This is a genomic window from Streptomyces sp. NPDC028305, from assembly GCF_055569495.1.
Window position 1 is genome coordinate 510288 of sequence record NZ_JBVHTN010000007.1, and the last position, 57671, is coordinate 567958.

Here is a 57671-nt window from a genome sequence, read left to right on the forward strand (position 1 = left end):
CTTGTCGGCGGTGCCGATGTCGAGGAGCGCCTCGTCCCAGTCCTCGTCCATCACCACATCGCCGTTGTCGTCCCTGAGCAGCAGATCGGAGTCCCAGTCGCCCTCGGCGTCCGGCTGCGCCTGGAAGGCGTTGACGTAGCAGATGTTGTAGAGGCCCGCCGCGGGCGGGGCCTCCCGGTCCCTGCTGACGACCTTCACCCCGTCGGGCGGGGTGTACGGCTCGCTGATCTGGTAGTCGAAGTTGCCGCCGTCGGTCGGCGGGAGCGTGACACCGTCCGGCGTGGCGGCGCGCTCGGCCTCGGGGGAGGCGGTGTCCTGCGGGGCCTTGGCCGCCTTCTTCGTCCGCGGGGTGTCCTCCGGTCCCGCGTGTGCGAACCCGATGACGGTGAAGAGGGCGACGATGCCGATCAGGGTCACCAGCACCGCGCCCGACAGCGGTTGGCGGGCGGAGAAGGCGCTGCGTAGAGACATCTGCTTTCCCAGGTGCGTGGACGCTGACCCCGCCTCGGACCTACCCAAGACCGCTTAGATCCTGGCGACCGACGCCGGGCTGGTGATGGGTGACATCAGTTACCGGCTGGGTGCGTCGCTCTCGGTGCCGGGCTCCGGGGAGCCTTCGGCGTACCGAATGTAATGATCGGCTTGATCGAGCGTCAAGTGGCAACCTGGGCGGCCACGCGGCGCGTGCGGGGGCCGCCGGGGCAAAGCTGAGGGCGTGTCATTTTTTCCGCCCCCGAGTCTTGTGGGTTGCACCCCGCTTCATTACTTTCCAGTAGGCAGCCCGCTGCCATGTTCACGACCGGGCTCGGAAGGGGCGTTCCCCGCCGTTCGCAAGGCCTCTGGAAGGCCGTCTGGAAGGAACCACCATGCCTGTCTGCGCAGCCGGGCGTACCCGGCGAGTGTTCTCCCCGAGCGGCTCCGCGCGCCGGGGGCCCGCACGCACCCTCCTCTCCCTCGCCGCCGCCGTGGTGCTCGCGGTGACCGGCTCCGCGACCGCGACCGCGTCGGCGTCGGCGTCCGTGTCGAGCGACGCGCGCACCGATGCCGCCGGGCTGCGGGAGGTGATGTTCGTGGGCAACAACTGGGACGGCACGGCCGACGTCATCAAGTCCACCGGAGACCTGGCGAAAATCGGCCGGATCAACGTCATACCGGACAAGGATCAGCGTCTCACGGAGATCTATCTCAACCCCATCAAGCTCGCGTTCTTCCTCGGCATCCGGCAGGGGCCGGGGGAGGGGCACGACCAGTTCGTCGACGACATGTACTCGACCCCGGACGGGTCGGCCGTCGTGGTCTCCCGGCCGAGCTTCGCCGACGTGGTGTCCATCGACCTCGCCACCGGCAAGGTCAGATGGCGCTTCCCGGTGTCGGGATTCCGGGCGGACCACATGGCCGTGTCGCCCGACGGCAAGCGCGTCGCGGTGTCCGCCTCGACGTCGAACACGGTGCATGTGCTGGACATCGAGACGGGCAAACAGCTCGGGTCGTTCTCCGCCGGCGACAAGCCCCACGAGAACGTCTACACCGACGGCGGCAAATATCTGTGGAACATGTCGATCGGCGAGGTCAACACCGCGCTGGACGATCCGTCGATGGACTGGACGAAGGGCGACCGGCACATCACGGTGGTCGACGCGAACACCTACAAGCAGGTCAAGGTCATCGACATGCGGGACCGGCTGGACGCCTTCGGCCGCCAGGACCTGTCCGACGCCGTCCGTCCGGTGGCCTTCAGCCCCGATGAGTCCAAGCTCTACTTCCAGGTGTCCTTCTTCAACGGCTTCCTGGAGTACGACGTGGCCACCGACAAGATCACCCGCGCCAAGACGCTCCCGAAGAACCCCGCGACCAGCGAGGACCGCACCACCTGGGTCAACGACTCCCGCCACCACGGACTGTCGATGAGCCCGGACGGGAAGAAGCTGTGCGTCGCCGGGACGATGGACGACTACGCCACCGTCGTGGACCGGGACAGCTTCCAGGAGGGCCCGCTGGTGCCGACCTCCAAGCCGTACTGGGCCACGGTGAGCGGCGACGGCAAGTCCTGCGTCGTCTCCGAGAGCGGCGCCGACCAGGTCACCGCGATCGACTTCGCGACGGGGCGGAAGGTCGCGTCCGTCGCGGTCGGCGACCATCCGCAGCGGGTGCGCATCGGCCATGTGGCGGCCGACTGGACCGGCCCGCAGGCCCCGTAGCGGCGGTGTACGGCGGCGGGCCGGTCCCGGGGCGCGATCAGTCCCGGCGCACCGGCCCGGTCGACCTTCTGACGACCAGGTCCACCGACATGTCGAGCCGGATCGGGGCCGGCCCCGGATCGTCGGTGACCGAGTCGAGCACCCGGATGCTCTCGGCCGCCATCTCCTCGAACGGCTGCCGCACGGTGGTCAGCGCCGGGGCCGCGGACACGGCGGCGTCGATGTCGTCGTAGCCGACGACCGACACATCCTCGGGGACGCGCAGCCCACGCTCCACGCACGCCTCGATGACGCCAAGACCCTGAAGATCGTTGCCGGTGACGAAGGCCGTCGGGGCGTCCCACCCGTCGAGGAGGGCGTGGGCGGCGCGTCTGGCCGGCTCGGTCTGGAACGACACCGCGCGGATCAGATCGCGGTCGGGCCGGACCCCGGCGTCCCGGAGCGCGGCGAGGTAGCCGCCGAACCGCGCCCGGGAACAGGTCAGTTCGAGGGGCCCGGAGATCAGCGCGATCCGCCGGTGGCCGAGGCCGGTGAGATGGCGGGCGGCGAGCCACCCGCCCCGCCACTGAGTCGCCCCGACCGTGTTCATCCCGGGCGGTGCGTCGCCGATGGTGTCCAGGACCACCGCGGGGACCCGGGACCGCGCCAGCCGCTCCGCGACCGCCGGCGCGACCGGGGAGAGCACCAGGACGATGCCGCTCGGGCGGTGCGCGAGCAGTGACTCCAGCCAGTCCCCGTCGTCATCCGCGTGGCTCACCGTCAGGGCGCGTCCGGAGGAGCGCAGCACCCGGGACAGGCCGCGCAGCAGTGGCGCGTTGACGGCGCTGGCCACACAGCCGAACACCACCTCGACCGAGCCGTGCCTCGGTGCGCGGCGACGCCACTCGTAGCCGGTGGCCCGCACCGCGTCCAGGACGCGCTGCCGGACCTCGGGCGACACCCCGGGCCGCCCGTTGAGGACCTTCGACACGGCGCTCTGCGAGACCTTCGCGGCTTGCGCCACGGTCGCCATGCGCACTGCGGGCCGCACACTCATCGCCTGCTCCTCCCACCAGTCGTCCTGCTGTCGGACCCCGTCTTGCTGTCAGACCCCGTCGCGGATCGTGCGTGGCGCGGTGCTCTCCCGCACCACGAGCGTGGTCGCCAACTCGACCCTGCGGCCGGCCGACGAGCCCTGCCGCGACTGCTCCTGGGCGATCAGCCGCACCCCCTCGCCCCCCATCTCCGCCAGCGGCTGACGGACGGTGGTGAGCGGCGGGGCGAGCATCGTGCAGATCATCGTGTCGTCGAAGCCGACGACCGACAGGTCCTCAGGCACCCGCAACCCCCGCGCGCGGGCCACCTGGTACACCCCGGCCGCCTGGGTGTCGGAGCCGGCGAAGATCGCCGTCGGCGGCTGCGGAAGGTCCAGCAGCGCCGCCCCGTGGCCCGTGCCGCCGGTCAGCAGGAAGTCGCCGTACCGCGTCAGCGCCGGGTCGGGGGCGAGGGAGAACTCGCGGTGCGCGGCGAGATAGCCCTCGTGCCGCTCCCTGGTGCACTGGATCTCGGCGGGGCCGCCGATGAACCCGATGCGCCGGTGGCCGAGTTCCAGCAGATGGCGCGTGGCGGCCGCGCCACCGGACCAGTTGGTCGCCCCGACCGTCGGGATCGTGGGCTCGCTGGTGCCGACCGGGTCGAGCAGGACCAGCGGCGCCGGCAGCCCGGCCAGCGCGGCGATCTCGTCGTGGCGTGCCCGGGAGAGGACGAGCACGATGCCGTCCGACGGGCGCGAGCGCCGCGCCTCGAGCCAGTCGCTGATGCGGAACCGGGGATGGCCGGTGGCGGTGAGCGCCAGGGTGTACCCGAGGCTGAACGCGGCGTGCTGGGCCCCGGCGATGAGCTCTCCCGCCCAGGGCGAGGTGGTCCCCTCGATGAGGACGTCCAGGATGCCGCCGAGCTGTTTGCGGCGCCCCTTGCGGTGCAGATAGCCGGTGTCGTGCGCGGCCCGGGTGACACGGGCGCGGGTCTCCTCCGAGATGTCCGGCTTGTCGGCGAGCACCCGGGACACCGTGGAGACCGAGACCCCCGCGGCCTCGGCGACGGCCGCCATCGTTGGGCGCGTGGTCATGCTGCCTTTCCCTCCCGTAGGGCATCGCGACAGTACTGCCCTGCCGCAAATTCCCGCAATATTTGTTGGAATATTCCGCGAGGACCCCATGCAAACGGCCTGTGGTCCGCGCTTTCGATCCACCTGTATTGACAGTCGTTTTTACCCCGCCTTAGCGTCTCGGTCGCAGAAGTTCCGCAAAGTTTTGCGGGTAATTGCGGGGCCATCTTGATGAGAGCCGCGGGTTCGCCCGCCGAGCAGGGGGGATGTGATGGGTGTCCGCCATCGATGACGACACGATCGGGGCCGGCCACGGCCGACCCGAAGTCCGCGAGCTGATCGCGGACATGACGCTGGACGAGAAGCTCGCCCAACTCGTCGGTCTCTGGCAGGGAGTCGACCGAGAGGGCGGCGCCGTGGCCCCGTTGCAGGACGCCATGGACACCGTCGAGCAGAGCTTCGCCGACTTCGCCGCACACGGCCTCGGCCAGATCACCCGGCACTACGGGACCAGGCCGCTGGACCCGCGGGAGGGCCTGGCCACCCTGGCCGCCAAGCAGCGGTGGCTGAGGGAGAACACCAGGCTCGGGATCCCCGCGATCGTGCACGAGGAGTGCCTGACCGGGCTCGCCGCGTGGCAGGCGGCCACCTACCCCGTCCCACCGGCCTGGGGCGCCACCTTCGATCCGCCGCTCGTCGAGCGCATGGCGGCGCGGATCGGCCGCACCATGGCGGGCCTGGGCATCCACCAGGGCCTCGCGCCGGTCCTCGACGTGATCCGCGACATGCGCTGGGGCCGGGTCGAGGAGTGCATATCCGAGGACCCCTACCATGTCGCGGTCACCGGCGCCGCGTATGTGCGGGGCCTCCAGAGCGCCGGGGTCGCCGCCACCCTCAAACACTTCGTCGGCTACTCCGACTCGCGCGCCGGCCGCAACCTCGCACCGGTGCACGCCGGTCCGCGCGAGGTCCGCGACATCCTGGAGTTCCCCTTCGAAGTGGCCGTACGGGACGCCGGAGCGCGCTCCGTGATGAACTCGTACGCCGAGATCGACGGAGTGCCCGTCGCCGCGAGCGCCGACCACCTCACCGGGACGCTCCGTGAGGAGTGGGGCTTCACCGGCACCGTGGTCGCCGACTACTTCGCCGTGGCGTTCCTCCAGACCCTGCACCGGGTGGCCGAGGACGGCGGGGACGCCGCGGCCCAGGCCATCACCGCGGGGATCGACATCGAACTCCCCACCGGCGTCACCTACTTGGAACCCCTGAAGCAGCGCATCGCGGACGGCCGGCTCGGCATGGACGTCGTGGACCGCGCGCTGGAGCGGGTGCTGCGCCAGAAGGCCGAGCTGGGCCTGCTCGACCCCGACTGGCACCCCGGGCCCGGGCCGGCCGCCGACGTGGACACCGAAGAGGACCGCGCGCTGGCCGCGACCCTCGCCGAACGCTCCGTGGTGCTGCTGCGCAACGACGGCGTCCTGCCGCTGGGCGGCGCCGGGGCCACCCCGGGGCGCATCGCCCTCATCGGCCCGAACGCCCGGTCCGTGTCCGCCATGTTCGGCTGCTACTCGTTCATCAACCACGTCATGCCGCACCACCCGGACCACGACGCCGGGCTCCGCGTCGAGACCGTCGAGGACGCCCTCCGCCGCGAGTTCGCCACCGCCGACATCGTCACCGAGCAGGGCACCGGCGTCGACGACGGGACCACCGACGGCATCCCCGCCGCGGCCGGAGCCGCGGCCGGAGCCGATGTGGCCGTGGTCGTGGTCGGCGACCGCTCCGGCCTCTTCGGACGCGGGACCAGCGGAGAGGGCTGCGACGCCGACGACCTGGAACTCCCCGGCGCCCAGCGGACCCTCGTCGAGGCGGTCCTCGCCACGGGCACACCGACCGTCGTGGTCCTGCTCACCGGGCGCGGCTACGCGATCGAATGGCTCCTGGACTCGGCCGCCGCCGTCGTGCAGGCCTTCTTCCCCGGCGAGGAGGGCGCGGGCGCCATCGCCGGGGTGGTGAGCGGCCGGGTCAACCCGAGCGGCCGGATGCCCATGAGCCTGCCGCGCGGCGCGGGCGCCCAGCCCTACAGCTATCTGCACCCCCCGCTCGGCGCCGCCAGCTCGGTGACCAACATCGACACCGCGCCGCCCGTCCGGTACGGATTCGGCCTCGGCTACACCCGGTTCGACTACGAGAACCTCACGGTCGACTCGGAGACCGTCGACGTCGCCGACGCCATCGGCTGCGCCGTCACCGTGCGCAACGCCGGGGACCGGGAGGGCGCCGAGGTCGTCCAGCTGTACGCGAGCGACCCCGTGGCCTCGGTCACCCGCCCGCTGGCACAGCTCGTCGCCTTCGCCCGGGTCCCCCTCGGGCCCGGGGAGTCGGCGCGGGTCCACTTCACGGTCCCCACCCGGCTGCTGGCGTTCACCGACCGCCACCGGGTGCGGATCGTCGAGCCCGGCGACATCGGCGTCAGCGTCCGGCGCGACGCGGGCGACGTGATCCTCGAACACACCGTGCGCCTGGTCGGGGACACCCACCTGGTGACCGGCGCCGAGCCCCGGCTCAGCACGGCCGACATCTCCCCGAACCCGCCGCCCCCCACCGGTGCCTGACCTCCCCGGCACAGTCCACCCGTCCGCGAACACTCAATGAAGAGTTGTCATCATGTCGCACTCAGCAGCACGCCTCCGCCCCCGTGGCCTCGCCGCGGCGGCCGCCGCCCTGGCCCTCGTCCTCACCGGCTGCTCGTCCGGATCCTCCGACAGCGGCTCCTCCGGCAAGCAGACCATCGTCTTCTGGGGGTGGTCGGACATGTCCAAGCCGGTCGCCCTCTGGAACAAGACCCATCCCGACATCCACGTCAAGTTCCAGTCGATCACCTCGGACTTCTATCCGAAGCTCCAGGCCGCGATCAAGGGAAAGGACGGGGCGCCGGACATCACCCAGGTGGACTACCCCAACCTCACCTCGACGATCATCGCGGGCGACCTCAAGGACATCACGGACCAAACCGATGACGTCGAGTCGCGGTTCAAGCCCGCCGTATGGGACCAGGTCAAGGTCAACGACAAGGTGTACGGGGTGCCGCAGGACATCGGCACCCAGGTGCTCTACTACCGGTCCGACGTCTTCAAGGAGGCGGGCCTGGCCGCCCCCAAGACCTGGGACGAGTACATGACGGCCGCCGAGAAGCTCAAGCGGGCCCACCCCAAGGCCTACACCACGGCCTTCCCCGCCAACGGCGGCGCCTGGCTGGCCTCCCTGGCGTGGAACGCCAAGGCCCAGTGGTTCGGCACGGACAAGGACGCCTGGAAGGTGGACCTCGACGACCAGCCCACCCTCAAGGTCGCCGAGTACTGGCAGAAGATGCTGGACAAGGGCTACGCCAAGGGCGATCAGCACTGGCAGCCCACCTGGTTCAAGGGGCTCGCCCAGGGCAAGTACCTGACCTGGATCGGCCCGGCCTGGGGCGGCTCGGCGCTCAAGGAGAACGCCCCCGACCTCTCCGGCAAGTGGGCCGTCGCCCCGCTGCCGCAGTGGTCGGAGAGCGACACCGCCCCGGTGTACTGGGGCGGCTCCCTGACGGCCCTGACCAGCGTCACCGACAAGGCCGACGCGGCGATGAAGTTCATCACCTGGCTGAACACCAGCAAGGAGAGCGCCAAGCTTCTGGCGGTCGACGTCCTCCCCGCGTCCGACACCGGGCAGCAGATCCAGGAGCTGAAGAAGCCCGACCCCTACTTCGGCGGCCAGGTGCCCAGCGAGGTGTTCACGGTGCGCAGCGCCCAGTCCACCCCCTGGACCTGGGGCCCGACGATGACCGACACCACCAACTACCTCAATGACGCGATGCAGTCCGTCATCAACAAGTCGACGACACTGCCCGACGCGATGAAGAAGGTCGACGGCGAGACCCGGTCGCAGCTGAAGCGGAAGGGCCTGTCCGTCCGATGACCGCGCCAACCCTCGACCCGGCCACCCGGGGCCCGGGGAACGGGGCCGAGCAGGCGGGGGACCCGCCCCGCCTCTCGGCGTCGCGCCGCAACAAACGCCGCTTCGGCGCCGACTGGAAAACGGCGTGGGCGTTCGTGGTCCCGTTCCTGGCCTTCTTCGTGGTCTTCCACCTGGTGCCGGTGTTCTACGCGCTGTGGCAGAGCTTCCACGGCGTCGAGAAGTCGGGCGGACTGGGATTCGACACCCCCAACGTCATCTTCGTCGGCCTGGACAACTACACCCAGGCCCTCACCGACCGCGACTTCCTCGAGTCGGTCGGACGCGTCCTGCTCTACGGCCTCGTCCAGGTGCCCGTCATGCTGGGCCTCGCGCTGGTGATGGCGCTCATCTTCGACACGGCGGTCATCCGGATGCGCGGCCTGTTCCAGCTCGCCGCGTTCCTGCCCTACGCGGTGCCGGGGATCATCGCGTCCATCGTCTGGGCCTTCCTGTATCTGCCCGGGGTGAGTCCGGTCGTGGACTTCTTCGACGGTGCCGGCGCCCATGTGGACTTCCTCTCCAAGGACAACGTCCTGTGGTCCATCGCGAACGTGGCCACCTGGCAGTGGACCGGCTACAACATGATCATCATCTTCGCCGCGCTCCAGGCCATCCCGCGCGACATGTTCGAGGCGGCCCGCATCGACGGCGCGAGCAACTGGCAGATCGCCTGGCGGATCAAGGTGCCGCTGGTGGCCCCGGCCATCCTCATCACCGGACTGTTCTCGGTGGTGGGCACGCTCCAGCTGTTCTCCGAGCCGACGGTACTGCGCACGATCACCAACAACGTGACGTACAACTACACACCGAACATGATCGTCTACAACCTCGCGTTCGGGTCCAACCAGCCGTACTACTCAGCCGCCGTCGCGGTCATCATCGCCATCGGCGCGTTCCTGCTGTCCTTCGGCTTCCTGCGCATGCTCCAGAGAAGGAATCCCGATGAGTGACACCACCACCCGCCGCGGCCGCCCCCGCGCGCCGCGGACGAGCGGGGCACGGCGGGACCGCGCGCCGCTGTCCACCCGCTTCATCCTGACCGCGACGATCGTCGCGCTGACCCTCTACTTCCTCATCCCGATCGCGTGGATGCTGATCGCGTCGACCAAGTCGACGGCCGACCTCAACACCACCTTCGGGCTCTGGTTCTCGGACTTCGACCTCTTCAAGAACCTCCAGGACCTGTTCGCCTACCGCGACGGCGTCTTCCGGCAGTGGCTGGTGAACTCGCTCATCTACTCGGGAGGCGGCGCCCTCGGCTCGACCTTCCTGGCCGCCCTGTGCGGGTTTGCCCTGGCCAAGTACCGTTTCCGCGGCCGCAACGCCATCACGGGCCTCATCTTCGGCGGCGTGCTCATCCCCGGGACGGTGCTCGCCCTGCCGACCTATCTGATCCTCAACTCCTTCGGGCTCATCAACACCTACTGGGCCGTGATCCTGCCGAGCCTGTCCAGCGCCTTCGGGGTGTTCCTGGTGCGGATCTACGCCAGCGCCGCCGTCCCCGACGAACTGCTCGAGGCCGGCCGGATCGACGGCGCCCACGACATCCGCATCTTCTTCACGGTGGTCCTGCGGATCCTGCTCCCGAGCCTGGTCACCGTGTTCCTCTTCGCCTTCATCTCGATCTGGAACAACTTCCTCCTACCGCTGCTGGTCCTCAACGACCAGTCGCTCTGGCCGGTCACCCTCGGGCTCTACTCCTGGCAGAAGAACGCGATGAGCGAGCCCGATCTCGTCCGGATCGTCATCTCCGGATCCCTGGTGGGCACCATCCCCCTCGTCGTCCTCTTCCTCACGCTGCAACGGTACTGGCGCAGCGGCATCACGACAGGAGCACTCAAATAGCCATGAACAGTCGTATGGACGCCTTCCGCGCGCGCCTCGGCGGGTTCGCCTTCGGCGGGGACTACAACCCCGAGCAGTGGGACCGGGCGGTGTGGGACGAGGACATCGCACTCATGCGGCGCGCCGGGGTCAACCTGGTCACCCTGGGCGTGTTCGCGTGGGCCTCGCTGGAGCCCGAGCCGGGACGCTTCACCTTCGACTGGATGGACGAGGTGATGGACCTCCTCCACGCCGGTGGCATCAGCGTGGACCTGGCCACCCCCACCATGGCGCCACCCGTCTGGCTCACCCACGGACACCCCGAGGTCCTGCCGGTCATGGAGGACGGGGAGCGCTTCGGCTTCGGCAACCGGCTCCAGTTCGACCCCGCCTCCCCCCGCTACCGGGAACACGCCGCCCAGATCACCACGGCGCTGGCCGAGCGGTACTCCCACCACCCGGCGCTCGCGATGTGGCACATCAGCAACGAGTACGGGCAGCCCTCGTACGGGGAGGCCAGCGTGGCCGCCTTCCGCGAGTGGCTGCGGCGCAGGTACGGCAGCCTGGACGCGCTCAACGACGCCTGGTACACCCGCTTCTGGTCCCAGGTCTACACCTCCTGGGACCAGGTCAACCCGCCGGAGGTGCCGCGGTCGTGGTCCAACCCGACCCGCCGGCTGGACTTCAAGCGCTTCGTCTCGGACGCCCTCCTGGAGTGCTTCGTCATGGAGCGTGACATCGTCCGCTCCTACCGCGACGACATCCCGGTCCTCACCAACTACATGCGCTTCTACAAGAATGCGAATTACTGGATCTGGGCACCCGAACAGGATGCCGTGGCGCTGGACATCTATCCCGACCCCGGCCACGACGACTCCCATGTCGCCGCCGCGCTGAACTTCGACCTCATGCGGTCGCTGCGCGGCGAACCCTGGGTCCTCATGGAGCAGGCCGCCAGTGGTGTCTCGCAGTGGAAGGTGAACAACGTCAAGCGGCCCGGACGGATGCGGCTGGGCTCCTACCAGGCGATCGCGCACGGCGCCGACAGCGTCCTGTACTTCCAGTGGCGCGCCAGCCGTGGCGGCCACGAGCGCTTCCACTCCGCGATGCTGCCGCACTCCGGCACCGCCTCGCGCACCTGGAAGGAGATCGAGGCGCTCGGCGGGGAACTGCCCAGGATCGCCGAGGCGGTGGGCGCCGGGTCGCGGGCCGAGATCGCGGTGCTGTTCGACTGGAACGCCTGGTGGGGGCTGACCGAGACCCACGGGCTGCCACGCAACGACTTCGACTACACCCAGCTGGCCACCGACCACTACCGGCCGCTGATGGAGGCACATCACGCGGTGGACCTGGTGCACTTCGGTTCCGACCTGAGCCCGTACAAGGTCGTCGTGGTGCCCAACGCCTATCTCGTCGACGACCGTTTCACCGACGCCCTCACGCGCTTCGTCGAGGACGGCGGGACGGTCGTCTGCTCGTTCTTCTCCGGGGTCGTCGACGCGAACAACCAGGTCAGGCAGCCCGCCTACCCCGGGGCCTTCCGCGCGCTGATCGGTGCGTACATCGACGAGTACTGGCCCGCACGCGCCGGCGAGACCTTCGGAGTGGCTTTCGCCGACGGAACAACCCGGACCGCCGACTGGTGGCAGGACAGCATCCACCCCGAGACCGCGGAGGTGCTCGCCTCCTACACCTCCGGCCACCTGGAGGGACGGCCCGCGATCCTCGGCAACGCGGTGGGGCGCGGCCGTGTCGTGTACATCGGCACGCGCCTCGAACCCACCGCGCTGCGCGACACCTTGCTCGACGCGGTGACGGCGGCCGGGGTCATCCCGCTGCTCGACACCGCCCCGGCACACCTGGAGGCGGCCCGGCGTATCGGCGACGACGCCGAGTACCTCTTCCTCCTGAACCACTCCGAGACGGAACCCGTCGAGGTCCGGCTCGCGGCGGACGGGCTCGACCTGATCTCCGGGGCGAAGACCGGGGCAACCCTCGAGGTGGCGCCGCTCGGTGTCTCGGTGGTGCGGTTCGAGAACACCGAGCGGGTCCAGAAGTGACGTACGAAGACGCTCAGCTGGTGGCGGGGCGCAGAACGACCGGCAGCTCCCGGTAGCTGTTCATGCCCAGCGACGCGGCACGCGGAGCGGGCCTTTGGGCGAGGGCGATATCCGGGAAGGTCTCGAACAGCCGCCGCAGGGCGATCTCGGCCTCCACCTTGGCCAGGGACGCCCCGGGGCAGCGGTGGGCGCCGTAGCCGAAGGAGAGATGGCGGGAGGCGTCCGGCCGGTCGGGGTCGAACCGGTCGGGCTCGGTGAAGGCGTGGGGGCAGCGGTTGATGGTCGCGAGGGGGAGGAGCACCGCCTCTCCCTCGCGGACGATGCCGCCGCCCGCCACGGACACATCCTCGGTGGCGTAGCGGAACAGCAGGGTGCGCACCGGGGACTCCCAGCGCAGGGCCTCCTCCACCACATCCGGCCACGGGTCCTCGCCCGCCGCCTGCCGGGCCTTGGCGGCGGCCAGGGTCTCGGGGTGCGTCAACAGCCCCCGCACCGCGTGGCAGATCAGGGTCACCGTGGTCTCGTGGCCGCCGATGACGGTGACCACCAGGTTGCCGATCACCTCCGGCACCGTCAGCTCACCCTGGTCCATGGCCTCGACCAGGTCCATCGTGAGGTCGTCGGTGTCGCCGGCGGCGCGCTTGCGCTCGATTATCGTCATCAGGGTGGCCGGGAAGCGCTCCGCCATCGTGCGCTGGAGGTCCTCGGCCCCGTCGTCGGTGCTCAACGCGGCCGCCGACAGCACGTGCAGCTCCTCGCGCAGACCGCCCTCCTCGGGCACGCCGAGCAGATAGCAGATGACGTCCAGGGGAAGCGGCAGCGCGAAACGGGACTGCAGATCGGTCTCCTGACCCGGTGCCACATCGTCCAGGGCGGCCAGCAGCCGGTCGGTGACCGACTCGATACGCGGGCGCAGATCCCGCACCCGGCGCGGGGAGAAGGCGCGCTGAATGGGCTGCCGCAGTCGGCGGTGGAGGTCGCCGTCGGAGTTGAGCAGCCCCTCGCCCTCCAGGATGAAGAGCAGCGGCCACTCGGCGGGGATCTCCCCGCGCCGGTGGGCACCCCAGTGCCGGAGGCTCTTGGAGAACCGTGGGTCGTTCAGAACCTGGGCAGTTGCTTCGCGGGTGGTGACCGCCTTGACCACCACTCCGCCGGGAAGCGCCACGGTGGCGACCGGGCCCGCGGCCCGCAGGGCCGCGCCTTCGACACCATGGAGGTCGGTCGGCTCGGGGGCGAGATGAACGGGGGATATCGCGTCCATTGCTGTCCGTTCTGCAGTTGTCGGCGCCTGTAGGACCGGAGATCAAAAAGCCTATCCCACGGAACGGCCGCCGTGGGGTGTGTCGGAGTGGCCGACGTGGAAAGGGCCGGAAACACCTCGGCGGCGGACGCCCGCGTCCGCCGCCGAGGTTGGTGGAGCGTGGGTGTCTCAGCCGACCTTGCGGAAGCTCTCGACGAGGCCGCCGAAGCCGCCTTCGGGGCCCGCCCAGTCGATCGCGAGCTTGTCGTCGTCCTTCATCCCGACCGTGCCCACACCCCGGTCCCCGTCACCGCCGCCCTTGCAGGTCAGCGTCAGCGTGGGCGCCTCCTTGCCCGCCTTCTCGCCCGACTTCAACGTCCCGGTGCAGTCGAGCTTCGGCCCCTTGGCGGTGACCTTGCCGTCCGCGATCGTCAGGGTCTCCAGGCCGGTGTCCTTCGCCTCGACGATGGACTTCCAGGACCCGGCCGCACGCTCGATCATCGAGCCCTGGGCCGACGGCTCGGGGCTCTTCGACTGCTGCTCGGCGGTGGTGGTCGCGCCCTTGGGCTTCGCATCTGTCTTGTCGTCGTCGCCACCACCGCAGCCGCTGACCAAAAGGCCCACGACGACCGACGTGACCACCATGTGTGCCGCCTTGCGCACTTCTTCTCCTCCGTATGCAAAACAAGGAGTGCCAACCTAACAGCCAGCGGAAACGCGGTGTCGCACGGCCATGCCGCCCCTGGAGCGGGTGGCGCTCCGCGCGCCTCGCTCCCTCGCCGCCGACGGCCGCCTACGGTGAGCGGGCGGGGGCGGAAGCCAGGCGCCCCGCGGTCGAGAGGGTGTGGAATGGCGGAAGAGCACGGCGAGTTGATCCGCGAGCTGCCGGAGTTACTCAAGCGGCACGTGGCACGGACCGGAGACAAGATCGCGTACGAGGACGCCCGCCGGGGCGTCGGCTACGCGGACCTGGAGGCGCGGACCGGGCGGGTGGCGGGCCATCTGGCACGGCTGGGTGTCCGGCCCGGGGACCGGGTGGCGCTGCATCTGGGCAACCGGGTGGAGCAGGTGGAGAGCCGTCTTGGGGTCCTGCGGGCCGGGGCGGTTGGGGTGCCGCTCAACTCGACGGCGACGGAAGGGGAGTTGGAGTACTTCCTCGACGACAGCGGCGCGGTGGCCATCGTCACCGAGGAGACACTGCTGCCCCGGCTCGCCCGGGTCGCGGCCGGGCGGCCGGGGCTGCTCGTCCTGGTGGTCGGCGCCGACGGGCTCCCGGCGGCGGCGCCGGACGGAGCGGTGGCCTTCGAGGAGCTGGCCCGGACGGATCCGGGCCTCGCGCCACGGGACGACCTCGGCCTCGACGAACCGGCCTGGATCATCTACACCTCGGGCACCTCCGGGGAGAGCAAGGGCGTGGTGACCACGCAGCGGGCCGCCCTGTGGTCGGTGGCGGCGGCCTACGTCCCGGCGTACGGGCTTCAATCGCGCGACCGGTTGCTGTGGCCCCTGCCGATGTTCCACGCGCTGGCGAACTCCGTGTGCGTGCTGGGCGTGATCGCGGTGGGAGCGAGCGCGTATCTCCTTGAGCGGGGCGCCGGGGGCGCCAACCTCGCCGAGGCCCTCGCCGAGCAGTCGTGCACCGTCCTGACCGGGGTGCCCACCACCTACCACCTGCTGGTGGAAACATTGCGCGGCACACCGCGGCCGGTGTCCGAACTGCGGGTGTGCCTCACCGCGGGCGCGCCCTGTCCGCCGCGACTGCGGGCCGAGGTCGAGGAGTTGCTGGGCACGCCCCTGCTCGACGGCTACGGCTCCACCGAGACCTGCGGAAAGATCGCGGTCAACCGGCTCGACGGTCCCCGGTCCGACGACACCAGCGGTCCGCCGCTCCCCGGGGTCACGGTGCGGCTGACCCACCCGTTCACCGGCGAAGAGGTGGCCGAGGGGGAGGAGGGCGAGATCTGGGTCCACGGGCCCAACCTGATGAGCGGTTACCACAACCGCCCGGAGGCCACCGCGCTCGTGTTGCGCGACGGCTGGTACCGCACCGGAGACCTCGGCCGCCGCGTGGCACACGGCCATCTCAAGGTCACCGGCCGGGTCAAGGAGCTGATCATCCGCGGCGGCGAGAACATCAACCCGGCCGAGGTGGAACACGCCCTGCTGGACTGCCCCGGAGTCGCCGACGCGGCCGTCGTCGGTCGGCCGCACGATGTGCTCGGCGAGGTGCCGGTCGCCCTGGTCGTCCCCGGCCCCGGCGGTGTCGACACCGCGCGGCTGCTCGCGTTGTGCCGGGAGCGGCTGTCGGCCTTCAAAGTGCCCGACGAGGTGTACGAGACCGGGTCCGTGCCCCGCACCCCCTCCGGCAAGATCCTCCGCCGCGAACTCACCCGCGACCTGGCCGAACGGCTGGCCCAGGCGCGCGACACCGCCTCGGAGGCGCTGCGCGAGCGGCTGCGCTCCCTGCCCGCGGCGCACCGGCGGGACACCGTGCTGCGCCTCGTCCTCGACCTGGCCGCGCGCACCGGTGACGTCCCCGGGCCCGAACTGGGGCCCGAACAGCCCTTCACCGCCTCCGGGATCACCTCCCTGGGCGGCGTGCTGCTGCGCGACCGGCTCGCGGCGGCCACCGGTCTCGCCCTCCCCGCGACCCTGGTGTTCGACCACCCGACGCCCGCCGCCCTGGCGGAACACCTGCGCATCGCGCTGCTCGGCGACCGGGACCCGACCCCGGCGGCCACCACCCGCGCCGCCCGCCCCGGGCCGGCCGAGCCCGACGGGGAGCCGCTGGCCATCGTCGCCATGGCCTGCCGCTATCCGGGCGAGGTGGCCACTCCGGAGGACCTGTGGCGGCTGGTCGCCGACGGCACCGACGCCACCTCGGACTTCCCCGCCGACCGCGGCTGGGACCTGCCCCGTCTTTACGACCCCGACCCGGACCGTCTCGGCACCTCGGTGACCCGCCGGGGCGCCTTTCTGCGGGGCGCGGCCGACTTCGACGCGGACTTCTTCGGGATGTCCCCGAGGGAGGCGCTGGCCACCGACCCGCAGCACCGGCTGTTGCTGGAGACCGCGTGGGAGGTCTTCGAACGCGCGGGTCTTGACCCGGTGGCGCTGCGCGGCAGCGACACGGGTGTCTTCGTCGGCCTGATGCACGACGACTACGCCTCCCGCCATCTGCACCGCGACCGCCACGAGTTGGAGGGGCATCTCGCGCTGGGCGGAGCGGGCAGCGTGGCATCCGGCCGTATCGCCTACACCCTGGGCCTGCGCGGGGCCGCCGTGACGGTGGACACCGCCTGCTCGTCCTCGCTGGTGGCGATGCACTGGGCCGCGCGGGCGCTGCGGGCCGGCGAGTGTTCGCTGGCCGTGGCCGGCGGGGTCACCGTGATGGCGGGCCCCAAGCCGTTCGTGGTGTTCAGCAGGTTGCGCGGGCTGGCGCCGGACGGCCGCTGCAAGCCGTTCTCCGCCGCCGCCGACGGCACCGGCTGGGGCGAGGGCGTCGGCCTGGTGCTGCTGGAGCGGCTCTCCGACGCCCGGCGCAACGGCCACCCGGTGCTCGCCCTGCTCCGCGGCTCCGCCGTCAACTCCGACGGCGCCTCCAACGGGCTGACCGCGCCCCACGGACCCGCCCAGCAACAGGTGATCCAGCAGGCGCTGGCCGCCGCCGGGCTGTCGCCTGCCGACATCGACGCGGTCGAGGCCCATGGCACCGGCACCGCGCTCGGCGACCCCATCGAGGCCCAGGCGCTGTTGGCCACCTACGGGCGCGACCGGCCCGCGGACCGGCCGCTGTGGCTGGGCGCGCTCAAGTCCAACATCGGGCACACCCAGGCCGCAGCCGGTGTCGGCGGGGTCATCAAGACCGTCATGGCCATGCGCCACGGACGGCTGCCCCGCACCCTGCACACCGAGGAGCCGTCCCCGCGCGTGGACTGGTCCCCGGGCACCGTACGGCTGCTGGCGCAGGAGCGGCCGTGGCGGCCGGCGCCCGGCAACCCGCGCCGGGCCGGGGTGTCGGCGTTCGGTATCGGCGGGACCAACGCCCACGTCATCCTCGAAGAAGCCAGGCCCGAACACCTCGGAACCGGCGCGCCGTTGGAGCCGCAACCCGGCCGCCCGCGGCGTGCGGAGGCCGTGCCGCCGCTGCCGCTCTCCGGCGCGAGCCCGCGGGCCCTGCGCGCCCAGGCCCGGCGGATCGCCGCCCTGCTGCGGGATCGGCCCGAACTCGCCCCGCTGGACGTCGCCTTCTCGCTCGCCACCACCCGTCCCGCGCTCGCCCACCGGGCCACCGTGCCCGCCGGGGACCGCGAGGCGCTGCTGGCCGCCCTGGACGCGCTGGCGGAACATGACGACGACCGCCATCCCTCCCTGCCACCCGGCGTCGAGACCACCGGCACCCCGGGGCGCGCCGGGCGGCTGGCCCTGCTGTTCACCGGCCAGGGCGCCCAGTGGCCGGGCATGGGGCGCGCGCTGTACGACGCCTTCCCGGCGTTCGCCACGGCCTTCGACGGACTCTGCCACCACTTCGACGCCCGCCTCGAGCGGCCGCTGCGCACCGTGCTGTGGGCCGCCGAGGGCACCGAGGACGCCGCTCTGCTGGACCGCACGGACTTCTCGCAGGCGGGGCTCTTCGTCTTCGAGGTGGCCGTGTTCCGGCTGCTGGAGTCCTGGGGGATACGGCCGGACTTCCTGGCGGGACACTCCGTCGGTGAGCTGGCGGCGGCTCACGTGGCCGGCGTCCTGTCCGAGCGGGACACGGTCGAACTGGTCGCGGCCCGGGGCCGGTTGATGCGGGAGCTGCCCTCGGGCGGAGCCATGGTGGCCGTGGAGGCCTCCGAGGAAGAAGTGGCCCAGGAACTGGCGAGGGCCGCCGAAACGCCGGCGGACCGGGTCGCGGTCGCCGCGGTCAACGGCCCGCGGTCGGTGGTCCTCTCGGGCGACGAGGCGGCTGTGCTCGCCGTGGCGGAACGCCTGGCCGCACGCGGGTGCCGCACCACACGGCTGCGGGTCGGCCACGCCTTCCACTCCCCGCTGGTGGAGCCCATGCTCGAGGAGTTCGGCCGGGTGGCCGCGCGGCCTGAGTACGGAGAGCCGCGCATCCCCGTCGTATCCGCGCTGACCGGGCGCCCGGCCACCGGGGAGGATCTGCGCTCGGCCGGGTACTGGGTACGGCACGCCCGCGAGGCCGTGCGCTTCGGGGACGTCGTCCACCGGCTCGTCCGCAAGGAAGGGGTGACGGCCTTCGCCGAGGTCGGCCCCGACGCACACCTCACCGCGTCCGCCCTGGCGGCCCTGGCCGACGGGGAGAGCGAACGCCTGGTGTTCGCGGCCGTGTCCAGGGCCGGCACCGACCCGCGGGGGTCCGGGCCCGGGGCGGTTCTGGCCGCGCTCGCCCGGCTCCATGTGCACGGACTGCCGGTGGACTGGGGCCGGGTGTACGCGGGCAGCGGCGCCCGGCGGGTGGACCTGCCCACGTACCCCTTCCAGCGGCAGCGCTACTGGCTGGCCGACACGGAACCGGACGCCCCCGCCACCGCCGCCGCGCCCGCCGACGACGGCCGGGGCCACCCGCTGCTGACGCAGACCACCACCGTCCCCGGCACCGAGCGCGTGTTGTGTACCGGCCACCTGTCGGGCGCCGCCCACCCGTGGCTGGCCGACCACGCGCTCGCCGGGCACCCGCTCGTCCCCGCCGCCGCGCTCGCCGAACTGGTCCTCCACGCGGGGGACGCGTGCGGACTGGACGAGCTGGAGGACCTGGCCCTGACGGCCCCGCTGTTCCTGCCCGGCCACGACGCCCGGGTCCAGATCCAGGTGGCCCTCGGCGAACCGGACGCCTCCGGCCGGCGCACCGCCGACGTCCACTCCCGGCCCGAGGAGTCCGGGGCGCTGGGCCCCTGGACGCACCACGCGACCGGGCGGCTCGGCCCGGCGGTCACACCGTCGGACCCGCCCGCCGCTCTGGCCGACGACCTGGCCGCGTGGCCGCCCGCGGGCGCCGAACCCGTGGACCTCACCGGTGCCTACGCGCGGCTGGCGGACGCCGGTTACGCGTACGGCCCGGCCTTCCAGGGCGTCATGTCCGCCTGGCGACGGGGCGGCGAGCTCTTCGCCGAGGTGCGGCTGCCCGGGGCGGCGGGCCCGGACGCCCGGCGGTACGGCATCCACCCGGCGCTGCTGGACGCCGCGCTGCACGCCGGACGGCTGGCCGCGCCGTCCGAGGGCCCGGCCCGGCTGCCGTTCGCCATCGGCGGCCTGACCCTGTACGCCGTCGGCGCCACGGAACTGCGCGTACGCTCCCGGCCCTTCGGCGCGGACACCATCGCCCTGGACCTCGCCGACGGGGCGGGCCGGCCGGTGGCCCGGGTGGCCTCGCTGACCACCCGGCCCCTTCCGGAAGACGCGGGCTTCGGCGCGGGGGCCGGGGAGTTGTACCGACTGCGGTGGACCGGCGTCCCGGCCGACGGCCCGGACCCGGCATCGGTACCGGCCCCGGCCGTGGCGAGCCCGGACGACCTGGAGCTGAGCGCGGCACTCACCGCCACCGCCGGCGGCGCCGGTCCCGAGACGGTCGTCGTCTCGCTGGCCGGCCCGCGATCGGGCACCGATCCGGTCGCGGACACGCACGCCCTGACCGCGCGTGCCCTGGAGGCGTTGCGGACCGGGTTGGCCGATCCGGCCTCACCCGGAGCGCGTCTGGTGGTGGTGACCCGCGGCGCCGCGTCCCCGACCCCGGACCTCCCGGCCGCGGCGGTGTGGGGCCTGGTGCGCGCCGCGCAGTCGGAGTACCCCGGGCGCCTGACGATCGTGGACCTGGACCACCGGCCCGAGTCCGCGCGCCTGCTGCCCGCCGCCATCGCCACGGGCGAGCCCCAACTCTCCATCGCCGACGGCACGGTGCGCGTCCCCCGGCTCGAACCGGCGCCGCACGCCGCCGCCCCCGCCGCCCCAGGCGGCTTCGCGGGCGAGGGCACCGTCCTGCTCACCGGCGGCACCGGATCGCTCGGCGGGCTGCTGGCGCGACACCTGGTCGCCCGGCACGGGGTCCGGCACCTCGTGCTCCTCAGCCGCGGCGGCCCCGCGGCCCCGGGCGCGCGGCCGCTGCGGACCGAGCTGGAGCGGTCGGGAGCCCGGGTGGACCTGGTCGCCTGCGACACCGCCGACCGCCCCGCCCTGGCCGCCGTGATCGAGAAGTACGCGCCCGGCCTGACCGCCGTCGTCCACGCCGCCGGGGTCCTGGACGACGGTGTGCTGGAAACGCTGACGCCCCGGCGGCTGGCGGCGGTGCTGCGGCCGAAGGCGGACGCGGCCTGGCATCTGCACGAGCTGACGCGGGATCTGCCGCTGTCCCGCTTCGTGCTGTTCTCCTCGGCCGCCGGGCTGCTGGGCAACCCGGGCCAGGCCAACTACGCCGCCGCGAACTCCTTCCTGGACGCCCTCGCACACCACCGCACCGCCCTCGGCCTGCCCGCGCTCTCCCTGGCCTGGGGGCCATGGGCGGACGAGGACGGGATGGCGGCGCGCACCGACCACGCCGGCCGGACCCGGGACACCCCCGTACGCGCGGTCTCCCCCGAGCAGGGCCTGGCGCTGTTCGACGCCGCGCTGAGCATCGGGGAGCCGGTGCTCGCCCCGCTGCCGCTGGACCGCTCCCGCCCGGCCACGCCCGCCGGGCCGCCGGCCCCGCCACCGCTGCGCGGACTGCTGCGCCCGGGCCGCCCGGCCGCCCGGCCCGGGGACGGCGGCGCCGGTGCGACGTCGGATCTGGGCCAGGACCCCGGTGGCGCGGAGGGCTCCTGGCGGCAGCGGCTGGCGGCGCTGCCCGACGCCGACCGCGCGCCCGCGCTGCTGAGCCTGGTCCGCGAGACGGCCGCCCTGGTGCTCGGCCACGCGGACGCGACGGCCGTGGGCGCGACACGACCCTTCACCGAGCTGGGCTTCGACTCGCTGACCGGAGTGCTGCTGCGCAACCGGCTGAGCACGTTCACCGGCGTACCGCTGCCCGCCACGGTCGTGTTCGACCGGCCGAGCGCCCAGCAGCTCGCCGACCACCTGTACGCGCTTCTCAGCGACTCGCCGGGCGATGACGCGCTCCCGGAGGAAGCGCCCCGCGAGCCCCGGCGGCCCGGCCCCGTGCCGGCCCGGCCCCATGAGCGGCGGCCCGCGCAGACGCTGGCCTCCCTCTACCGGAGGGTGTGCGAGACGGGCGAGGTGGTCGCGGCGATGCATCTGCTGGTGACCGCCTCACTCGCCACGCCGGTGTTCGACCGCGCCGACGCCGCGCGGCACGCGGTCGCTCCGCTGCGCCTGGCCGAGGCCGCCGAGCGAGCCGAAGGCGTCGGCGAAGCCGGGGAACCCGGAAGCGCCGAGGGCCCCGCGCTCGTCTGCGTCCCCGGCTTCTCCGCCACTCCCGGCGGGTCCTGGTACGGGACGCTGGCGTCCCGCTTCGACCGCGAGCGCGACGTCTTCGAGATCCAACACCCCGGCGTCCTGCGGGGGGACGCGGTACCGCGCGACTGGGAGACGCTGGTCGAGCTGCACGCCGCCACCGTGCGCGAACACGTGGGCGACCGCCCGTACGTCGTCCTCGGCTACTCCATGGGCGGCTACCCGGCGCACTCGGTCGCCGCCCGGCTCGCGGCGACCGGCACCCCGCCGGCCGGGCTGGTCGTCGTGGACACCTACCACGTCACACCGGAGCGCGAGGACGAGCCCTGGCTGCTCGCCATGCCCGCCCGCGTCCCCCTGGAGATGGGCGATTGGTTCGACGCTGCGGTGGACGATATGTCCATGGCCGCGCTGGGGGCCTACACCCGGATGGCCCGCGGCTGGTGTCCGGAGCCGACGGACGTCCCCACGCTGCTGGTCCGGGCCACCGATCCGCTGCCGGAGCCGCGGACCCACAGCGGCCGTGAGGCGGAGCGGGGCGGCGACCGGCGGCCCTCCTGGCCGGCCCCGCACGACACCGTGGACGTCCCCGGCAGCCACTGGAGCCTGATGGAGGAACACGCGCGCACCACGGCCGAGGCCATCCGGGCGTGGACCGGCGCGCTGGGCACCGCCGCGGGATGACCCGGGAGTGGGCCTGACGAGCGCGGCCGGTCGCGTCCCCCGACGCACGACCGGCCGCGCCCGCGCTCCGGCTATCCGACCGGCTGGAGATCGAGCAGTCGCGCCACGGCGTCCGCGGTCCGCGGATGCCGTGTCAGCAGCCCGGCCACCTCCCCCCGACCGGTTACGCCGACCTGCGGGTCGAGAGCGGACTCGGTGTCCTGCCACCCCGCGTCGTACCCGAGCGTCTCGGCCACGGCGTCACAGGTCGCCGGGTGGGCGGCCAGCAGCCGCGCGACCGCCCCACCCGGCGCCGCCTCAGCGGCGCCTGTCTCCGCCTGCGACGCCGCCGGCCGCGCCGACCACGGCGGCACCCACGCGTCGACCGCGGACAGCGCTGCGGGGAAGGTGCGGCCCGCCTCGCGCACCAGCACCGGCACCAGCTCCCGCGCGCCGTCGCGCAGGGCCGTGATCAGCTTGGGCAGCCACGGGAGCAGGACGGAGTCGGGCAGCTGCGCGAACGCCTTGGACAGCTGCTCGACCACGAAGGGCGCCAGTGTCGGCACCGGCTCCAGGGCCTGCACGAAACCGCTCATATAGCGCGGGAACGCGGGCACGACCAGCGGGTTGGCCAGCAGTTCGGCGCAGCGCGAGCGCAGCTCGGCCGAGGTCATCAGGCCGAGCCGGGACCGGGCCGCCCACGCCAGCGCGACCTTGTCGGGTGCCTCGGGATGGGACTGGCGCACGGCGAGTTCGAGCTGGGTGTGGTCGCAGCCGAGCGAGAGCGCGAAGCTCTCCATCTCGAACAGGAAGCCCAGCATGGCGGCCACCTGGCGCAGCCCGGTGGACTCGTCCGCGAAGGCCGTCGGCAGCAGGGTGCAGTAATGCGCGTAGCCCGCGGTGACGAACCGTTCGCACCAGCGCGGCAGCTCCGGCTCCGCGGCCCGGTAGTGGGCCAGCAGCCGGCGGATCTGGCGCAGCACCCGGGGCGCCCCGTCCACGGTGCGCTCCGCGGTCAGCAACTCCACGGCCCGGGCCCCGAGTTCGTCGGCGAGCCGACGGCTGCCCAGATAGAGGATGGCCTCCTCCACAGCCTCCAGCGCGGTCGCGGCGGTGGCCTCGGGCGCCCACGCGTCGCGGCGCAGCCGCTGCTCCAGCACCTGCTCGATGGTGACGCCCTCGTAGCCGAGCTCGACGAGGGAGCGCTGGTTGCGGCCGATGGCCAGGTCCCAGCTCTCCTGGATCGACCGCTCGCCCAGCCTGCGGGCCCCCATGATCGGACGGGCCACGTCCCCCAGCAGCCGGCGCAGGATCCACAGCAGGTCGGAGCAGGGATTGAGGGCCGGTTCCGCGGCCAGGTCGAGCAGCGCGCGCTGGTTCGTCCGGGCGCTCAGATTGAGCCCGAGCGGCTCCAGACGGTCCAGCACATCGCGGGCCAGCGGCGGGAGCGAGTCATAGCCCACCGCGCCGATCCGGTCACCGCCCAGCAGGATCTCGCACAGCCGGCGCACATCGCGGCGGCCCGGCACGGTGTCCTTCTCGATGCAGGTGACCGCGGCGTCCTCGAAGTCGTACGGGGTGGGGCGGCCGCGGCCGCGCATTCCCGCCAGCAGGATGGACGTCTCGAACACCGCGATGGCGTCGGCCGTGCTGGCCAGATAGCCGTTGCGGCGGGCCAGCCCGACGATGTCGACACACCACCCCAGCAGCTCGGCCTCGTCGAGGTCGTCCAGCACCGGCGGGGTGGCCAGGAACCCGGACAGCCGGTCGGCGACCCCCTCGGGGGAGCCCGGCACGGCGTCGGCCCGCTCGCGCTCCGCGCGCTTGGCCGCCCGCTTCTGGTCCGCGGTCTGCTGCCCCGCCAGCCGGAACGGCGTGACCCGGCCCCGCTTCAGCGCCTTGGTCCAGGTCGCCGACGCGATCGACACCGCCCCCGGGGCCAGCCCGAACTGCGCCTCGATGGTGGAGTGGCTGGACGGGATGAGCCCGTACATCCAGCGGGTGGCCGTACGGGGAGTGATCTCGTACGGCTCGCCCTCGGCCGCCAGGCCGAACTGCTCGACCCGGCTGGCCGCGTGGAAGGCGCCGCACACATACAGACAGCGCTCAGGTTCGGCGCCCGAGGCCGCGAGGTGTTCGCGCATCCGCGTCCACATATAGCGCTCGCGGTCCTCGTCCCGGTCCTCGCGCGCCTGCCGGTCCGGGCGCAGCCGCCGGAACAGGCTGCCGATCATCACCATGACCTGGCGGTAGGTGTCGTAGTCCGCGCCGACCAGGGGCTGCTCCACATACTGGTCCCACCACTCGGACCAGTGCCGGACCTTGCCGTGGTGGAGCAGATACGCCTCCAACTCGGCGAAGCGGGGCCGCAGATCGCCGATCTCGATGCCGACCGCGTCGCCGTGCAGCGCGGCCTCGTCATGGCGGGCGCCGTCCTCGTCAGCATCGCCGTCCGCCGCTTTCGCCTCCCCAGGCTCGGCCGGGTCGCGGGGCGTCCACTGGAAGACATGGTCGGTGGAGCGGTCGACCAGCACCAGCTCCACGTCCGGCCGGTCCAGGGCGTAGGCGATGGCCTGGTACTCGGCCGAGGCCTCGGTGATGGGCGCCACCACGCTCAGCGGCGCCCAGTCGAGCGGGAAGCCGTCGATGTCCGTCGCGAAGGCCTGAAGCGCCACCGGGAGGCGGCAGTTGCGCAGCTCGTCGAGGAGCGGCCGCAGATCCTCGCACAGCTCCAGATAGATGACCTTGGGCTGCTTCTCCCGCAGCCGCCGCACCATGGCCAGGGCCGAGGCGGGGGAGTGGTGGCACACGGGGAAGATCTCGAGCTCCTCGCGCAGCGCCCGGTCGACGTCGTCGACCATGCCCGACAGGATGCCGGGGACGGCGCCGGCGTCACCGGCGAAGGCGCTCGCCGCGTCGCGCAGCTGCCCACGGAGGGCGCCGAAGGGGTTCGGTGTCGTCATGACAGGGTCGCGATCGTCTCGCGGCCGCCCTCCAGGAAGTCCTGCCAGGGCCCGCCCTCGTCCTTGCTGCGCGGCTCCACGACGCCGTGCCAGAACTTGTTCAGGATGGCCAGGTCCTCCGGGCTGCGCCGGGCCAGCGAACTCACCAGCGAACCGGCGAGCGTCCGCGCGCCGAGGACGCGGTCACCGAAGAACTGGCTGTGCAGGATGGCGTCCTCCAGCACGCCGATCTGCTCGGCGGTGGACAGCGCGGATTCGAGCCTGTCGTCGTCGCTGGTGGCGGAGGCCGACGCGGCGCGCAGATCGGCGAAGCTCCGCAGCAGGATGTCCAGCAGGGTGGGCGGCACCTCCAGCTCGATCCGGTGCCTGCGCAGCAGCTCAACGGTGCGGAACCGGACGATCTCCGCCTCGCTGCGCTTGTTCGTCACCACCGGGATGCGGACGAAGTTGAACCGCCGCTTGAGCGCGGACGACAGGTCGTTCACGCCCCGGTCGCGGCTGTTGGCCGTGGCGATGATCGAGAATCCGGGCTTGGCGAAGACGATGTTGTCGTCGTCGAGCTCCGGGATGGACACATACTTCTCGGACAGGATCGAGATCAGCGCGTCCTGGACATCGCTGGTCGACCTGGTCAGCTCCTCGAAGCGGCCGATCACGCCCCCCTCCATCGCCGTCATGATCGGCGAGGGGATCATCGATTCCCGCGACTGTCCCTTGGCGATCACCATCGAGACGTTCCACGAGTACTTGATGTGGTCCTCGGTGGTACCCGCGGTGCCCTGGACGACCAGCGTCGAGTTGCGGCAGATGGCGGCCGAGAGCAGCTCGGCGAGCCAGCTCTTGCCGGTGCCCGGGTCGCCGATCAGCAGCAGCCCCCGGTCCGAGGCCAGCGTCACGATGCTGCGCTCCACAAAGCTGCGGTCGCCGAACCACTTCTGCGGGATGGGGCGGTCGAGCCCGTCGGAGGGCTCGGACCCGAGGACGAACAGCCGGACCATCCGGGGGCTGAGCCGCCACGAGAACGGCTTGGGGCCGTCGTCGATCGACTCCAGCCAGTCGAGCTCCTCGGCGTACTTCACCTCGGCCGGGGCGCGCAGCATGTCGTTGTCGGTCATTCGTGGGTCTCCTAGGCGAGGAAGTTCTTGAGCTCGAACACGAGCTTGCGGATATGTCCGGAGATCACGGGCGCGCCGAGATCCTTGAGGCGTTCGCGGAACCACGGGTCCACGCTCTGCCGCCCCGAGCTGTTCACCGAGCCGACCGGGATCAGCTTCACCCCGGAGCGGTGCACGGACTCGAAGTCGGTCATCAGCGCTCGGTTGTCGAAGAAGTCGGAGATCCACACCAGCACGGTGTTACGGGGATCGGCGATCTTCGGCCGGGCCCGGGACATCGCGGCGGTGCCGTCCGTGCCGCCGCCGAGCCTGGTGCGCAGCAGCACCTCGAACGGGTCGTGCACCCAGGGGGTCAGATCCAGCGCCCGGGTGTCGTAGGCGACCAGATGGACGTCCACCTTGGGCAGCCCCGCGAAGATGGAGGCGAGGATGGTGCAGTTGACCATCGAGTCGACCATCGACCCCGACTGGTCGACGACCACGATCATCCGGGCGGGCAGGGTCCGCTTGGCGGTGTGCCGGTAGAACAGCTGGTCCACATAGAGCCGCTGGCTCTCCGGGTCCCAGTTGGTGAGGTTCTTCCAGATCGTGCGGTCCAGGTCGAGGTTGCGGAAGGTGCGCTTCGGCGGCACCGACCGGTCGAGCGTGCCCACGCTCGTCTGCTGGACCTGGGTGCGCAGCACCTCCGCGACCTCGTCGACGTACCGGCGGATCAGCGCCTTCGCGTTGGCGAGCGCCACGCCGGAGAGGTTGTCCTTGTCGCGGAGCAGCTGCTCGATGAGCGACATGCTGGGGGTCAGCGCTCTGGCCAGCCTGGAGTCGGCCAGCACCTCGCGCAGCCGCATGCGCCGCACCAGGTCGCCCTCCAGGGCCGACAGGGTGCCGCTCAGCTCGCCCGCCCCCTCGGCGCCCAGGGCCTGCTTGCACCAGCCCGCGTCCCGCTGCCAGTCGGCCAGCTGCTGGGCCGTCACCTCACCGGCTCCGGTGTTGAACACATTGAGCAGGAGCTTGGAGACCAGGGCGGCCCGGCGCACCCGCTCCCGCGGGTCCTCCGGCTCGTCCCCGGCGCCGTCCAGGGAGGCCGGGGCGTCGCCGGAGGGCGCCATCAGCTCCCGGAACTCGGGTTCCAGGTCCGGGAAGCGCTGGACGACGCTGTCCACCGACACGGACGGGTCCAGCAGCGCCGACGGCAGCCCGATGTCGTCGACGACGGCCACGCTCGCGGCCTCCAGAGCGGGCTGCTCCTCGGGGTCGAACAGGCGGGCCAGCAGCCGCCAGTAGAGGACCTGCCGCCGGTTCTCGGCGGCGGCGGCCGGAGTGTCCAGCCCTGTGTTCTGCGTGGTGTCGGTCATTTCCGCAGCAGCCGTCCCGCTCGCTCCCGCAGCACGGCGACCGCGTCGCCGGCCCTGGCCTCCGCCTTGGCGACCTTGGGATCCGTGATCCCCAGCGCCCAGTCGCCGCCGTGCACCTCGACCGGCTTGCGCTTGACCGTCGCCCGGACCGCCAGGGGCTGAAGCGCCCAGCGGCCGCCGTCCCACCGGAGCAGGCCGACACAGGCCGAGGAGTCGGCCACCAGCGCGGGCGTGAGCGGCCCGCAGGCGGGCAGCCGGTCCAGATCGAGCGGGAGGGTGCGCCCGTCCAGCTCCAGCACGCTTCCGTCCGTGGTGTACCCCTCCAGCAGCACGGGTTCGGCGATGCGCACCGGATGGCGCTCCAGCGGCGGCACCGGGGGCGCGAGTGCGTCGGCGAGCTGGATCCGGGCGGTGGCGAAGGGGTCGGCGGGCTCGCCCGCGCTGGCCCGGTCGTCGTGCCACACCAGGTCGCCACCGGCCAGCAGGGGCAGATCGGTGACCTCCAGGGCGCGGTGCTCCGCCAGCGCGGCCATCAGCTGGGGATGGCCGTGCAGCAGACGCCACACAGCCGGGCCGACGATCGTGTCGACCTTCGCGGCGACCACGCTCGTGCGCACCAGGCGCGCCGGAGCGCCGCCCACGGGCTCCAGGACCGCGTGCACCTGCGCCTGTACGGCGGTGCCGTGCTCGTGGACGTCCACCCCGAGGATCAGCAGACGCCCCGACACCGACTCCGCCGGCGGAGCGAGGCCGCCCCGCCCGTCGTCCCAGGACAGCGTGAGGGCGCGGGCCCAGAGGTCGGCCCAGCGCCGCGCGGGCAGCCGCTCCGCCGTCGCGATCGGGGACGAGGCACGCAACTCCGCAGCCAGGCCGTCCAGGAGCACCGCCGGGCGCCGCAGCTCCGGCTCGGCCAGCAGGGCCTCGATGGTCTGGTCCGCCGCGGATATCAGGTCGTGGCCGACGCCCCGCCATCCGGCGATGGCCAGCTCACGGAGCCAGGACCGAGCGCCGACGAGCGGGCCCAGCCCCTCCGGGGCCGCCGCGGGCGGCTCCGGCCAGGCCTCTCTGGTGCGCCCGAGGGCGGTGTCGAGGTCGGCCAGCCGGGCGTCGTGCACCGCGCCGAAGAGGGCGGTGCGCGCGCCCGCGAGGGCCGCCAGATGGTCGTCCGTGACGGATCCGACGGCGACCTTCGCCGCCGCCTCGGCCACCGCCGGACCCAGGGGGGACGCCGCCACGGCGCCGGCCAGGGCGGTCAGCGCCGCCACGCGCTCCTCGCCGAGCCGGGCGAGCCCGTGGACGAGGGTGTCGTCGAAGCCGGCCACCAGGTCGAGCGCCTCCGAGACCCCCGGCGGGTCGGCGTCGAGCAGTGCCGCGAGCTGCACACCGAGCATCAGCCGACCGCCTCCGTGGCCGGGAACCAGTGCAGTTCGGGGACGGGTGCCGTGGTGTCCGGCAGCTCCAGATAGGCCAGGTGGCGCAGGAAGCGGCTGAACACCACGGCCGCCGGCGCGGACTCGCGCGAGCCCGACAGACGGCTCATCAGGTCCGCGCCTCCGCCGGCCCCGTTTTCTTCGCCCACCTCGACGTGCAGATAGCGGGCCACGCGGTCGAGCCCGTACTGGAGCACCGCCTCGTCGGCCAGCGCCCGCAGATGCTTGCACGGCCCGCCGTTCAGCCCGCCGCAGGGCCGGTTGTTGTTCGTACTACAGCTGTAGTCATGGGTGCGCGCCGCGATCGACGAGACATACACCCGGGCGATGTCCGACCCGCTGGAGACCACCCCCTGCAACCGGCCCTCCGCCAGCTCGACGAAGGGGACCTTCGCCAGCTTGCGCGGCCGTACGGGGGGCACCACCCGGACCGTACTGCTCCGCTCCCACGTCGTTGTGTCCGCGTACACGACCATCGACCTCCAGCCTGGCGCCTGCGCCGAGACGGTTGCTCACATCCGGGAAACAGCTTTGCGGATGCCACTGACAATCCGTCCCGGCCGCCGGCGCCAGGCCGTGCTCACCGCGGTGCGAGGGTGGTCAGTGCGACTCCCGCGCGACGAAGGAACCGCGGGTTCCGGCGAGGAAGTCCAGCCCGGCGCCCTGGTCGGCCTGTTCGACGTGTTCGCGGTAGACGCGCTCCCAGCCGCTCTCCGCGGGCGGGGCGGCGGCCGTCACGGGCTGCCGTGCGGCGAGCTCCTCGTCCGGCACGTCCAGCCGCAGCACGCGCCGCTCCGCGTCCAGCTCGATCCAGTCGCCCGTGCGGACCAGCCCCAGCGGCCCGCCCGCCGCGGACTCCGGGGCGATGTGCAGCACCACGGTGCCGAAGGCGGTGCCGCTCATCCGGGCGTCGCTGATCCGGACCATGTCCCGCACACCGGTCTCCAGCACCTTCCGGGGCAGCGGCATGTTCCCCACCTCGGGCATGCCCGGGTAGCCGCGGGGGCCGCACCCCCGCAGGACCAGCACATCGGACGCGTCCACCGCGAGCTCGGGGTCGTCGATCCGGGCGTGGAAGTCCTCGATGCCGTCGAACACCACGGCGCGGCCCCGGTGGCGCAGCAACTCCGGCGTCGCGGCGGCCGGCTTGATGACCGCGCCGTCGGGACAGAGGTTGCCGCGGAGCACGGCGAGCCCGGCCTGGGGCGCGATCGGCTCGTCCGCGGTGCGGATGACGTCCAGGTCGGTGCTGGCGCGGCCGGAGATCTGATCGGTCAGGGGGCGCCCGGAGACGGTGACGCTCTCCTCGAGATGGTCCCTGATCTGCCCGAGCACCGCGTCCAGGCCGCCGGCCCGGTGGAAGTCCTCCATGAGGTGGGACCCGGCGGGCTGCACATCGGCGAGCAGCGGGATGTCGCGGCCCGCGCGGTCGATGTCGTCCAGTCCGAAGTCCGCGCCGACCCGGCGGGCGAGGGCCAGCAGATGGACGACGGCGTTGGTGGACCCGCCGATGGCGGCCACCGCGCGCACCGCGTTCAGCAGGGCCTCGCGGGTCAGCACGGCGCTGGGGCGGAGGTCCTCGGCGACCATCTCGACGATGCGGTTGCCCGCCGCGTGCGACAGCTCGAGCAGCCGGCTGTCCGGCGCCGGGAGCCCCGCGTTCCCGGGCAGCGTCATGCCCAGCGCCTCGGCGACGCAGGCCATCGTGGACGCGGTCCCCATGGTGTTGCAGTGTCCGCGGCTGCGGATCATCGCCGACTCCGCGCGCCGCAGGTCCGAGCGCGGCATCCGGCCGGCCCGTACCTCCTCGCTCATCTCCCAGACCCCGGTGCCACAGCCCAGCGCGCGCCCCTTCCAGGAGCCGTTGAGCATGGGGCCGCCGGTCACCATCAGCGTGGGCAGATCCACCGAGGCGGCGCCCAGGAGCAGCGAGGGTACCGTCTTGTCGCAGCCGCCGAGCAGGACGACACCGTCCACCGGGTTGCCCCGGATGAGCTCCTCGACCACCATCGCGGCGAGGTCCCGGAAGAACATCGCGGTCGGGCGCAGCAGGGTCTCGCCAAGTGATGGCACCGGCAGCTCCAGCGGCACCCCTCCGGACTCCCATACGCCCCGTTTGACGTGCTCGGCTATCTCCCGGAAGTGGCCGTTGCAGGGGGTGAGATCCGACCAGGTGTTGCAGATGACGATCTGCGGCCGCCCGTCGAAGGCGTGGTCGGGGAGCCCGCGGCGCATCCAGGCGCGGTGGATGAAGGCGTCGCGGGAGTCGCCCGCGTACCACTGCTGCGACCGAGTCGTGCCACTCATACGAACCGTTCCGATCTGTCGACGAAGATCCGTGTGAGGAAAACCTTCCCCGCGGGGCCCGCCCGTCATGGCTCTCCGGCCGGTCCATGCGCACCGAAAGTTTCGAATAGCGCCGCTTACGCGACCGAAACATTGACCGCATGACAACCGGTTCCTACATTGAGCCCGCCTGGACACGGCGCGCCGGACAGAAGAATCCACGGAATTTCCGAGCGCCGAAACTTTCGAAATACCGAACTCGCAAGGGCGGCAATGCCGAACACGGAAGCAGAGAGGTGAGGGCATGAAGTACCACGCCGGCCGGAGGGTTTGGGTGGCGGCCACAGCCGCGGTCATGGCCCTCACGGCTTCGGGCTGCGGGAGCGGCGCGGGCGACTCGGATGGCAAGATCACGCTGACCGTGACCACCCAGGTCGACTACGGATACCGGGATCTCTACAAGGAGTACGAGAAGAGCCACCCCGGCATCAAGATCCGCGAGGTGCTCGTCGACGACCTGCCGAAGAAGCTGGTCACCCAGCTCGCGGCGAACCGCGGCGCCTCCGACGTGGTGGGCCTCGGCGACGACACCATCGGCAAGTTCATCCCCAGCCACCAGCGCTTCGTCAACCTCGCCGACCACGGCGTCAACAACACCGACGACCCGTGGGTGCAGTGGGCGTACGACTACGGCACGGTCGAGAACGGCAAGTACGTGCTGGGCCTGCGCACCGACCTCGGCGGGCTCGGCATCTGCTACCGCACCGACCTGTTCAAGAAGGCCGGGCTGCCCACCGACCCCGAGCAGGTCGGCCAACTCTGGCCCACCTGGGCCAAGTTCACCGAAACCGGTGACAAATTCCGGTCCAAGGTGAAGGACGCCTCCTTCACCGCCAATACCGGGGACATCTGGGTCGGGATGGAGAACCAGCACAAGGAGACGTTCTTCGCGGAATCCGACGACTCTTTCATGGCCGACCGGAACACCTCCCTCAAGCAGGACTTCCTGACCGCCGCGAACATGTCCGTGCGCAAGGTCAGCGGCGGCTATCCGCCCTTCACCCCGGAAATGGCCAACGCCCTGAAGACCGGCAAGGCAGCAACCGCTGTCTGTCCCGCCTGGAAGCTCGACCGCACCAAGGAGGCCTCCGGCGCCGACAACTCGGGCACGTGGTCGGTGGCCGCGGCCCCGCAGGGCGGCAACTGGGGCGGCTCCTATCTGCTGGTGCCCAAGCAGACCAAGCACACCAAGGAAGCGGTCGAGCTCGCCCGGTGGCTGACCTCGTCCAAGGTCCAGAAGAGGCTCTTCCTCTCCAAGGGCTATCTCTCCAGCCACCCTTCGGTCTACAACGACCCCGCGGTGCAGGCGAAGAAGGACGCGTACTTCTCCGACGCCCCCACCGGCAAGATCTTCGCCGATGCCGTCGACAAGATGGAGCCCATCTACCGCGGCACCAAGGACAGCGACGTGGCCACCGCCTTCATGAACGCGCTGCTCCGCGTCGAACAGGGCAAGCAGAAGCCGGAGGACGCCTGGAACCAGGCCGTCTCCGACGCGAAGAAGGTCGCGGGGGACTGACCTGATGACGGTCACCGAGACCCGCCCGGGGGCGGAGGCCACCACGGCCGCCGCCCCGGGGCGCCGCCCCCCACGCCGCACCTGGCGATCCCGACTGACCCGCTTCGACCTGCGCTACACCCCGTATCTCTTCATCGCCCCGTTCTTCGTGATCTTCGGTGCCTTCGCGGTCTGGCCGCTGCTGTACACCGGCTGGATCTCCTTCCACAAGTGGGCGATCATCGAGGGCGACCAGGGCTGGACCGGACTCCACAACTACCAGGCCCTGTTCGCCGACGAGTACTTCTGGAACGCGCTGCTCAACACCGCTCTGCTGCTGGTGCTCGGCACCGGTGTACAGCTGGCCGTGGCGCTGTGGCTGGCCAGTGTGCTCAACCGGAAACTGAACGCCAGCGCCGTCTGGCGGGCCGGGGTGGTGCTGCCGCACATCGTGTCCGTGGTCGCCGTCAGCCTGGTGTTCGCGCAGCTCTACGGCTTCCACACGGGCATCGTCAACGATGTGCTGAGCCTGGTCGGCATCGACCGGGTCGACTGGCAGGCCAACCGCTGGACCGCGATTCCCGCCGTCGCCACCATCATCATCTGGCGCTGGGCCGGTTACTACGCGCTGATCTTCCTCGCCGCCATGCAAGGGGTGCCGCGCGAACTCAACGAGGCCGCGATGCTCGACGGCGCCTCCCCGCGGCGCGTGTTCTGGTCGATCACCGTGCCCTCCATCCGCCCCACCATCATCTTCTCCGTCGTCATGTCGACCATCGGCGCCATGCAGACCTTCACCGAGCCCCAGCTCTTCGACGTCCAGGGCACCGACGGCACCGGCGGCAGCGACCGGCAGTTCCAGACGCTGATGATGTACCTCTACGAAAAGGGCTTCCGCGAGTTCAACGCGGGCTACGCGGCCACCCTCGCCTGGGTGATGTTCCTGCTCATCGCCGTCGTCTCCGGCATCAACTACGCGCTGTCGCGGCGCATCGCCTCGAAGGACTGATGCCGTCATGGCCCTCGCCACCCACCCCACGACCGGCCGCCGCCGGCGCGCCGGTTCCGACGGCGGCCGGCGCCCCGGATTCCTCGTCTACGCCACGCTCGTGGCGGTGCTCGCCGCCTCCGTCTTCCCGCTCTACTACTCCTTCGCCCTGCCCACCCGCGACAACTCGGCCATCGGCGACTCGCTGCTCACCCTCACCCCCGGTGGCAACCTGCTCCACAACATCCAGCGCGTCTACGACACCGTCGACTTCTGGCTGGCCCTGCGCAACTCGCTGATCATCTCCACCACGGTCACGGTGTGCTGTGTCCTGCTGTCCTCGCTCGCCGGATTCGCCTTCGCCAAACTGCCGTTCCGGGGGCGCAACGCCCTCTTCGTCGCGGTGGTGATCACCGCGATGCTCCCCACCCAGCTGGGCATGATCCCGCTCTATATGCTGATGGGGGAGCTCGGCTGGATCGCCACCCTTAAAGCCGTCATCGTCCCGGCCCTCGTCAACGCCTTCGCCGTCTTCTGGATGCGGCAGGCCTGCGACGAGTCCGTGCCGTACGAGCTGGTCGAGGCCGCCCGCGTCGACGGCTGCTCCACACTCGGCGTGTTCTGGCATGTGGCGCTCCCCGCGATCCGCCCGCAGGCCGCCGTGCTCGCCATGTTCACCTTCATGGCCACCTGGAACGACTTCATGTGGCCGCTGATCGTCCTGGACCCCTCGGTCACCCCGACCGTGCAGACCGCGCTGTCCTCGCTGGCCAGCGGCTATGCCCTGGACTACACGCTCATCCTGTCCGGCGCCGCCATCGGCGTGCTGCCCCTGCTGTTCGTCTTCCTCCTGCTGTCCCGGCAGATCGTCGCCGGTGTGATGCAGGGCGCCGTCAAGGGCTGATCACCGCGGCGCCGACAGGGCGCCGCCGAAGCCGTACGAAAGGACCTGTATGACCGCGGGCCACATCCGCAACCCCGTGCTGCCCGGATTCCACCCGGACCCCAGCATCGTGCGCGTCGGTGCGGACTACTTCCTCGCCACCTCCACCTTCGAGTGGTTCCCGGGCGTGCCCGTGCACCGCTCCACCGACCTCGTCCACTGGGAGCCGGCCGGCCACATCCTGGACCGCGCCGACCTCCTCGACCTGCGCGGAATCCCGGACTCGGCCGGGGTGTGGGCGCCCTCGCTCTCGTACCACGACGGCCGGTTCTGGCTGGTGTACAGCATCGTGCGCACCATCGGACACCCCTACAAGGACGTCGACAATTATCTCGTCACCGCCCCGGACATCTCCGGCCCGTGGTCGGAGCCGGTGTTCCTCAACTCCTCCGGCTTCGACCCCTCCCTCTTCCACGACGAGGACGGGCGCACCTGGCTGCTCAACATCCAGTGGGACCCGCGCGACGGACACCCCGCCTTCGCGGGCATCCTGCTCCAGGAGTACGACCCCGGGAAGCAGGCCCTGATCGGCGCCCCGCGCACGATCCTCACCCACGAGGTGCTGATCGAGGGGCCCAATGTCTACCGCCGCGACGGCTGGTACTACCTGATGCTCGCCGAGGGGGGCACCGGCTGGAACCACGGGATTCTGATGGCCCGCTCGCGCGAGCTGGCCGGGCCGTATGAGCTCGACCCGGCGGGCTCCCTGATGACCACTCGCGACGCCCCCGAGTGGCCGCTTCAGAAGGCCGGCCATGGCGAGCTGGTGCGCACGGCGGAGGGGGAGTGGTTTCTCGCCCACCTGGCCTCGCGCCCGGTGCGCACCCGCGACGGGGACCGCTGTGTGCTCGGCCGGGAGACCTGCCTCCAGCGGGTGGCGTGGACTGACGACGGCTGGCTGCGGCTCGCGGACGGCGGCCGTCTGCCGAGCCTGGAGGTGGCCGCCCCCCGAGGCGCCGCACCGGCCCCGGTGCCCGTCCCGCCCGCCCGCGACGACTTCGACGCGCCCACCCTCGCCCCGTACTGGAACACCCTGCGGGCCCCCGCGAACCCCCAGTGGCTGAGCCTGACCGAACGCCCCGGCCATCTGCGGCTGCGCGGCCGCCAGAGCCCGCACTCCCGCTACGACCAGAGCCTGCTCGCCCGGCGTCTGACCTCGGTGCGCTGCGAGGCCACGACGGTCGTCGACTTCCGCCCCTCCCACTTCAGCCAGCTCGCGGGCCTGATCTGCTGGTACGACACCACCACCCACTACTACCTGCGGCTGACCCATGTGGAGGGCAGGGGCCGGGTGGTCGGCGTCGTCCTCACCGACGACGGCGCGTACGGCGAGCTGCCCCACTCCGAACTCGATGTGGACGACTGGCCGCTGGTGCATCTGCGCGCCCGCTTCGACGGCCCGGAGCTGCGCTTCGCCGCCTCGCCTGACGGGGTGTCCTGGCAGGACGTCGGCCCGGTGCTGGAGGCGACCAGGCTCTCCGACGACTACGGGAAACGGCTGCGGTTCACCGGCGCTTTCGTCGGAGTCTGCGTCCAGGACCTGGGCGGCACCCGGGCCGTGGCGGACTTCGACTGGTTCGAGCTGCAGGACATGGGTGAGGACGGGGCAGGTGAGGACGGGGCAGGTCAGGACAGCCCGAGCGCGGGGAAGACCGACGCGTCGAGGAAGCGGAGGAGGTAGTCGCGGTCGACGGGCTCCCCGTCCAGCAGCGGTCTGACCCGCATCACACCGATCAGCTGGGCGGGGACGAACTCGGCCGCCGCGCAGTCGGCCGGGATTTCGCCGCGCTCGACCGCGCGCCGGACCATGGCCGCGATCACCGAGACCTCCCGGGAGAACAGGGCGTCGTGCAGCGCCTGGAGCAGGCTCGGGTCGTTGAGCGCGGCATGGCCCAGCGCGTACAGCAGGGTGGTGTCCGAGTGGCACATCCGCCCGACGACGCCCGCCGTCTCGCGCAGATCGCCGACGAGGGTGCCGGTGTCGATGCCGTCCAGCGCCATGCGCCGGTCGCAGCGGCGCAGCGCGGCGGCGACCAGCTGCGGCTTGCTCTTCCACTGGCGGTAGAGGGTGGACCTGCTCGCCCGGGCCCTGGCCGCGACCCCCTCGAAGGTGAGGGCCTCATAGCCGCCCTCGGTCAGCAGGGCGAGGACGGCGTCGAAGATCTCCTGCTGGCGCTCGGCGCTGATCTTGGAGCGGCGTGAGGTGTCCGCCGTCGTGGGCGATGCCATGGGCCCGGCACTCTCCTCCCGCTGTGACTGTGCGGCACAACACACGGTACACGAGCGTATCGATACGCCTCTGTGCCGATACACTGGCGTATCGATACGCGGATGTATCGCACGTACGTCAACACCAAAGGGCCCGGGTAATGCCGTGAACGCCACCCTCATAGCCGTCGCGCTCGCACTCCTGTCGGCCGTCGCCTACGCGACCGCGGCCGTCGCGCAGGAGCGCCTGGCTGCCCGCACCGGCCGCGGCGGCCTGCGGCGACTGCTGGCACAGGGCGCCTGGTGGTCGACCGTCGGACTCAACTCCGGCGCGGCCCTGCTCCATGTGGCGGCGCTGAAGTTCGGGCCGCTCACCCTCGTCCAGCCCCTCGGCGCGCTCACGCTCGTCGCCGCCGTACCGCTCGGCGCCCGGGCCGCCGGGCGGCGCCCCACCCCGGACGAGTGGCGCGGCACCGCGCTCACCCTCGTCGGCCTCGGCGCCCTGCTGCCGCTCACCGCGCGCGGCAGCGCCCCCGACGCCACGCTCGGCACCGTCGCCGCGCTCGCCGTCGCCGCCGTCGTGCTGGCCCTGGCCGCGCTGCTCACCCTCGGCCGTCGCGGCCGGGGGCTCGGCCACGCGGCCGCCTCGGGGCTCACCTCCGGGGCCGCGTCGGCGCTCACCCAGACCCTGACGGTCGCGGGACTGGCCCTGACCTGGCGGTTCGCGGTCGTGGGCGGGCTCGTCGCGGGCTTCGCCGTGGCCGGGCTGCTGCTGTCCCAGACCGCCTACACCGGCGGCCTCGGCGGGCCCCTGGCCGTCCTGACCCTCGCCAACCCGCTCGCCGCCGCGGCCATCGGACTCGTCCTGCTCGACGAGCGCGTCCACGGCGGCCCCGCCGGGGTCGCCCTGGCCGGCCTGGGCGCCGTGGTGGCCGGGCGCGGCGTGGTGCTGCTCACCCGCGCCGCGCACCGGACGGCCACCGAGCCGCCGCCCCCGGAGTCGCTCCCACAGGCGCGCCCGGAGCCGCTCCCGGCCACCGGGCCGCTCATGCCGGCGAAGGTGATCATCCCGGCGGAGCCGCTCACGGTCACCGAGCCGGTTCTGGTCATCGCGCCGGGACGGTGACGTCCCGGCTCTTGTCTGAATCTGACGGGCCGTCATATCTTCTCTTGGGAAACAGCGGGAGGAGACACGGGGTGGAACCGCACACCACACCCACGGCCGCGCCGAAGGTGCGCGCCCGCGCGGTGACCCGCACGTTCGGGCACTCGGGCGAGCGGGTGCACGCGCTCGGGCCACTCGACCTGAATGTCCGCCACGGAGAGTTCTGCTGCATCGTCGGCCCGTCCGGCTGCGGCAAGTCCACCTTGCTGCGCATCGTCGCCGGGCTCGTCCGCCCCAGCGCGGGCGAGGTCGAGGTGCGCGCGGGCCGGCGCCACCCGGCCGCGATGATCCCGCAGGACTACGGGATCTACGACTGGAAGACGGTGCTCGCCAACGTCCGCTTCGGCCTCGACGTCCAGCGGGTGCCGCGCAAGGCCGCCGACGCGCGGGCCCGGGACTGGCTGGACCGGCTGGGCCTCGCCGACTTCGCCGACGCCTACCCGGCCACGCTGTCCGGCGGCATGCGGCAGCGTGTCGCCATCGCCCGCGCGCTCGCCGTGGAGCCGGAACTGCTGCTCATGGACGAGCCGTTCGCCGCGCTCGACGCCCAGCTGCGCACCATCCTCCAGGACGAGCTGCTCGCGGTGTGCCAGGCGACCCGCACCACCGCGCTGTTCGTCACCCACAGCCTGGAGGAGGCGATCGTGCTCGGGGACCGGGTGGTGGTGATGTCGGCCAGGCCAGGCCGGGTGATCGCCGAGCGGCGCCCGCCGTTCGAGCGCCCGCGCACCGGGCGGCTGCGCCGCTCCCCGGAGTTCGCCGCGCTCCAGTCCGAGCTGTGGGAGCTGCTGCGCGGCGAGGTCCAGCGGGCGGGCACCGGGGCCGCCGGGCCGGCGGTGGCGGCGGGCAAGCGCTCATGAACAGCGAGACCGCGCTCGGCGCGGACAGCGCCGCCGGGGCCGGTGAGTCCTCGGGCGGGCCCGCCGAGACCGTGCTGGTGCGGCGCCCCGGGCCCCGGGAGCGCGACCCGGTCCGGGCCCATCGGCGCCGCCTCGCCCTGGAGATCTCCCTGGCCGTCGCCGTGCCCACGGTACTGATCCTGCTGTGGCAGCTCGCCGCGTACCGGCACTGGATCGACCCCCGGGTCTACCCCGCGCCGTCCACCATCGCGGCCGACGGCTGGCAGCGCGCCGCCGACGGCAAGCTGTGGCCGGACGTGTGGGCCACGCTCCAGCGGGTGATCGCCGGCTATGCGGTCGGCACGGCCGCGGGCTATGTCTTCGGGCTGCTGATGGGCGCGGTGCGCGTCGTCCGCGCGGCGCTCGAACCCCTCCTCGACGCGTTGTACGTCGTGCCCAAGCTCGCGCTGCTGCCGGTGTTCCTCAATATGTTCGGCCTCGGCGAGGGCCCGCAGATCGCGCTCGTCGCCACCACCGTCTTCTTCTTCGTCTGGATCTCCACGATGGCGGCCGTGATGGGCGTGGCCGAGGGGTACCGGGAGGCCGGGCAGGTCTTCGGCGCCGGTCCATGGCAGATGTTCCGCCATGTCCTGCTGCCCGCCTCGCTGCCGCAGGTGCTGGTGGGCATGCGGGTCGCGGCCGGGGTGGCGGTCCTGGTGATCGTCGCCTCCGAACAGATCGCCGCCGACGACGGCCTCGGCCATCTCATCTTCGACTCACGGGCGCTGTTCCAGAACGACGTGATGTTCGTCGGCATCGTCTGCGTGGCCGTCCTCGGCGTGGTCTTCTCCGAGCTGGTACGCCTTGTCGGCCGCCGGCTCACCCCCTGGGCCCCGCGGGACCGCGGCCGCCCCCAGTCCTGACCGCCGGACCCGATCCCCGTTCCCGACCCCCACTTCACCCCGGCCTCACCGGAACCGGAAGGCGGCACACCCATGGCAGCACCCGGACCCTTCCTCGCCCGCACCCTGGCCACGGCCGTGACCCTGCTGGGCGTCCTCGCCTCCCTGACCGCCTGCGACGTCCAGACCTCCGACTCGCCGCGCCCCGGCGCCGAGCGCAAGCCCCGGCCGGTCACCCCCGTCGCCGGCTGCGCCAAGGGCTGGACCGACCCCTCCGAGAGGTCCGAGGCCCGTGCGCCCGCCCGCTGCGAACCCGGCGCGCCCGCGCCGCGACCGCTCAAGAAGAAGACGAAGGTCGTCGTCTCCGCCAGCACCCTGAACGCCGAGTATCTGGCGCCGCTCCAGATCGCCCTGGCCAAGGGCGAGTTCACCAAGGAGAACCTCGACGTCGAGGTGAAGCTGCTGCCCACCCCCGACGCGCTGCCCCTGCTGGCCAAGGGCGACATCGACGTCCAGTACGCGGCGCCGGAGGCCGGGGTGCTCAACGGCATCCGGCAGGGTTTCGACATCCGCTGGGTCGCCGGGAACTTCTCACCCGCGCCCGGCTCCAAGAGCGGATTCTGGGTCAGGCTGCGGCAGGGCCGGTCGGCGGACGAGGTCAGCCTCAAGGACCGAACCGTCGGCACCCTGATCGGCAAGGGCTCGGTCATCATGTACCCGATGGAGAAGGTGCTGGCCCGGCACCAGGCCGACGTGGACAGCGTCCGCTTCCAGCAGCTCGGCCCCGCCGAGGTCCTCACCTCGCTGAAGAACGGCGGTGTGGACGCGGCGTGGCTGCTCGACCCGGTGTGGCGCGAGGTGGACGGCGACGCCGGTTACGCCTTCCTCGGCGGCCAGCCGAGGGGCGAGCCGCTCGGCGGCCTGCTCTTCGGCCCCGACCTGCTGACCGGGGACCCGGACGCGGGAGTGGCCTTCCTGCGTGCCTACATCCGCACCGTGAACACGTACTTCGCCGGGGACTACAAGAAGGACAAGGAGTTTGTGAACGAGCTCGGCGAGGCGCTCAAGACCGAGCCGGACACGCTGGCCGCCGTGCCGTCGCTGCGCATGGACTGGGAGATCCGCGACGGCACGGTGGACCGCCTCCAGAAGGCCTACGCCGCGGCCGGGGTGACCGAGGGCGACCCGCTGCCCGAGGACCGGGTCGTGGACCGCTCGTTCTACGCGGAGGCGGTCGGCCACAAACCGTAAGCCGTAAGCCGTAAGCCGCAAGTCATGGGGGCCGGGCGTCAGTCGAAGACGAACGGGCCCGGCGACTGCTTGGCCAGTGCGTTGCAGGTGATCAGGACGCCCGCGATCGACATGCGCAGCGAGCCGCTGCCCAGGTAGGAATCCAGACTGTCACCGGGCGCCACCGTGCCGACGAGCGTGAACTGGATCGGGGAACCCGCGGGGATGGCCGGGCTGGAGGCGCCTGTGAACGTGGTCGTGTCCGGGCCGCCGTTCTTCTCGAACCGGAGGGTGGCGGAGACGGCGTTCGCCGGGATCGCGACCGGGGTGGTCAGATCCGGAGAGCCCGGCGTGATGGTGGCCCTGGTGCCGTTCTGGGCGGCGTGGAGGGTGACCTCCGCGGCGCCGAGCGTGCCGCAGTCGTACGGGGCCGTGGCGGTGTCCGGCGACACGGCCACCGCCGTGGGCGCCAGCGCCACGGCCCCCGCGAGGAGCGCGGCGCAGGCGGCGGCGGTGGCCGTGGCGCGTAACCCGGGAGTGGTACGTCTCATCGCTCGTCCCGTCCGATCCATGTCGGCGTCTCCGGACGTCTCGGACGCCCGGTCGGTCATCGGGCTCATTGACGCGCAGGGATCTTCAGAAGGCAAGCGCCCCGGCCGCCCCGGCGGCCGGGTGCGAACCGGAAGTGACCCGGCGGGTCAGGAGGCGGGCTTGCGGGCGACTCCCACCCAGAAGGACACCTCTTCGTCGGTCACGTCGCCGGTGCCCGTCCCGGCGTCCGGGGCCGCGAGCTCGGGGCGCCAGCGGTGCGGCACCTCGATGCCCGGCTCGACCAGCTCGAGCCCCGTGAAGAACCGTTCCACCTCGGCCCTGGTGCGGATTTTCCCCTGGATGCCACCGCTGTGGTAGATCTGCACGGTCCGCTGGGTGGCCTCGGGGTCGAAGTCCGGCGTGATGTGGCTCAGCACCAGATACGAGCCGGGGGCGAGCGGTTCGAGCAGCCGCTGCACGATCGCGTACGGGTCCCACTCGTCCGGGACGAAGTGCAGCAGCGCGCACAGGCTCAGGGCGACGGGCTGGGACAGATCCAGCACCTCGCCGACCTCGGGGGCGTTGAGGACGGTGTCCGGCTCGGCGACGTTCGCGTCGACGTAGGCGGTGCGCCCCTGCGGGTGGCTGCTGAGCAGGGTCTGGGCGTGGGCGAGGACGATCGGGTCGTTGTCGGCGTAGACGATCCGGGACTCCGGGGCGACCGACTGGGCGACCTCGTGGAGGTTGGGGCTGGTCGGAATGCCGGTGCCGATGTCGAGGAACTGGCGGATGCCGTGTTCGGCGGCGAGGTACCGGATCGCGCGGTGCATGAAGGCGCGGTTGGTGCGGGCTGCGGTCATGACGCCCGGCCACATGGTGAGCACCTTGGCGGCGGCCTGGCGGTCGGCCTGGTAGTTGTCCTTGCCGCCCAGGAAGTAGTCGTACATCCGGGCGCTATGCGGTTTGCCCTGGTTGAGGGGGGTGCTGGGGGGCTCCGGTCCGCTTCCGGTCTGGGCTGCTACCCCTTGAGCGGTCACGTGTGTTCTCCTCGATTTCAGGGCGTTTCAGGGCCTTCAGGGCGCTGATCGACGCGGCACCGCGTCTTCGCAAGGATCGTAAGCCGCCCGCCCACCCCGCGCCTTCACGGGGTGGGCATAACTGTCCGGAATAACTGCCCCGAACGAGGAGGAAGTTGTCGCACCCGCCCGGCCGCGTCACGGCTCAGTCGGGCAGCCCCCACGGCTCGGCGTCGCCGACGGCCGGCACCTCGCGCGGGTCCAGGTCGGGGTGGGTGCCGCGCGGGACGACGACCGCCGTCTCGTCCCGGCCGAGCGGGATCTCGACGCGGCCGGGCGCCGTCTCCCGGTACCGCAGCCGCCGCCCGCGCCCGTCCCGTACGTCGACCGCGCCCTCGATGCCGTGCGCCAGCACCAGCGGCGCGCCCGCCTCGCTGTGGACGCGCACCCACCGCGTCCGGCCGCCCGAGCGGTCCGCGTCCACCAGGAACGCGCCCTGGGTGCGCAGGGACTGGACGGAGGCGTCCGGCCAGCGCCGCGATATGGAGGGGAAGACCCGTACGACGCCGCCATGGCTCTGCACGGCCATGTCGAGGATCGACTGGGCCGCCGTCAGCGGGCTCTCGGTGCCGAGGTTGCCGCCCTCCACATACATGGTGTTCGCAGTCATCCAGGCGTTGTTGATGACGTTGCCGCCGGTGAAGAAGGTCAGGAAGTCCAGGGCCTCCTCGGGCCGTTCCATCCGGGAGGCCATGGAGGAGGCGACGCCGTAGCTGTAACCCGCCCACAGCGCACGGTCCTTGACCCAGTGGTCGAAGGTGGTGCGCATGATGTCCCGGTCGCCCGCCCGGTCCCAGTCCAGCTCGCCCAGCGGATAGAGCCACAGCATGTGCGAGAAGTGGCGGTGGGACTCGGTGAGCGGCTTGGCCGCGCCGATCATGATCCCGGTCGCGTCGCGCGGGTAGTCCACCAGACGGCGGAGGATCTCCCGCCAGCGCCCGGCGCGCGGGTGGTCGGTCCGGAGCACGCGCAGACAGTCCAGGAGGGTGGCGCAGCCCCAGCGGAGCAGCGAGAGGTCGTAGGTGCAGTCCTCGGCGTCCGCCCACTCGGGCGACCGGGTCAGCGGCAGATGCAGCTTGCCGTCGCCGCCCTCGTGCAGGAAGTGGTCGTAGAAGTTCACCGCCTTGACGAGGATCGGGTACAGGACGTCCCGGACGATCCGCACATCCATGGTGTGGCGGTAGCTGAGCCAGATGTTGTGCATGGCCCAGATCAGATTGCCGTTGTTGTCGGTCTTGGTGGAGGTGCCGGGGATGCCGACGGTCTTGGCGCCGGGGCGCAGCGTCCAGTCGGAGGGGTGGGCCAGAGCGTAGGTCTGACCGTCCTGGTACTCCGGGGGCACCGAGAGCGGCAGGTTCTTCTCGAAGTCCTTGAAGGTGGAGGTGACGGAGTCGAGTTCGAGGTGGTTGGACCCCTGGATCAGCCAGGTGGCGATCTGGACGTTGAGGTTCCACCAGACCGCGGTCCAGCTGCCGCCGGTCTCCGGGTACCACGGCCCCCACTCGGACATCGAGGGCCCGCCCGCCCGGGTGGCGCAGGCGGCCTTGTAGAGCTGGATCCAGTAGAAGTCCTGAAGCCGCTTGTCGGGCACGGACAGCAGGCTGCGCCGGTAGAAGCGGTGCCACCAGTCGCGGTGGCCGCGCACCAGCTCGTCCGGGTCGGCGGCCAGCGTACGGGCCACCTCCGCGACGGCCAGCTCGGTGGTCCCGTCCAGGTCGTCCGGGAAGCGGTAGACGATGTGCGCGGCGAGCAGCCGGCCGGTGCCCACCCGCCGCTCGCGCCAGGCGGTGGCCCATCCGCCGCCCGCGACCAGGGGCTGCTGGACGTAGTGGGTGTCGCCCGCGGAGCCGGTGCGGGCGTCGGGGTTGCCCGTGTAGTCCGCGGGCCGGTCCTTCTGCCGGGGCGAGATGGCGGGCATCCAGGTGAACGTCCAGGCCGCGGACCGCTCGCCCGCGCTCGGCCGGGTGGAGATCAGCAGCGCGGTACGGGAGTTGTGCACCAGCATGGAGAAGCGGACGCTGCCCCGCGTCGTGGTGACGGTGCCGCGCAGCTCGGCGTCCCAGAGGTCGAGGGTCCAGTCGATATCGGTGACCTCGCCGGCGAGCGTGAGGTCGAAGTGGCCGATGGGCAGCCGCGAGAAGCCGTACGGGGCGCGCCACTGCGGCCGTTGATCCTGCACCTGACCGTGGCTGACCATGATTTTCACGGAGTTGGGCGCGGCGCCCCGGTAGACCTGCGCGCCGAGCAGGCCGTTGCCGAGGAAGGGGCCGTCCTTCCAGTCGCCCGGCAGTCGGCGCCAGCGCATGGCGGCGGCTCTCACCAACCGCTCATGCGTGGTTCCGGGCCGGTCGGCGGCTTCTTCGGGCGCGGCCCACGCCGTGCCGGATCCGGTCAGCCAGCCTCCGGCCCCGACGGCGGCGGCCGTGCCGATCACACCTCGCCGAGAGATTCCGTTCCCCGTCGCTGAGGTCACGTACATGCCTCCCATACCTGGTTGTGAACTACCGGGCATAGTGCAGGCTGGCTCGACGGTAGGGAAGACCTCCGACCTATTGCAATTCAGGGAGGCGGTGAATTCGCAGGTGACGGGATGCAGCAGCGATGAGTGGTTGAAAGGTCCGATCAGACAGGGGTGTTGGAGGGATGGGCCAGTGGCGCCGGGAGGCCGTCGAGGAACAGCGCCCCGGCGAGCACCGCCGCGCTGCCCCGGGGCGCCACGCCCAGCTGGCGCAGCTCGGCGTCCAGCGCGGCCAGGGCGGCCGTGCCCTCGGCCGTCGCCGCGCCGCCCGCCTCCAGCACGGCGTGCGCCCCGTCCTGCACCCGCCTGAGCCCGGGCGGGCCCGCGCGGTACAGCGGCCCGGTGTCCTGGAGCGTGCTCATCACGGTGACCAGCGCGTCGAGGCGGGCCTGGGGCTCGGTGGCCCCCGCACCCCGCGCCCTGGACAGGGCGTCCAGGGCGCGGCGTACATGCGGAAAACCGGCCCGCGCCTCGCCCCGCGCGCCCGCCGCGCCATAGGTGGCCGAGACATGCGAGCCCGGCGAGGGCCTGCGCGGGGCGCGCCGGTCCGGGTGGGCCGCGATCCGCTTGGCGGTGGCGGGCAGTTCGCGGGGCGGGGCGCCGGGCTCCAGGGCGGCGGCCGCGACCAGCAGCCCCGTCACCCAGAGCGCCCCGCGGTGCGGGCCCGCGGCCGGGCCGCCGCAGGCCCGGGACATCGTCCACTCGGCTCCCCGGCCGATCGCGCCCAACTCCTCGCGGAGCGCCCGCGCCGGCGTGCCGGGGCGGCGGGCGGCCGCCGCCATGGCGGCGAACGCGGGCGCCAGCGCCTTGGCCGACCAGCGCAGCGCCAGCAGGTCCGTGCCGGTCGAACGGGCCTGGAGATCGCGGGCGTCGGCGAGGCCGGGCTTGGGCGTCAGCTCCGCCTGCGCGACCAGGGCCCGCACGGCGGCCCGCGCCAGGGCGTCGTCCGTCGCGGCCGGGGATCCGCCCGCCGCGCGGGCCGCGGGGCTTGCCGAGTGGTGTTCCGACATGGCCGCGACGCTAGTCGGCCAAGCTGTCGGAGAGATGGGTCCTTTCTGTGCGCGCGCTGTGCGGGGCGGACCCGGCCGGATCGGTGCTGTCGAGCGGGGTGTTGAGGTCCCGGTCCAGGGTCTCCGGGGCCATCCGGGTGGTGATGAGGCTGACCACGGCGACCAGCGACATATAGACGGCCACCGGGATCCAGGACCCCGAGAAGGCGGTGACCAGCGCGGAGCAGATCAGGGGCGCGACCCCGCCGCCGATCACCGAGGAGAACTCGCGGCCCAGGGTGACCCCCGCGTAGCGGTAGCGGTTTCCGAACAGCTCGGGGAAGTAGCTCATCTGCACACCGACGGCGCCCTGGCAGGCCAGGATGAAGCCGATGACGATGGCCACGGTGATCGCGACCTTGGAGCCGGAGTTCAGCGCGACGAAGGTGGGGGTCGGCAGCAGCACCAGGGCGCCGACGATCAGGGAGTACACGGGGCGCCGCCCGAAGCGGTCCGAGAGCGTGCCGAAGCAGACCGCCGCGACGCCGCCGCACAGGGCGCCCAGCAGCAGCACTTCCGGGACGAACTCCTTGTCCACGCCCACCGAGGACACCAGGTACGAGGCCATGAACACCTGGTACGTGTACGACTGGGTGCTGATTCCGAAGTTCATGAAGAGCACCAGGAGGGTCGGCTTCCGGCCGTGCCGGAAGACCTCCTTCACCGGTGACGCGGGCCGCTCGTGCTGCTGCTTCAGCTCCTTGAAGACGGGGCTCTCGTGCAGCTTGCGCCGGATGACCATGGCGGCCACGGTGACCAGCAGGCTGCTGCCGAAGACGAGTCGCCAGCCCCAGCTCATCAGAGCGTCGTCCGACAGCCGCTGGGCGAGGATCCAGGCCACGGCGCCGAGCGCGGTGCCCAGCGCGGCCCCGGTCATCACCAGGGAGGCCAGTCTGCCGCGCCGTCCGGTGGCCGCCGTCTCGGTGAGCAGGGTGGCGCCTCCCGACTGCTCGGCGCCCGCGCCGAAGCCCTGCGCCATGCGGCAGAGCAGCAGCAGGATCGGGGCGAGCAGGCCCACTTGGCCGTACGTCGGCAGCAGGCCGATCGCCAGGGTGGAGCCGCCCATCAGCAGCAGCGTCGCCACCAGCACCCACTTGCGGCCGAGGCGGTCCCCGTAGCGGGAGAAGAACAGCCCGCCGAGCGGCCGGGCGGCGAAGCCGACCGCGTAGGTGCTGAAGCTGGCGAGGATGCCGACGGAGGCCGACACATTCGGGAAGAAGAGATCGCTGAAGATCAGGGCCGAGGCGGTGCCGTAGATGACGAAGTCGTACTGTTCCAGGGCGGTGCCGATCAGACCGGCCCAGGCGGCACGACGTACCGCGCCCGGGTCGGCGGGCGTCTCCTCGGGCGGGGCGGTGGTGGTCGTCGTGGGCGGGGGCGCGGTGGTGCGCGGGGTGTTGTCCATGATCCATGCCTCCTTGAACGGATCGAATTCCGGAGCGGTTTCAGGGCAGGGCAGAGCAGGGGTGAGGGGGACGGGGGAGGGACGGGCCCCGGGCCGGGGGCCCGGGGAGCCGGAGAAGGGGGATGCGAGGGTTCGCCGAGGGCGCCGGCCAGGGGCCGGCGGCCGGGAACGGGCGGGGTGGGCCGCTGTTCCGGCCTGCGGCTCAGCCGCGAGACCGGCCCTGGCGATCAGGATCCGCGGGACGCCGCTCAGGCGCCGGGGCGGCCCGCGGATTCGACGGGAAGGGGGGCCACGGCCTTGGCGGTGGCCCGCAGGGCCTCGGCCGCCGCGGGGGCCGGGCCGAATCGCACGATGATGTCGATGAGTTCGGCGGTGCGCGCCGCGAACGCGGGGTGTTCGGGCAGCCCGTCGCCGAGCAGCCCGCCCTCCAGAACGGCCTCGACGAAGGCTGCCCCGGACGAGGCGCGGACCCGTTCGGCGGTCGCGGCGAGCGACTCCCGGGCCGGATCCACCATCGCGGTGGCGTGCGGGCCCGGCGAGAAGCCGGCCGGGGGCGCCACACAGCACAGATAGGCGGCAACCGTCAGCGCCAGATGGTGCGGCATCCGCCCGGCGCGCAGCTGGAGCAGGGCCGGGTCGGGCACCCGCTGGCGGAGCTTGACCGAGCCGTCCGAGCCGACCTGCCGGGTGCGGTGGCCCAGCGCGGAGTTGGCCCAGCGGTCGAACAACTGGCCCACGTAGCCGTCGAGATCGATGTCGGCGGGCACGGTGAGGCTCGGCAGGTACTCCTCGTACAGCACGCTCCGCGCCGCCTCGGCGATGAACGGCCTGGCGACCGCGTCCGGGATGGTGTCCCGCCCGTCCAGGGCGCCCAGATAGGCGATGAGCGAGTGCGTGCCGTTGAGCAGCCGCAGCTTGAGCAGCTCGTACGGCTCGACGTCCGCCGTGAACAGGGCCCCGGCCGCCTCCCAGCGCGGACGACCGGCGGCGAACCGGTCCTCCATCACCCACATGGAGAACGGCTCGGCCGGCACCGGCACGGCGTCGCGCACACCGAGGTGGGCCGCGACCGCGTCGCGGTAGGCGTCGGTGGTGGCGGGCACGATCCGGTCCACCATGGAGCCGGGGAACGCCACCGAGCTCTCCAGCCACGGCACCAGCTCGTCGCGTTCGGCGGCCGGGAGCGCCTCGGTGAACTCGCGCACCAGCCGCCTCGTCAACTCGCCGTTGCCCACCAGGTTGTCGCAGCTCAGGACGGTCACCGGCCGCGCGTGGCCCCGGCTGCGGCGCTGTAGCCCCCGCACGATCCGCCCGATGGTGGTGCGCGGTGGCGCGTCACCGCGCAGATCGGCGCGGACCGCGGGCGCGTCGAGATCCAGCCCGTGGGTGCGCGGGGAGAAGGTGTACCCGTGCTCGGTGACCGTCATGGTGATGACGGCCGTGCCGGGCGCGGCCAGGGCGTCGAGCACGGCGTCCGGCTGCTCCGCGGCCACCAGCGCCCCGGTGTGCACGGCGGGGACGGTGACCCGGGTGCGGCCGGGGGAGATCTCCACGACCGCGTAGCGCAGGTCCTGCTCGTGCATCGCCCGCACCACGTCGGTGGAACGGCCGGCGACGCCGAGGATGCCCCAGGGGCCGTCGGCCTGGGCCAGCGCCGCCGCGGTGTGGACGGCCTGGTGGGCGCGGTGGAAGTTGCCCAGGCCCAGGTGCACGATGCCGGTCTCGGCCGGTGGCCGGGCGAGAACCGGCGCGGCCGGGGGAACCGTCGCCCGGCCGAGGCGGGGCAGAGTCGTCGATCGCATCGTCACCAGTCCGTCATCGAGCCGTCGCGGCGCCGCGCGACGGGCAGGTAGGCGGGCTCGTACGGGAACCGGGCGGCCAGCTCCTCGTCGACCTCGACCCCGAGCCCGGGCCGGTCACCGGGGTGCAGATGGCCGTCGGCATAGCTCCACGCGTGGCGGAACACCTCGTGCACGACCGGCTCGTAGCCCATGTACTCCTGAATGGCGAAGTTCGGGGTGGCGAGGCCCACGTGCAGCGACGCCGCGAGGGCCACCGGCGAGACATCGGACGGCCCGTGCGGGCCGAGCCGCACCTGCCAGATCTCGGCGAGCGCCGCGATCCGCCGCAGATGGCTGATCCCGCCCGCGTGGGTCACACAGGTCCGGACGAAGTCGATCAGCTGCTCGGTGATCAGCGTCTGGCACTCCCAGACGGTGTTGAACACCTCGCCGATCGCCAGCGGCACGGTGGTGTGGAGCCGGACGTGCCGCAACACCTCCTGGTTCTCCGCGGGGGTGACGTCCTCCAGCCAGTAGAGGTCCACCTCCTCCAGCGCGCGCCCGAGCCGGGCCGCCTGGCCCGGGGTGAGCCGGTGGTGGGCGTCGTGCAGCAGCGCCAGCTCGGGGCCCACATGCGCGCGGACCCCCGCGAGCACACGCGGGGCGTGCCGGAGGTAGGAGTCGGTGTCCCAGACCTCCTCCACCGGGGCCGCGCCACGCCCGGCCGGCTCGTACCCCGGGCCACCCCTGGTCACCCCGTACACCGTGTCCAGACCGGGGACGCCGCTCTGCGCCCGCACCGCGAGAAAGCCCTGCTCGCGCCGTGCGTCGACCGAGTCGAGCAGCTCGGGGAGGTCCCAGCCGGTGGCGTGGGTGTAGGTCAGGATCCGGTCCCGCACCGCGCCGCCGAGCAGTTGGTACACGGGCTGGCCGGTGGCCTTCCCCTTGATGTCCCACAGCGCGAGGTCCACCGCGCCGATGGACGTCATCGTCACCGGGCCGCGCCGCCAGTACGCCCCGCGGTAGAGGTACTGCCAGGTGTCCTCGATCCGCGCCGGGTCCCGGCCGATCAGCAGGGGAGCCACATGGTCGCGCAGATACGAGGCGACCGCGAGCTCACGGCCGTTGAGCGTGGCGTCGCCCCAGCCGACCAGGCCCTCCGCGGTGGTGATCTTGAGCGCGACGAAGTTGCGGCCCGGGCTCGTCACCAGCACATCGACCGCGACGATGGTGTCGCTCCCGGGCGTCCCGGCCTCCATCGGGCGGTTCACGGCGCCACCGCCACGACGTTGCGCAGCGGCTCGCCCGCGGCCAGCCGGCCGATGTTGGCGGCGATGTCTTCGGCCCGGCGCGCGAAGGTCTCGCGGGTGAGGCCCGAGGAGTGGGGTGTCATCAGCACGTTGTCCAGCGTTTCGAAGGGATGGCTGCTGGGGGCCGCGGAGTGTCCATCGGCCGGGTAGCGGTACCAGACGTCGAGCGCGGCCCCGCCGATCGCGCGGTCGCTCAGGGCGCGGTAGAGCGCGTCCTCGTCCACGACCGGGCCGCGGCCGACGTTGACCAGCACCGCCGACGGGCGCATCCGGGACAGCTCGGCCGCGCCGATCAGCCCCGTCGTCTCGGGAGCGAGCGGCGCCGACACCACCACCAGGTCGGAGCCCTCCAGCAGTGAGCCGAGGTCGCAGATGGTCCCGGACCAGTCCAGCCCCTCGGCCGCCGCGTCCACCTCGCCGCGCCGGGTGACCGCCACGCCCCGCGCGCCGAACGCCCGGAACCGCTGCCAGCAGCGCGCGCCGATGTGCCCGAAGCCGATGAACCCGACCGTCGCCGCGCCCAGCGTGTCCACCCAGGGGGAGCGCGGGTCGTACGCGGGGGAGTCCCACCGCGCGTGGCGCAGCGCCTCGTGCTGCCGCAGAAAGCCGCGGCGCAGCAGGATGGCGGCCGAGACGGCGTACTCGGCGATCGAGTCCTCGTGGTGGAAGGTGTTCGCGACCTGGGTCCCCGGGGGCAGCGCGGCGATGTCGATCCCGTCCGTTCCGGCGCCCGCCGCGTGGACCAGGCGGAGCCGGGTGGCGATCTCGGCCCTCCGGCGGTCGCACTTCCCCGACACCAGCACATCCGCCGCCTTCAGGGCGGCCTCGACCGCGGCGCCGTCCCGGACGTCCGGCCAGCTGACGGACACCCCGTCCGGGAGCGCGGCCTCGAACTCGGCGCGCAGCGGGTCGAGATTGGGGTCGACGACCACCACGGTCAGTGTGTCGGCGGTCATGATCCGCTCCTTTCCGCTTTCGCGCGGCCCGCCACGGCACCGTGCCCGTCGGGCCGGGTACGGGCCGCGCCGGTCGAGCCGCGCACGATGAGCTGGGTCGGCAGCCGCAGGGTGCGCGGGGTCTGCCGCTCGCCCCCGATGACCTTGCCCAGCAGCTCCAGGGCGAGCGCACCGGCCCGCACCATCGGCACCGCGATGCTGGTCAGGGACGGCTGCGACACCTCCGCGAACGGGATGTCGTCGACGCCGATCACGCTCAGCTCCTCGGGGACGCTCACCCCCAGCGCCCGGGCGCCGGAGACCACCCCGAGCGCCACCAGGTCGTTGTGCGCGATCACCGCGGAGGCGCCCGAGGCCAGCACACCGGCAGCGGCGGCGGTCCCGCCCGCCACCGTCTCGGACTGCCAGCCGAGCAGCGTCAGCTCCAGCCCGGCCCGCTCGCTCTCCGCGCGGATCAGCTCCACGCGCTGCGCGTTGGACCAGGAGCGCTGCATGCCCTGGACGTAGCCGATGTGACGATGGCCGAGCGCGGCCAGGTACTCGACGGCCTGGCGCATGCCCTGGGTGGCGTCGGCCAGCACACAGTCCGCGCCAGGGGTCTCACGGTTGACCAGCACGGCGGGCGTACGGCCGCAGATGTCGAGGACCTCTTCGCCGTCGAGCCGGGGCGAGCACACGATCAGCCCGTCCGCCTGCTCGCGCAGATGGGCGAGGACTTCGCGCTCGTGGTCCGGGTCGAAGTCGGTGTCGGCGAGCACGACGGTCTGCCCGCGGCGCCAGCCCGCACCCTGCGCGGCCTTCACAAAGGCGCCGAACACGGGGTTGGCGATGTCGGGTACGACGACGGCGACCGTGGCGGTGCCCGCGTCGGCGGTCGGCTCGGCCGTGCGCGCCACGGGTGGCTCGTAGCCCAGCTCCTGCGCGACGGTCAGTACCTTGCGCAGGGTCTGCGGTCCGAGCCGGTTGGGGTCGCTGAACGCGCGGGAGGCCGTGGACAGCGCGACATTGGCGCGCTTGGCCACATCAGTGAGGGTGGGGGTCATGGGGACTCCGCTCCTGGTGCGACGGAGTGGGGGAGGTGAACGACATGTTTCATGGTCGTCACCCTTGCGCAACCTTGTCAACGCTTGCCAAAACATTGGCAAGGGCACCGGAGGCTCTGGATCAAGGCGTGGGCGGAGGGGCGATCTGAGTGCAAACGCTCAGGTGGGGGCGGGGCCGGGGCCGGTCTCACACTCGGCACTCGACGGCGCAGCCGCGCAGCTCGTAGCCGGCGATCTCGTCCTTGAAGCCGACCTTCGGCGGGGCCGCCATCCGGATTCCCGGCAGGGCGAACAGACGGCTGAGGAAGATGTCCGTCTCCAGGATCGCGATATGGGCGCCGGGACACTTGTGCGGGCCGTCCCCGAACGACAGCCCGGCCGCACCGGAGCCCTCGGACACGGGGCGGCCGGGGCAGATCCGCTCAGGCCGCCCGCCCATCGCGCGCGCGTCGACATTGGCGCGCTCGATGTCCACGTCCACCAGCGCCCCGGCCGGCAGCGTCACCGGGCTGTCGCCGCCGTCCAGCTCCAGCGGGGCGGTAGTACGGCGGCGGAGCCGGCCGATGACCGGCTCCAGCCGGAGGATCTCGTGCAGGATCGCGAGCCGGCCGGCCTCGTCCGCGCCCCGGTAGCGCGCGAGCAGCGCGCCGTCGGTGAACAGATGCCAGGCGGCCGCATTGATGAACTCCCGGGTGGTGACCATCCCCGCGGCGGCGAAGGTGAGGCACTCGCCGAGGATCTCGGCCGCCGAGCACCCCTCGTCCAGCAGATGGGAGATCAGGTCGTCCCGGCGCCGCCGGCGGCGGGCCCGCACGGCCGGGCGCACATCGGCCAGATAGACCCGCAGCCAGTTCGCGGTCTGGCGCAGCAGCCAGTAGATCCCGTGCAGGCTGGTCAGCCCCGGCCGCCCGAACTTCTCGGGGAAGAAGCGCTCCAGCCGGTGCCGGATGCCGGGCCGGCTCTCCGTCAGACCGATCACGGACGCGGCCACTTCGATCGACAGATGGAAGCTCAGATCGGCCAGATGGGCCCGCCCCGCGGCGCGGACCCTGCCGATCTGCACCTCCGCGGCCCGGACCATGACCTCGCGGTACCGCTCGTCGACGCGGCGGGGCGTGAAGAACCGGGCGGTCTGCCGTCGGTGCTCACGGTGTTCCGGGCCGTCCCGGTAGAGCACCGGCCGCCGGAGCCCCGACGGCAGGTTCTCCACGGTCTCGATGCCGAGACCGGCCTGCACGGTGCCGGTGGCGCGCAACACGGCGCGCGCCTCCGGGTATCCGCGCACCTGCCAGACCCCGTCGGGGCCCCGCCGCACCGGGCAGTCGGAGGCTCCGTCGGGGTCCGCCGACCGCTCGATCTTGCGCGCCCCGTGTTCCATCCGTCCCCCCCCCGCCTCCGGCCGGTCCGTCCGTCCCCAAGGACACTCGTCCCCCGTGGCGGGCCGGATTAACGCATTGCCGAAGCCCGGTGTCCGCGCGGCGTCAGAAGCGGGCGCCGAGGGCCGAGCCGTCGCGGGGGACGAGGAAGGGCGAGGACGGGATCGAACCGTCCGCCGCGCGCGGACCGGTGATCGTCGCCGGGTCGGTGCTCCGCACCGAGCTCTCGTTCCACACCCCGCCCAGATCCCAGGAGTTGCCCTTGGAGGTGGAGCTGCCGAGGTGGACCGGCTCGGTGTCCAGGAGGGAGAGGTTCGCGTCGAGCGTGGCGTGCGACCGGTCCGTCCGGAAGCCGCTGCCGCCGTTGCGGTAGGTGGTGGTGCGGGAGATGGCGAGGTTGCCCGGGTTGCCGTTGTCGGTGATGCCGTGCGCCGCGTTGCGGAAGGCGAGGGAGTTGCGCAGGGAGTGGTCGGCCGCCGGGTCCACGTCGCCACCGCCGCCCATCTTGAAGCCGTTGCCGTCACCGGTGAAGTCGGGGAAGTTCCACCGGTTGAACCCGTTTCCGTAGGCGATCGTGTTCTCGATGCTGATCGCGGAGGTGAACTGCCAGGCGTCGAAGCCGTCGTCCGCGTTGTTCCACAGCCGGGCGCCGCGGACCCGATTGCTCTCGCCCTGACCCTCCTTGATGGCCAGGCCGTCGGCGCTCTCGCCGTTCTTGCGCGGGTCGTGGTTGCCGTACGAGTCGAGGTTGGTGATCAGGTTGCGGCTGGAGGCGCCCTGGAGCTGGAAACCGGACTCGTAGTTGTCGCGCGTGGTCAGCCCGGTGAACTCGTTGTCGTTGCAGCCCGCGCAGTAGATCCCGTACGGCCCGCGGATGATCTCCAGGCCCTGGATCCGCCAGTACGACGCCTCCTGGTGGATCGCGCCGCGCTCGGCCCGGGGGATGGAGCCGCCCACGGGGGTGTGGCTGGCGGGCAGCCGCTCGCCGTCGATGACGACGTGCTCCCCGGAGTAGTTGGTCAGCGTGATGGGGCTGCCCGCCTTGCCGGAGGTGGCGATGGTGATGTTGTCGGTCAGCTCGTAGGTGCCGCCACGCACCGCGATGGTGTCGCCGGGGCCGCTGCTGTCCACCGCCGCCTGAATGGTGGCCAGCGGGTCCTCGAGGGTGCCCGCGCCCGTGTCGTGCCCGCCGACGGCCACGACGATCAGCCGCGCGTCGGCCGCGGGCGCCGCGGATGTCGGGGATGTCGCGGATAACGCCTGCGGCGCGCTCACCGCCGCCATCGACACCGCGCCGAGCAGCACCGTCACGGCTTTGTTGACCTTCACCTGGGCCCATCCCTTCACCGGTCCGTCCTGGCTCCCGGCTCTACGTCGCCGCTCCGGCCGGATAGGTTGCCGCCCCAGGGGCCGGGGCGCCCCGCGGGGGACACCCCGGCGGTGGACGGGGGGCTACAGGCTCTGCGAGAGCAGCAGCTCGTGGGCCAGCCGGGCGCCGCGGGACGCCGCCTCCGCGGCGGCGGTGTCCTGCGTCGGGATGTTCTCCAGGCCCTGGGCGAGCGCCCGGACCGCGTCGGCCAGGGTCTGCACATGCGTCTCCAGCAGCCGCAGCCGGTCCTCCTCACTCTGCGTGCCCAAGGTGCTCGGGCGGGTTCCGGCCTCGTGTTCGGTGGTGTGGTGCGTCATCTCCGGGCCCTCCTCCCGGGTGCGGTGGTCTCCAAGGAGAGGCGTCTCCTCTCAGCCTCGCACCTGGGACGGCGCCGCGGTATGCGGTGGCGGCGGACACCGACGGTGACGGCGGCGCCACGGGGCCGACGCGGCGCGGGGGCGGTACGGGCGTCAGGCGCGGATCGTCTCCATGTCCCGCAGGGCCGCGAGGAGTTGTGGTGTCACATGCCGGTGGGTGCGGGCCGACTGCTCCGGGGGATATCCCCGGGGCACCGTCTCCACCAGCATGATCAGATAGAGATAGGCGCGGTAGAGCGCCAGCCGCAGCCGCACGGAGGCGTCGAAGCGCGGAGGGCCGGCGACCTCCGCGTAACCGGCCACGAAGTCCGCGTCCTCCTCCAGGTTTCCGAGCAGCGCCAACGAGACGAAGTCGGCCACGGGGTCGCCCCAGAACATCCGCTCGCCGTCGATGACACCGCTGAGGGTCCGGGCCCCCGCCTCGCCGTCGAGCAGCAGGTTTCCGTCCCACAGGTCGAAGTGGACCAGGGCGGGCCGGGCCACGTCGTCGAGTGCGCCCGCCGCCGCGGCGAACAGCTTTCTGACCTGGGCCGGTGGCACGGGGAGCGGCGCCCGGTACCGCTCGGCGTCGTCGAGTACCGCGTCCGTCATCGCGATGAACGCCTCCCGCCAGCTCGCGGACAGGGGGCCGAACGGCTCGGCGGGGTAGCCGAAGGCGGTTCCCGTCACGGTGTGGAGTCGGGCCACCAGCCGTCCGAGCTCCTCCCTGAGGCGGCGGCGCTCGTCGTCCCCGATCGCCCCGGAGAGCTGGTGCCACGGTGCGCCGGGGCGGAGGGTGCTGATCAGATAGGGCCCGCAGGCCGCGTGCGGGTCGAGTTCGCTGTGCACGATCTCCGGCACCGGGATGTCCGCCGCCAGGGCCGCCGAGGTGTAGAAGACCACTTCGCCCCGCAGGATGTCCCGCTCGTAGCCGAGTGCGGGGGTCTGTGCGGGCGGGGGGACCTTCACCACCCACTGCCGGCGGTCGTCGAGGTCGACGCGCACCACGGTGTTGTACGTCCCGCCGGTCAGGGGTGTGCAGTGCGCGGCGTCCGCGTCGGCGACCCCCGCGGCCTTGAGCGCGGCGGCGGCCGCGGCGACCTGGTCGTCCTGGGGCTGTCGGCTCACGCGTGTTCCTCCTCGGCGGGCCACCCACCCGGCAGCCGGCCCGAGGGACGGGTTCCGGGCCGGAGGCCGGGTGGGCTTTCGGGTCAGACCTCCAGGTCGCCCTCGATCTTACGCAGTTGATGACGGGCCATCGCCAGGTTGGCCCGGTTCTTGTCCAGCGCCAGATAGAGGAAGAGCCCCTGGCTGTCCCGCCCCTTCAACAGCCGGATCAGGTGGTACTGGCTGCCGAGGGTGATCAGGATGTCCTCGATGCTGTCCTTGAGACCGAGCTGCTCCATGGTGCGCACCTTGGCGCGCACCACATCCGTGTTGCCCGCGGCGGCCACCGTCAGGTCG

Annotated in this window: 41 protein-coding genes (2 of these 41 cut by a window edge); 15 read left to right on the forward strand and 26 right to left on the reverse strand. The window is 72.4% G+C overall.

Features of this window, described 5'->3' with window-relative positions; genetic code table 11:
- On the reverse strand, positions 1–471 hold the 5' portion of the coding sequence (locus tag ACZ4WQ_RS31810; protein WP_398373485.1) for an endo alpha-1,4 polygalactosaminidase. The gene continues 456 nt to the left of window position 1, outside the view; 471 of the gene's 927 nt are visible here — the first part of the coding sequence; the start codon lies at positions 469–471; the stop codon falls past the left edge of the window.
- A 395-nt stretch (positions 472–866) separates the two neighbouring features.
- On the opposite strand from ACZ4WQ_RS31810, the gene ACZ4WQ_RS31815 reads away from it, so the two are divergent.
- On the forward strand, positions 867–2198 hold the full coding sequence (locus tag ACZ4WQ_RS31815) for a YncE family protein (protein ID WP_311725561.1): 1332 nt from the start codon (positions 867–869) through the stop codon (positions 2196–2198).
- 37 nt (positions 2199–2235) lie between these two features.
- Here the strand turns inward: ACZ4WQ_RS31815 and ACZ4WQ_RS31820 are convergent, their stop codons facing one another.
- Both ACZ4WQ_RS31820 and ACZ4WQ_RS31825 read right to left on the reverse strand, forming a co-directional pair.
- Positions 2236–3234, reverse strand: coding sequence for a LacI family DNA-binding transcriptional regulator (locus tag ACZ4WQ_RS31820; RefSeq protein ID WP_311725562.1), 999 nt, complete (start codon positions 3232–3234; stop codon positions 2236–2238).
- A gap of 48 nt (positions 3235–3282) precedes the next feature.
- The gene (locus ACZ4WQ_RS31825) at positions 3283–4305 is read right to left on the reverse strand and encodes a LacI family DNA-binding transcriptional regulator (RefSeq protein ID WP_311725563.1); all 1023 of its coding nucleotides are present in this window, start codon (positions 4303–4305) and stop codon (positions 3283–3285) included.
- A 254-nt stretch (positions 4306–4559) separates the two neighbouring features.
- Between ACZ4WQ_RS31825 and ACZ4WQ_RS31830 the strand changes: the two genes are divergently transcribed.
- From ACZ4WQ_RS31830 to ACZ4WQ_RS31850, 5 genes are read left to right on the forward strand one after another with little or no spacing between them, the layout of a single operon-like run.
- Positions 4560–6899 carry a beta-xylosidase/alpha-l-arabinosidase gene (locus ACZ4WQ_RS31830; protein ID WP_398373487.1) on the forward strand — a complete coding sequence of 780 codons (2340 nt, stop codon included), beginning with the start codon at positions 4560–4562 and terminating at the stop codon, positions 6897–6899.
- Positions 6900–6951: 52 nt separating this feature from the next.
- Positions 6952–8241 (forward strand): ABC transporter substrate-binding protein, encoded by a 1290-nt coding sequence (locus tag ACZ4WQ_RS31835; protein ID WP_398373488.1) that lies wholly within the window; start codon positions 6952–6954, stop codon positions 8239–8241.
- Positions 8238–9230: a carbohydrate ABC transporter permease gene (locus ACZ4WQ_RS31840; RefSeq protein WP_385337068.1), complete on the forward strand. Its 993-nt coding sequence runs from the start codon at positions 8238–8240 to the stop codon at positions 9228–9230. The genes ACZ4WQ_RS31835 and ACZ4WQ_RS31840 overlap by 4 nt, the downstream gene beginning before the upstream one ends.
- Positions 9223–10125 carry a carbohydrate ABC transporter permease gene (locus ACZ4WQ_RS31845; RefSeq protein ID WP_311725567.1) on the forward strand — a complete coding sequence of 301 codons (903 nt, stop codon included), beginning with the start codon at positions 9223–9225 and terminating at the stop codon, positions 10123–10125. Before ACZ4WQ_RS31840 ends, ACZ4WQ_RS31845 begins: the two co-directional genes overlap by 8 nt.
- Before the next feature lie 2 nt (positions 10126–10127).
- Positions 10128–12164 (forward strand): beta-galactosidase, encoded by a 2037-nt coding sequence (locus tag ACZ4WQ_RS31850; protein WP_398373489.1) that lies wholly within the window; start codon positions 10128–10130, stop codon positions 12162–12164.
- A gap of 13 nt (positions 12165–12177) precedes the next feature.
- Here ACZ4WQ_RS31850 and ACZ4WQ_RS31855 read toward each other — a convergent pair whose 3' ends face one another.
- Both ACZ4WQ_RS31855 and ACZ4WQ_RS31860 read right to left on the reverse strand, forming a co-directional pair.
- Positions 12178–13425, reverse strand: coding sequence for a cytochrome P450 (locus ACZ4WQ_RS31855; protein WP_385337077.1), 1248 nt, complete (start codon positions 13423–13425; stop codon positions 12178–12180).
- 168 nt (positions 13426–13593) lie between these two features.
- Positions 13594–14067 (reverse strand): hypothetical protein, encoded by a 474-nt coding sequence (locus ACZ4WQ_RS31860; protein WP_311725570.1) that lies wholly within the window; start codon positions 14065–14067, stop codon positions 13594–13596.
- Positions 14068–14253: 186 nt separating this feature from the next.
- On the opposite strand from ACZ4WQ_RS31860, the gene ACZ4WQ_RS31865 reads away from it, so the two are divergent.
- Positions 14254–22479, forward strand: a complete 8226-nt coding sequence (locus tag ACZ4WQ_RS31865) for a type I polyketide synthase (protein WP_398373490.1) — start codon at positions 14254–14256, stop codon at positions 22477–22479.
- Positions 22480–22550: 71 nt separating this feature from the next.
- Here the strand turns inward: ACZ4WQ_RS31865 and ACZ4WQ_RS31870 are convergent, their stop codons facing one another.
- The 6 genes from ACZ4WQ_RS31870 to ACZ4WQ_RS31895 form a co-directional block, all read right to left on the reverse strand.
- Complete coding sequence (locus tag ACZ4WQ_RS31870; protein ID WP_398373491.1) at positions 22551–25421, reverse strand: hypothetical protein; 2871 nt, start codon at positions 25419–25421, stop codon at positions 22551–22553.
- On the reverse strand, positions 25418–26536 hold the full coding sequence (locus ACZ4WQ_RS31875) for an ATP-binding protein (RefSeq protein ID WP_311725573.1): 1119 nt from the start codon (positions 26534–26536) through the stop codon (positions 25418–25420). Before ACZ4WQ_RS31875 ends, ACZ4WQ_RS31870 begins: the two co-directional genes overlap by 4 nt.
- Positions 26537–26547: 11 nt before the next feature.
- Positions 26548–27888, reverse strand: coding sequence for a VWA domain-containing protein (locus tag ACZ4WQ_RS31880; RefSeq protein ID WP_398373492.1), 1341 nt, complete (start codon positions 27886–27888; stop codon positions 26548–26550).
- Positions 27885–29279, reverse strand: a complete 1395-nt coding sequence (locus tag ACZ4WQ_RS31885) for a hypothetical protein (protein ID WP_398373493.1) — start codon at positions 29277–29279, stop codon at positions 27885–27887. Before ACZ4WQ_RS31885 ends, ACZ4WQ_RS31880 begins: the two co-directional genes overlap by 4 nt.
- Positions 29279–29794, reverse strand: a complete 516-nt coding sequence (locus tag ACZ4WQ_RS31890; RefSeq protein WP_398373494.1) for a hypothetical protein — start codon at positions 29792–29794, stop codon at positions 29279–29281. The genes ACZ4WQ_RS31885 and ACZ4WQ_RS31890 overlap by 1 nt, the downstream gene beginning before the upstream one ends.
- Positions 29795–29918: 124 nt before the next feature.
- Entirely contained in the window at positions 29919–31625 is a 1707-nt protein-coding gene (locus tag ACZ4WQ_RS31895; protein ID WP_398373495.1) for an IlvD/Edd family dehydratase, read from the reverse strand.
- Between the two features lie 283 nt (positions 31626–31908).
- On the opposite strand from ACZ4WQ_RS31895, the gene ACZ4WQ_RS31900 reads away from it, so the two are divergent.
- The 4 genes from ACZ4WQ_RS31900 to ACZ4WQ_RS31915 are packed head-to-tail and all read left to right on the forward strand — an operon-like array spanning position 31909 to position 36774.
- A complete protein-coding gene (locus ACZ4WQ_RS31900; protein WP_398373496.1) occupies positions 31909–33183 on the forward strand; it encodes an ABC transporter substrate-binding protein in 1275 nt (424 codons plus the stop codon).
- Between the two features lie 4 nt (positions 33184–33187).
- Positions 33188–34171, forward strand: coding sequence for a carbohydrate ABC transporter permease (locus ACZ4WQ_RS31905; protein WP_311725579.1), 984 nt, complete (start codon positions 33188–33190; stop codon positions 34169–34171).
- Between the two features lie 7 nt (positions 34172–34178).
- The gene (locus ACZ4WQ_RS31910; protein WP_311725580.1) at positions 34179–35054 is read left to right on the forward strand and encodes a carbohydrate ABC transporter permease; all 876 of its coding nucleotides are present in this window, start codon (positions 34179–34181) and stop codon (positions 35052–35054) included.
- A gap of 49 nt (positions 35055–35103) precedes the next feature.
- The gene (locus ACZ4WQ_RS31915) at positions 35104–36774 is read left to right on the forward strand and encodes a glycoside hydrolase family 43 protein (RefSeq protein ID WP_398373497.1); all 1671 of its coding nucleotides are present in this window, start codon (positions 35104–35106) and stop codon (positions 36772–36774) included.
- On the opposite strand, the gene ACZ4WQ_RS31920 is transcribed toward ACZ4WQ_RS31915, so the two are convergent.
- A complete protein-coding gene (locus ACZ4WQ_RS31920; RefSeq protein ID WP_398373498.1) occupies positions 36720–37322 on the reverse strand; it encodes a TetR/AcrR family transcriptional regulator in 603 nt (200 codons plus the stop codon). The two genes, ACZ4WQ_RS31915 and ACZ4WQ_RS31920, sit on opposite strands and share 55 nt — an antisense overlap.
- 145 nt (positions 37323–37467) lie before the next feature.
- Between ACZ4WQ_RS31920 and ACZ4WQ_RS31925 the strand changes: the two genes are divergently transcribed.
- From ACZ4WQ_RS31925 to ACZ4WQ_RS31940, 4 genes are all read left to right on the forward strand, one after another.
- Complete coding sequence (locus ACZ4WQ_RS31925; RefSeq protein ID WP_311725585.1) at positions 37468–38427, forward strand: DMT family protein; 960 nt, start codon at positions 37468–37470, stop codon at positions 38425–38427.
- A 71-nt stretch (positions 38428–38498) separates the two neighbouring features.
- Positions 38499–39326: an ABC transporter ATP-binding protein gene (locus ACZ4WQ_RS31930; protein ID WP_311725586.1), complete on the forward strand. Its 828-nt coding sequence runs from the start codon at positions 38499–38501 to the stop codon at positions 39324–39326.
- On the forward strand, positions 39323–40228 hold the full coding sequence (locus ACZ4WQ_RS31935; RefSeq protein WP_358842588.1) for an ABC transporter permease: 906 nt from the start codon (positions 39323–39325) through the stop codon (positions 40226–40228). The genes ACZ4WQ_RS31930 and ACZ4WQ_RS31935 overlap by 4 nt, the downstream gene beginning before the upstream one ends.
- Positions 40229–40300: 72 nt before the next feature.
- Positions 40301–41458 carry an ABC transporter substrate-binding protein gene (locus tag ACZ4WQ_RS31940; RefSeq protein ID WP_358842587.1) on the forward strand — a complete coding sequence of 386 codons (1158 nt, stop codon included), beginning with the start codon at positions 40301–40303 and terminating at the stop codon, positions 41456–41458.
- Between the two features lie 38 nt (positions 41459–41496).
- Here ACZ4WQ_RS31940 and ACZ4WQ_RS31945 read toward each other — a convergent pair whose 3' ends face one another.
- The 14 genes from ACZ4WQ_RS31945 to ACZ4WQ_RS32010 form a co-directional block, all read right to left on the reverse strand.
- A complete protein-coding gene (locus ACZ4WQ_RS31945) occupies positions 41497–41988 on the reverse strand; it encodes a hypothetical protein (RefSeq protein WP_398373499.1) in 492 nt (163 codons plus the stop codon).
- A gap of 147 nt (positions 41989–42135) precedes the next feature.
- Positions 42136–43005, reverse strand: a complete 870-nt coding sequence (locus tag ACZ4WQ_RS31950) for an SAM-dependent methyltransferase (RefSeq protein WP_311725591.1) — start codon at positions 43003–43005, stop codon at positions 42136–42138.
- A gap of 184 nt (positions 43006–43189) precedes the next feature.
- Positions 43190–45517, reverse strand: coding sequence for a glycosyl hydrolase family 95 catalytic domain-containing protein (locus tag ACZ4WQ_RS31955; protein WP_361188436.1), 2328 nt, complete (start codon positions 45515–45517; stop codon positions 43190–43192).
- Between the two features lie 149 nt (positions 45518–45666).
- Positions 45667–46572 carry a triphosphoribosyl-dephospho-CoA synthase gene (locus tag ACZ4WQ_RS31960; RefSeq protein WP_398373500.1) on the reverse strand — a complete coding sequence of 302 codons (906 nt, stop codon included), beginning with the start codon at positions 46570–46572 and terminating at the stop codon, positions 45667–45669.
- A 10-nt stretch (positions 46573–46582) separates the two neighbouring features.
- Positions 46583–48016: an MFS transporter gene (locus tag ACZ4WQ_RS31965; RefSeq protein ID WP_358842583.1), complete on the reverse strand. Its 1434-nt coding sequence runs from the start codon at positions 48014–48016 to the stop codon at positions 46583–46585.
- Positions 48017–48264: 248 nt separating this feature from the next.
- A complete protein-coding gene (locus ACZ4WQ_RS31970; RefSeq protein ID WP_398373501.1) occupies positions 48265–49818 on the reverse strand; it encodes a mannitol dehydrogenase family protein in 1554 nt (517 codons plus the stop codon).
- Between the two features lie 2 nt (positions 49819–49820).
- Complete coding sequence (gene manD / locus ACZ4WQ_RS31975) at positions 49821–51056, reverse strand: D-mannonate dehydratase ManD (RefSeq protein WP_311729057.1); 1236 nt, start codon at positions 51054–51056, stop codon at positions 49821–49823.
- 8 nt (positions 51057–51064) lie between these two features.
- On the reverse strand, positions 51065–52063 hold the full coding sequence (locus ACZ4WQ_RS31980) for a 2-hydroxyacid dehydrogenase (protein WP_398373502.1): 999 nt from the start codon (positions 52061–52063) through the stop codon (positions 51065–51067).
- The gene (locus tag ACZ4WQ_RS31985; RefSeq protein ID WP_311728920.1) at positions 52060–53106 is read right to left on the reverse strand and encodes a LacI family DNA-binding transcriptional regulator; all 1047 of its coding nucleotides are present in this window, start codon (positions 53104–53106) and stop codon (positions 52060–52062) included. The genes ACZ4WQ_RS31980 and ACZ4WQ_RS31985 overlap by 4 nt, the downstream gene beginning before the upstream one ends.
- A gap of 187 nt (positions 53107–53293) precedes the next feature.
- The gene (locus tag ACZ4WQ_RS31990; protein ID WP_398373503.1) at positions 53294–54484 is read right to left on the reverse strand and encodes a cytochrome P450; all 1191 of its coding nucleotides are present in this window, start codon (positions 54482–54484) and stop codon (positions 53294–53296) included.
- A 103-nt stretch (positions 54485–54587) separates the two neighbouring features.
- The gene (locus tag ACZ4WQ_RS31995; protein ID WP_398373653.1) at positions 54588–55811 is read right to left on the reverse strand and encodes a right-handed parallel beta-helix repeat-containing protein; all 1224 of its coding nucleotides are present in this window, start codon (positions 55809–55811) and stop codon (positions 54588–54590) included.
- 123 nt (positions 55812–55934) lie between these two features.
- Positions 55935–56168: a hypothetical protein gene (locus tag ACZ4WQ_RS32000; protein ID WP_385337128.1), complete on the reverse strand. Its 234-nt coding sequence runs from the start codon at positions 56166–56168 to the stop codon at positions 55935–55937.
- Positions 56169–56321: 153 nt separating this feature from the next.
- Positions 56322–57335 (reverse strand): phosphotransferase family protein, encoded by a 1014-nt coding sequence (locus ACZ4WQ_RS32005; protein ID WP_385337130.1) that lies wholly within the window; start codon positions 57333–57335, stop codon positions 56322–56324.
- A gap of 83 nt (positions 57336–57418) precedes the next feature.
- Positions 57419–57671: the 3' portion of a hypothetical protein gene (locus ACZ4WQ_RS32010; protein ID WP_311728925.1), read on the reverse strand. 122 nt of this gene lie beyond the right edge of the window; only the last 253 of its 375 coding nucleotides appear in the window; the start codon falls outside the window, past its right edge; the stop codon is at positions 57419–57421.

Bases quoted from the DNA above. Each gene is read 5' to 3' on its own strand.
- ACZ4WQ_RS31850 (WP_398373489.1), top strand. From the start codon at position 10,128: ATGAACAGTCGTATGGACGCCTTCCGCGCGCGCCTCGGCGGGTTCGCC.
- ACZ4WQ_RS31880 (WP_398373492.1), bottom strand. From the start codon at position 27,888: ATGACCGACACCACGCAGAACACAGGGCTGGACACTCCGGCCGCCGCC.
- manD (WP_311729057.1), bottom strand. From the start codon at position 51,056: ATGGAGGCCGGGACGCCCGGGAGCGACACCATCGTCGCGGTCGATGTG.
- ACZ4WQ_RS31915 (WP_398373497.1), top strand. From the start codon at position 35,104: ATGACCGCGGGCCACATCCGCAACCCCGTGCTGCCCGGATTCCACCCG.
- ACZ4WQ_RS31825 (WP_311725563.1), bottom strand. From the start codon at position 4,305: ATGACCACGCGCCCAACGATGGCGGCCGTCGCCGAGGCCGCGGGGGTC.
- ACZ4WQ_RS31890 (WP_398373494.1), bottom strand. From the start codon at position 29,794: ATGGTCGTGTACGCGGACACAACGACGTGGGAGCGGAGCAGTACGGTC.
- ACZ4WQ_RS31935 (WP_358842588.1), top strand. From the start codon at position 39,323: ATGAACAGCGAGACCGCGCTCGGCGCGGACAGCGCCGCCGGGGCCGGT.
- ACZ4WQ_RS31895 (WP_398373495.1), bottom strand. From the start codon at position 31,625: ATGAGTGGCACGACTCGGTCGCAGCAGTGGTACGCGGGCGACTCCCGC.
- ACZ4WQ_RS31920 (WP_398373498.1), bottom strand. From the start codon at position 37,322: ATGGCATCGCCCACGACGGCGGACACCTCACGCCGCTCCAAGATCAGC.
- ACZ4WQ_RS31965 (WP_358842583.1), bottom strand. From the start codon at position 48,016: ATGGACAACACCCCGCGCACCACCGCGCCCCCGCCCACGACGACCACC.
- ACZ4WQ_RS31815 (WP_311725561.1), top strand. From the start codon at position 867: ATGCCTGTCTGCGCAGCCGGGCGTACCCGGCGAGTGTTCTCCCCGAGC.
- ACZ4WQ_RS31970 (WP_398373501.1), bottom strand. From the start codon at position 49,818: ATGCGATCGACGACTCTGCCCCGCCTCGGCCGGGCGACGGTTCCCCCG.
- ACZ4WQ_RS31905 (WP_311725579.1), top strand. From the start codon at position 33,188: ATGACGGTCACCGAGACCCGCCCGGGGGCGGAGGCCACCACGGCCGCC.
- ACZ4WQ_RS31835 (WP_398373488.1), top strand. From the start codon at position 6,952: ATGTCGCACTCAGCAGCACGCCTCCGCCCCCGTGGCCTCGCCGCGGCG.
- ACZ4WQ_RS31820 (WP_311725562.1), bottom strand. From the start codon at position 3,234: ATGAGTGTGCGGCCCGCAGTGCGCATGGCGACCGTGGCGCAAGCCGCG.
- ACZ4WQ_RS31870 (WP_398373491.1), bottom strand. From the start codon at position 25,421: ATGACGACACCGAACCCCTTCGGCGCCCTCCGTGGGCAGCTGCGCGAC.
- ACZ4WQ_RS31980 (WP_398373502.1), bottom strand. From the start codon at position 52,063: ATGACCGCCGACACACTGACCGTGGTGGTCGTCGACCCCAATCTCGAC.
- ACZ4WQ_RS31940 (WP_358842587.1), top strand. From the start codon at position 40,301: ATGGCAGCACCCGGACCCTTCCTCGCCCGCACCCTGGCCACGGCCGTG.
- ACZ4WQ_RS32000 (WP_385337128.1), bottom strand. From the start codon at position 56,168: ATGACGCACCACACCACCGAACACGAGGCCGGAACCCGCCCGAGCACC.
- ACZ4WQ_RS31875 (WP_311725573.1), bottom strand. From the start codon at position 26,536: ATGACCGACAACGACATGCTGCGCGCCCCGGCCGAGGTGAAGTACGCC.
- ACZ4WQ_RS31900 (WP_398373496.1), top strand. From the start codon at position 31,909: ATGAAGTACCACGCCGGCCGGAGGGTTTGGGTGGCGGCCACAGCCGCG.
- ACZ4WQ_RS31865 (WP_398373490.1), top strand. From the start codon at position 14,254: ATGGCGGAAGAGCACGGCGAGTTGATCCGCGAGCTGCCGGAGTTACTC.
- ACZ4WQ_RS31845 (WP_311725567.1), top strand. From the start codon at position 9,223: ATGAGTGACACCACCACCCGCCGCGGCCGCCCCCGCGCGCCGCGGACG.
- ACZ4WQ_RS31990 (WP_398373503.1), bottom strand. From the start codon at position 54,484: ATGGAACACGGGGCGCGCAAGATCGAGCGGTCGGCGGACCCCGACGGA.
- ACZ4WQ_RS31840 (WP_385337068.1), top strand. From the start codon at position 8,238: ATGACCGCGCCAACCCTCGACCCGGCCACCCGGGGCCCGGGGAACGGG.
- ACZ4WQ_RS31855 (WP_385337077.1), bottom strand. From the start codon at position 13,425: ATGGACGCGATATCCCCCGTTCATCTCGCCCCCGAGCCGACCGACCTC.
- ACZ4WQ_RS31910 (WP_311725580.1), top strand. From the start codon at position 34,179: ATGGCCCTCGCCACCCACCCCACGACCGGCCGCCGCCGGCGCGCCGGT.
- ACZ4WQ_RS31985 (WP_311728920.1), bottom strand. From the start codon at position 53,106: ATGACCCCCACCCTCACTGATGTGGCCAAGCGCGCCAATGTCGCGCTG.
- ACZ4WQ_RS31960 (WP_398373500.1), bottom strand. From the start codon at position 46,572: ATGTCGGAACACCACTCGGCAAGCCCCGCGGCCCGCGCGGCGGGCGGA.
- ACZ4WQ_RS31885 (WP_398373493.1), bottom strand. From the start codon at position 29,279: ATGCTCGGTGTGCAGCTCGCGGCACTGCTCGACGCCGACCCGCCGGGG.
- ACZ4WQ_RS31945 (WP_398373499.1), bottom strand. From the start codon at position 41,988: ATGAGACGTACCACTCCCGGGTTACGCGCCACGGCCACCGCCGCCGCC.